Genomic DNA, 56,775 nt, shown 5'->3' with positions numbered 1-56,775 from the left:
GCTTTAAGATATTGATAAACATCGAAATAGCCGCCTTCCAGTTGCAGCCGGATACCGTGTTTATAGAGATTGACCTGCTGCTCTCCCGCCATCAGCGGGGTCGGTTCCAGCGAACTGAGGGCCAGCATATGAAGATTGGCGGAGCGGGAGAGCAACGCCTCCAGCACCAGCGGCATCTCGTGGGCCGGGATCAGATCCACAGTCTGGGCCTTGAGCTCACCATCGACCCGGGCCAGATCGACCGCCACCTGCGCCAACTGGTCGTGAACCCCCTGGTTGGGATCCCGCTTGAGCCGGGCCTGCTTGCCGAGGTTTTCCAACGTCATGATTTCGAGGTCGCGCTCGGCCGCGCTCAGGGCGATGCGATCCTGTTGCAAACGGATATCGGCGCCATCGAGCCAACCATAAAAACCGGCAGCCCCCAGCAACACCAGACCGGTCAGCAGCATTAACACCCGCTCCCGCTGGCTCAACACCGCGATGCGCTGGCCCCATGCTTGCCATTGTGCTTTCAGGTTCATCAGGGTTTCTCCCGCGCGATGCCGCTCAACTGGAAGGTCAGGCGACCCTCCTTGTCACGGCTCAGGGTCAGTTCACCAAACTCCTTGCCTACCAGACTCGGGGTCTGCTTGAAGCGGTTGACCCAGGCCGGCACATCCTGACTGCGGCCAGCAAAGCCGGAGAGGTTGATCCGCCCTTCGTTGATTTCAATACGCTGCAACGACAGGTTGCTGTTGCGAATGCGGGACAAGTCCGCCATCAGGCTGGCGTAGCCCTGGGATTTTTGCAGGCTCAGACTGCCCAGCTGACGCATCAGCCCCTGCTTGGCGGTCAGCTCATCCTGCTGGTTGGTGAGTTGCTGCTGCAGGCGGGGATCCGCCTGATGACGAGCCAACTCGGCGTCCAGTCGCTGGGCCTCGCCGCGTTTGAGATCCAGTTCGACATTGCGCTGCGCCAGCGCCCGGCTGACCTGTTGCTGCTGCCAGCTGTAACCGACACCGACCAGCAAGATCAGCAGCAGCGCGCAGCCCCATACCAGCGCCATCTGATTGAGGCTGGCCCACTGCCGTTTGGGGCGAAACTCGGCGCCATAGAGGTTTATCTGACGTTTCATCACGCATCCTCCCCGATGGCGGCGGCATAGGCCGAGAGGTATTCGACACCAGCCAGCAACATTGTTTTGTTGGCCATGGCAGCAAGGGGGATTAACACGCTCATTGATCATCTCCCAATGCGGCAGCGTAGGCAGAAAGATACTCAACGCCAGCCAGCACCGCTTTGTTGGCCATGGCGGAGACGGCAAAGCCGAAGGTCTGCTGCATGTGGTGGGAAAGGATGCCAATAAAGGACGAGGCAATGGCCAGCTGCATCTGACCGAGCTCCGGCAACTTGAGCTGGCCCGCCAGATAGTCAAGAGAGCGCTGGATCTCCAGCGCCAGCGAGTCGAGCAGCATGCTGTCCGGCTCATGCTCGCCAGTCAGGCTGGTAAAACCGCGCAACTGGCGAGAGAAGCAGAGACCCCCCTGATGGAAGACCAGCAGTTGCAGATCCTGCCCTTTCGGCTGCCACAGCAGCATGCGCACGGTCTCGTCCACGTCATAAAGAGAGGTCAGTGCCAGCTCGTCGCTGATGATGGATTGCAAGGTGGCAATACCATTGATGGCATCGGCCAGCTGTTGCACCCGGCTCTTGGGCAGGCAGATCACATTGATGCGCGGCCGACCGGCTGGCGGGGTGGGCAAATCGACATAATCCATTGCCAGTTGCAGCACCGGCTCGCTGACATAATCTTTGACCGCCCAGGGGAGCGCTCCCGCCATCTCAGCGTCGGGCACCGCCGGCTTGTCGATCTGGATCTGTTGATAAAGGCTGGCGGCGAGGGCTACCCGCACCTTAGACTTGGCCAGCCCATGACGACTGAACAGCTCATTGATGGCAACCGCCCACTCCTGTGGGCCGTTAATAGAACGAGTCGCAAAAACGGGGGAATTGCCCACCGCAGCCAGCATGATCCTGTCATTGGCCAGCAACAGCCCCACCTGGCGGCTTGGCGTCGATCCCCTGAACAGTTGTTTCATGTGAGCTCGCCCATCAATAGTGGTTAAATGTGTGAAATATTAACATAAACAGCAAATTAGCTTCCATATAAAAGACGGACTCACCATTGCAAGCCAAGTTTCCAGCTGAGTCAGATGACGCCGCTATCCTGCCCTCGCCCCTGCAACGCCTCCATCACCCCTTGCTGCACCGCTATGGTGTCGAGCTCTGGTGCAAGCGGGATGACCTGATCCATCCAACCATATCAGGCAACAAGTGGCGCAAGCTCAAGTACCACCTGCTGCACGCCAAAGCGCAGGGCAAGCAGCATCTGCTGTCGTTTGGCGGCGCCTACTCCAATCATATCCACGCCTTGGCGGCGGCAGGGTGCCAAGCTGGTCTTCGTACCACAGGTATCATACGGGGCGAATCCCATGCCGTCAGTAACTCTACCCTGCAGGATGCCAGACGCTGGGGTATGGATCTCGTTTTCGTCGACCGTCAGAGCTATCGGCAGCGGCAAGACCCCGAGTGGCTAGCCCAATTTGCGGCCAGCGACACCCTGATCGTGCCGGAAGGGGGCAGCAGCCCGCTGGCCATCCCCGGCGTCGCCGAGCTGGTCGGTGAAGTGCCCTTTTCGCCAGATCTCTGGGTACTGCCTTGCGCCAGCGGCGGCACCCTGGCAGGGCTGATTGCAGGCAAGCGGCAACCAGAACAGATCCTCGCCATTGCGGTGCTCAAGGGAGGTGGCTTTATCGCCGACGAGGTGTGCCGCCTTCATCCTGCGGCCACCAGCATCCCCGGCTGGCGGATCGCGCTGGATCACCACGATGGCGGCTACGCCAAATTCAGCCCCGACCTCTGGCTGTGGGTGCAGGATTTCAGCGCCCAAACCGGTCTGCCCCTTGAGCCCATCTACAGCGGCAAGGCGATGTGGGGACTGTTTCGCGAATTGGCGGCGGGACGCATCGCCCCCGGCAGCAAGATCGTCTTTATCCACACCGGCGGCATGCAGGGATTGGCGGGCTTGAAAGAGCAAGGCCGCCTTTAAGCCGCAACCCTCTTTTCAGGATCAGGCTGGCTCAATAAACAATCGCTGAGGCGGAGCAAACCAGGGGCCCTGACCGGCATGCACCCCGAGGTGGCGCAGCATCTTCCACTCGTCGCCACTCTCCACTCCCACCGCCAGTACCCGGGTGCCGGTATTGGCACAGCCCCCCACCAGACTACGCACCGCCATCTGGTTGACCTGACGAAGATGGATCTCCCGCACCAGACTGGGATGCAGCTTGAGGAAGTTAATTTCAAACTCTTTGATGTACTGGGTGCTCACCACATCCTGACCGGCGTGATCGATGGCCAGCCGACAACCGAGCATCCGCAGGGAGCGCAGCGGCCGCTTGAGGGCCTCAAAATGGCGAGTGACCTGGGATTCTGACAACTGCAGAACCAACCGCTCGTTGGTGCTGCGGGGCAGTTGGAACAGGGCGAAGAACAGCCAGCGCTGAAACTCGCGGTTAAGCAGGCTCTGGGCACTCAGGGTCAGGCTGATGGGGCAGCTCTGCTCGGGGCGCTGGCGCAGCAGGACCAGGGTCTGCTCTGCCACCCAGCGATCCAGTGGCAACAACAGCCCCACCTTCTCCGCCATCGGCATGAAAATCCCCGCCTGCAGGGCTCGTCCCTGCTCGTCATGGAGATAGGTCAGCAACTCCTGCTGCAGCACCACCTGGTCCCGATCCTGCTGGATCGGCTGGCTATAGAACTCGATGCCCTGCTCTTCCAGGCGACGGCTGATCAGGGTGCGCCAGCGCACCGAGCCCTTGCTGCTCTGCTCCTCATTCAACTGCTTCTCATAGAGGAACCAGCCATTATGGCCCTGCAGGCGGGCACTCTTGAGGGCCAGCTCAGCCTCCTCCTGTACCTTGAGCAGGCTATCTTCGGCCTGATAACAGACGGCACCGAGATAGACTGCTGTTTCGGGATTGACTGTCTGTGGCCAGTGCAGCCGTTGCAGGCTCTTGAGCAGCTGGTTCGCCCCCTCCACCATTTCGCTTTCGGACATATTGGGCAGCAACACGGCAAACACTTGTCCGGCATAACGGGCCTGCAGAGCACCATTATGTTTACGCACGAAAGCACCAATGGTGGCACTCGCTTCCAACAGCAGGTCACGGCTCTGCAGCTCGAGCGGCTCTGACTCCAGCTCTTCAAGGCAAGCGAGATCGATCAGCAGCACGCCACCACTCATCACGCTCGCCTCCATGATGGCGCTCTCCAGCCGGTTGTCAAAAAACAACCGGTTGCCGATACCGGTCATCTTGTCGACATAGGCGTTGCTGCGGATAAAGTTGTCGAAGCGGCTGCGCTCCTTGCGAGCATCCGCCAGCTCGGCGAGCAGGTGGTCGAGGGCCTGACTGGCGGCCACCGGCCACTCTTCGGCGGGGTCATGATTCAGCTTGGAGAGTTTGTCATCGAGGATCAGCTGGGCGCGGATACCCAGCAGCTCGGCACCGCGCAACTGCTGGCGCAGCCAGCGAATGGAGTACCAGAGACCGAACACCACGATAAAGACGCCCAGCGAGATGCCGGACATCGCCCTGATGGAGTACTCCGCCTCCTTGAAGGGGCGCTCCAGCTTGAAATTGGCCTGCATGTCGGCCTGGTGGGGCAACGGCAGGCTGTATGGCTGCAGCAGCTGTTCATCGACTGAATCCTGCACGTTGCGGAACCAGTAGACCCGCTGATCGTTCTGACGAACCTCCAGCTCCACCACATGAGCGGCTCGCAACAGGGTGGGCAGCCAACGGCTCATATCTTTCATGTCATGAGCCACATCCAGCTGCTTGTCGATCACCTCGACCAGCGCATCGACCTTCTTTTGCTGCAACTCCATGCCCAGCTGGCGAAAGCTGAACACCCCGCCAATCAGCACGGTCGCCATGGCGGCGATCACGCACAGGGTGATAAAGGAGACAAGCTGTGTTGTGAGTTTCATGCACCTTTCCGTATGCCCGGTACCATCCATGTGACCTCATGCTAGCAGCGGCGTCAGCACCGCAGCTATGGATGAAGCGCCCGCTTCTGCAATTTAGGCGGGCAGCATAACCAAAGCACGGAGAGAATACCAAGAATGGGGGGAGGTGATGCGGTGCTGATGCGGTACTAGGGGAGATAGCTGGCAGAAAAATGGTCCCTCAACGGGGACCAAAAGGAACACTCATATCAAAACTAACACTCTGTGCTACTGATAAAAAAACAGATACAGGAGTATTGAACACACGGTGAGTCAAACCGCACAGTCACTGTAATCCAGTTCGGATAAGCCGAGCAATTGTCATTTATGACAGGTCAGCGATTGAATCTTGCGTTAAAATTATAAAATTCATTATAAATCAAATAATTAACCAGCACCCCAATCAGTTTGATAACTCTGATTCAAATTGATTGTACTAATCCATTATGATGACAATATCCAACTGTGTCTTATGAAACTGGCAGGTACTCCCTTTGCGTATATCTCCCGTCTGGATCTCTCTGTTGCTGTTCGCCCTGCCTATCGTGGGTAGCCAGTCTCTCGGCCTGTGGTTTGCCAAGCCGATGGCCTTCCATCTGCTGGAAAATAAGGTCACCGAGCTCAAAGAGGCAATGGCAGAACGCCACAGGGAGCTGGATGCCGCCATCAACAAGCAACTGGCACAGTTTAAGTTCGACTGTGGTGCCAAGGACATGATGCTGCTGCGCGATCCCCGCTTCTACAGCAACCACATCCGCCTGCAGGGGCTGGAGCTCGCCTCCGGTAACAGCTGCTCCAGTCTGGGGGTGGGGATTACGATGCTCAAAGATGCCCAAAACAACGGGCAGAAGTACGGTAAATTGGGGATTACTGCTACCGTGGCCAAATTCAATACCGAGCAGGAGATGGTGGCCTACTACCGCGCTGGCAACAACATTGCCTATTGGGTACTTGATAACAGCTGGAGCCACGAGCAGTTGCAACACCCCTGTACCAACTGCTTCTATCTGGAGTTCAGCCGGCAGGCTCCCGATGCGGCCACCGTTCACTTTCCACGCGGCGACAAGACCATCAAGCAGGAAGAGGGCAGCCGCAGCCTGAGTTTCTACGATCCGAATGAACTCACCAGAAAGACGATCTGGGCGGGAAAAGCGCTGGAGCAATATGCCCATGACCAGCTCAATCACTACGGCCTCTGGTCCGGCATAGTGCTAGGCGCCCTGCTCAGTGCCGCGTACTGGCTACTACGCAACTACCGGCGCTCCCTCAAGGGGCTGCTACAAACGGGGCTAGCCAAGCGGGAATTTGTGCCTTTTTACCAACCAGTGGTGAATAGCCAAACTCGCCAGGTTGTTGGCTTTGAGGCCCTGCTGCGCTGGCAACGTGGAAACGAGTTAATTCCTCCGGGTTCTTTTATCGACTATGCGGAGGAACAGGGGCTGATCCTGCCGATGACCGAGCAGTTGCTGGAGCAGGTGATCAGCGACCTGCCGCTGCTGGCGCCGGAGCAGTGGGTCAGCGTCAATCTGGTCGCAACCCATATCGAACAACCACTACTGCGCCAGCTGCTGGCAACACACCATAATCCCTCCCCTGACCGGCTCACCTTTGAGCTGACCGAGCGCAAACCGATCCACGACATCAAGGCGGCTACCGAGGAGATCACCCTGCTGCAGCAGATGGGCTATCACTTCAAGCTGGATGATTTCGGCACCGGCTACGGCGGCTTTGCCTACCTGCAGAGCCTGGGGATCCGCCAAATCAAGATCGACAAGATGTTCGTCGATACCATAGGCACCAACGACCTCAAGCGCAGCGTGCTGGATGCCATCATCGCCTTTGGTCGGGAGTCAGGGATGGAGATGATCGCCGAAGGGGTCGAGACCCAGTTGCAAGTCGACTATCTGAGCCAGCAAGGCGTCTATCTGATCCAGGGTTACGTCTTCGGCAAGCCCATGCCGCTAAAGATGTTGCCGCGCTGGCAACGGGAGTGGCAACTGCAACACCGCGAGGCCAGCTAGCGCAGATATTGCAGGATCTGACCGCGAAACGGCTGGGCCAGCTGCTCGACATCGTGAGGCTGATGCTGGCTGTGCCGGTAGCCTAGCCCGGCCATCAGCCGGGTAAAGCGCCCCTGCTGACCGCGACCCGGATCCACCAGGATCACCTTGCAGCTTGCCTTGGCATGTTGCTCGATAAAGGCGGCCAGCGTCTCCACATGACCGCGCTCATAGAGCAAGTCGCTGCCGATGATCAGATCGAAGCAGCCCAGATCGGTGGCGGCATCGGCCCAACCGGTACGGGTGAAGGGGATCTCGGCCCCCTGATTAAGCAATACATTCTGCGCCAGAAAGGCACCTGCCTCGGGGTGATAGTCGGTGGCCGTGATGTCGGCATGACGATGGTTGAGCACCAGACTGGCCAAGCCGATGCCGCAGCCCACCTCCAGAATGCGCAGCCCTGTCACCTCCTGACACACCATCTGGCTGGCCAGCACCCGGCCAGAGTCCCAGACAATCCCGAACAGCGGCCAGAAGGCCGAGGAGATGCCAAGAGCCTCTGCCTCGCCCCCATCGTCGGAGAACTGCTGATTGTCGCGCAATGTGCGCAGATGGATATCCAGCTCACCAAATTCGATGGTGTGGTAACGCAGACGAACCGCTGACATAAGCACCCTTATCGCGGGGATAGCGGCCACAGCGGCAGGATTGCCGCAACGACCGCTACCTCACCATGCTACCCCTGCCCGCGCCCGATACCTATCCCTATCGGGGAGAACGACCCAGCCCCTTCAACCGCTCATTTACATTCCGCAACAAAATGATCTGCCCTGACGGGGGTCACTGCCTTTATCATAAGGGGCTGGTTATCGCGCAAGCGATAACTACGCAGCCTGTTTATGTCATCCGGTCGCTCAGACCCCCAGAAGAGAACCATTGCCTATGAAGACATTTATCCGGCAAGAGATTGCCCTGCCCGTTGGCCTGCTGACCCTGCTCTTTTTCAAGACCCTGGGCAGCGACCTGCTGACAGAGACAACTCCGCTCGCGATCTATCTTCCGGTCTCGCTGGCTCTGCTGGCCGTCGTTACCTGGGCCATCTTCTCGGTGGTGCGCCACTCCGATGCCCTCGCCATCAAGCTGGGCGAGCCCTTCGGTACCCTGATCCTCACCCTGTCGGTCATCTCGCTGGAGGTAGTGATGATCTCCTCGGTGATGCTGACCGGCGAGCCCAACCCCACCATGGCCCGCGACACCATGTTTGCGGTGGTGATGCTGGTGAGCACCGGTCTGGTCGGCTTCACCCTGCTGTTTGGCGGCTGGCGCTACCACACCCAGAGCTTCAATCTGGACGGGGTCAAATCCTATCTGGTGGCCATCATCCCGCTGGCGCTGCTCTGTCTGGTGCTGCCCAACTTCACCCGGGGCGGCACAGTCGGCAGCATGTCGAGCCCCATGTCATGGATGCTGATCATCATTTCAGTCCTGCTCTACGGCGTCTTTTTGCTGATCCAGACCCGCAGCCACAGCCACTTCTTCGTCGACAGCGATCACGAGGATTACGAAGAGCACCACGGCCCGCTGCAGAGCAACGTCTATCACACCCTGCTGCTACTGGTTTATCTGGTGGTGGTGATCCTGCTGGCCAAGACGCTGGCCATCCCCATCAACTACGGGGTACATGTGATGCAGGCCCCTGCGGCACTGGGTGGTTTTATCGTGGCCTGTATCGTGCTGGCGCCCGAAGCGGTCGGCGCCATCAAGGCTGCCTTCAACAACCAGTTGCAGCGGGCGATGAACCTCTACTTCGGCTCTGTGCTGGCCACTATTGCCCTCACAGTGCCCGCAGTACTTCTGATCGGCGCCATCATGGGGCAAGAGGTACGCCTCGGGCTCTCCGCCGCCGACATGGTGCTGCTGGTCACCACCCTGATGGTCTGCAAGGTGACCTTCAGCAGTGGCCGCACCAATGTGCTCCATGGCGCCACCCATCTGGTGTTGTTTGTCGTTTACCTGTTCCTGATGTTCGAGCACGAATAACCGCGTTTAGCCAACGCCAGAAACGACAAGACCGCCCGATTGGGCGGTCTTTTGTTATGTGCGGGTAACCCCTTACAGGCTGGGCAACACCCCGGCCGGGATCAGATCGTTGTAGCTGGCACGGCCCAGCAGGACGGCGGCCGCTTCGATATCCGGCGAAAAATACCTGTCCTTGTCGTAGAAGCTCACCTCTGCCCGCAGTCGTCCCTTGGCTAGCTCGATAAGCTCGGTACTGCGCAGCGGCGCGCGAAAATCGAGCCCCTGAGCCGCCGCCAGCAGTTCGACTGCCAGAATGCCGCGGGTGTTCTCCGCCATGTCCGCCAAGCGGCGAGCGGCGAAGGTGGCCATGGAGACGTGATCCTCCTGATTGGCGGAGGTGGGCAAGCTGTCTACCGAGGCGGGATGGGCCAGGCTCTTGTTCTCGGAGGCGAGGGCCGCCGAGGTGACCTGGGCGATCATAAAGCCCGAGTTGACGCCGCCGTTGTTGACCAGAAACGCCGGCAGACCGGACATCCGCGAGTCGATCAGCAGCGCCATCCGCCGCTCTGACAGCGACCCGATTTCGGCGATGGCCAACGCCAGATTGTCGGCGGCAAAGGCCACCGGCTCGGCGTGGAAGTTGCCGCCAGAGAGGATCTCCTCGTCATCGGCAAACACCAGCGGGTTGTCGGAGACCGCGTTGGCCTCGCACACCAGCACCTCGGCGGCGTGGCGGATCTGGGCCAGACAGGCCCCCATCACCTGCGGCTGGCAGCGCAATGAGTAGGGATCTTGCACCTTCTCGCAGTTATGGTGAGACATGCCGATCTCGCTGCCATCCACCAGCAGGTGGCGATAGCAGGCGGCCGCATCGATCTGGCCGCGCTGACCACGCACCGCGTGGATGCGGGCATCGAACGGACGGCGGCTGCCCAGGGCGGCCTCCACGCTCATGGCGCCGATGGTGATGGCACCGGCGAACAGATCCTCGGCGTGGAACAGCCCTTCCAGCGCAAAGGCGGTGCTGGCCTGGGTGCCGTTGAGCAGCGCCAGCCCCTCTTTTGGCGCCAGCGCGATGGGTTCGAGCCCGGCAATTTTCAGCGCAGTGGCGGCGTCGATCAGCTCGCCATTGTGGCGCGCCTTGCCTTCACCGATCAGCAAGCAGCTCATATGGGCCAGCGGCGCCAGATCGCCAGAGGCGCCGACGGAGCCCTTCTTCGGCACCACCGGGTAGACCTCGGCGTTGACCAGCGTCATCAGCGCCTCCAGCACCGCCAGCCGGATGCCGGAGAAGCCACGCGCCAGCGAGTTGAGCTTGAGCACCATCATCAGCCGCACGGTGGCGTCATCCATATAGGTGCCGATGCCAGCGGCATGGGAGAGCACGATGGAGCGCTGCAATTCGTCCAACTGCTCCACCGGAATACGGGTGTTGGCCAGCAGACCAAAGCCGGTGTTGATGCCATACACCACCCGATTCTGCTCGATCACCTTGGTGACCACCGCAGCGGAGGCGTGGATCCCCGGCAATGCGGCCGGATCCAGAGTGAGATGAACCGGCTCGCGGCTGACGCGGCGCAGGGTGGCAAGATCCAGCTCGCCCGGGGTAATAGTCAATTCAAACATGGTGTTACACCTTTCCTTTGACACCGTTGGCGCCGCCTAACATCGGCAGATCCAGTTTTGTCTCGTGGGCACAGTTGATGGCAATCTCGTAGCCCGCATCCGCATGGCGCATCACGCCGGTGGCCGGATCGTTGCGCAGCACCCGACCCACGCGGCGGGCCGCGTCATCGGAGCCGTCGCAGACGATCACCACGCCGGAGTGCTGGGAGAAGCCCATGCCTACCCCGCCGCCGTGGTGCAGCGACACCCAAGTCGCACCACCGGCGGTATTGAGCAGGGCGTTGAGCAGCGGCCAATCGGAGACGGCATCGGAGCCATCCATCATGGCTTCGGTTTCGCGGTTCGGGCTCGCCACCGAACCGGAATCCAGATGGTCGCGGCCGATGACGATGGGCGCCTTCAGCTCGCCGTTTTTCACCATCTCGTTGAAGGCCAGCCCGAGGCGTACCCGATCCTTGACCCCGACCCAGCAGATCCGCGCCGGCAACCCCTGAAACGCAATGCGCTCGCGGGCCATGTCGAGCCAGTTGTGCAGGTGAGGATCGTCCGGGATCAGCTCTTTCACCTTCTGATCGGTCTTGTAGATATCTTCCGGATCGCCGGAGAGGGCCACCCAGCGGAACGGGCCTATCCCCTCGCAGAACAGCGGGCGAATGTAGGCAGGCACGAAGCCGGGGAAGTCGAAAGCGTTCGCCACCCCCTCCTCCAGCGCCATCTGGCGTATGTTGTTGCCGTAATCCAGGGTGGCGGCGCCACGGGCTTGCAGGGCCAGCATGGACGCCACCTGACGGGCCATGGAGCGACGGGCGGCCAGATTCACCTCCTGCGGGGCGCTCTGTTGCAGCTCGCGCCACTTAGCCACGCTCCAGCCCTGCGGCAGGTAGCCGTGGATCGGGTCGTGGGCGGAGGTCTGGTCTGTCACCACATCCGGGGTGATGCCACGGGTCACCAGCTCGGCGAACACATCTGCGGCGTTGCCGAGCAGACCGACGGAGACGGCGGTGCCACTGCGTTTGGCCTCCTCGACCATGGCCAGCGCCTCATCCAGGCTGTGAGCCTTCTTGTCCACATAGCGGGTCTTGAGGCGAAAATCGATGCGGGTCTCATCGCACTCCACGGCGATCATCGAGAAACCGGCCATGGTGGCCGCCAGCGGCTGGGCGCCGCCCATGCCACCGAGACCGCCGGTGAGGATCCAGCGGCCCGCAGGCGACCCGTTGAAGTGCTGGTTGGCCACCGCGAAGAAGGTTTCGTAGGTGCCCTGTACGATCCCCTGGGTACCGATGTAGATCCAGGATCCCGCGGTCATCTGGCCGTACATCATCAAGCCCTTCTTATCGAGCTCGTTGAAGTGCTCCCAGTTGGCCCAGTGGGGCACCAGATTGGAGTTGGCGATCAGCACCCGCGGCGCATCCTTGTGGGTCTGAAATACCCCGACCGGCTTGCCGGATTGCACCAGCAGGGTCTCGTCTTCCTCCAGCCGGGTCAGCACCTCGACGATCTTGTCGTAGCAGGCCCAGTTACGGGCGGCGCGGCCAATGCCGCCATAGACCACCAGCGACTGGGGATGCTCGGCCACCTCGGGATCCAGATTGTTCATCAGCATCCGCAGCGGCGCCTCGGTGAGCCAGCTCTTGGCGGTCAGTTCAGTGCCGCGCGGGGCACGGATCACGCGGTTAGGGTCAGTTCTGGAATCAGTACGGGGATCCTGCTGTTGCACAGACATACACACTCCTTGTTGTATCAATAGGGTGCCTTCGGCGACCTGCGGCCAAAGGGTTAACGGGTCAACAGATGAACCAGTCGCGCAGCCACGCGGGCACTGCGGTTATCCTGATCCAGCATCGGGTTAAGCTCGGCCAGATCGGCAAGCCGCAGCTTGCCGCTGGCGCGGATATGGGCGATGAGCGGTTCGATCACCGCCAACTCCACACCACGGGCGGCGGGGGCGCTCACCCCCGGCATCACGGCGGCGGGCAGCACATCGAGATCGATGGTGAGGTAGAGGTGATCACACTCGGCGATAAAGGCGTCCAGCCCGCTTAGCAAGGCTGGCAGCTCGGCCTGAGTCATCGCCTCATCCAGCACATGCCACACTCCCAGCGCCTCGGCGCGGGCAAACAAGGCTTGGGTATTGGCAGTCTCGGCCACCCCGAGGCAGGCGTAATGAAACGGCGTGCCCTGAGCGGCGCACTGCTCGGCAATCTGGAAGAATGGGGTGCCGGAGCTTGCCAGTTCCAGCTTCATCCGCAGATCGAAATGGGCGTCGAAATTGATGATGCCGACCTTGCCACTCCCGCCCAGATGACGGTTGAGGCCGCTCCAGCTGCCGAAGGCCACCTCGTGGCCGCCCCCCAGCACCAGCGGGACGTGGCCCAGATCGAGTGCAGTGGCGACCCGCTGGGCCAGACGGCCGTGGGCAGCGTCGAGATCGCCATCGGGGCAACTCACATCCCCGCCATCGTAGACGGGGTGATTCAGGTGCCAGGCGGTGTTGGCGAGCAGCTTGCGCACCACCAACGGCGCACCAGCAGCGCCAATGCGCCCCTTGTTGCGGCGCACCCCTTCGTCACAGGCAAAGCCGAGCAGCACTACACCAGCTGCCTCTTGTGCCCCGGCAGCCTCTTGTGCCCCGGCGGCCCAGGGCTGCACCTTGTCGTGCCAGCGCAGGGCTAACTCGCCATCTTCCGGATCCTGCCGTCCCTGCCAGAGACTCATATCCACAGGGTTCAACTCACGCATGCAGGCTCTCCTCGCCGTTGAAGATGCGGCCTGCCAGCTGATCGACGCCGACCAGATAGCTGATTTCAGCGGGATGGGCGCAGTGCCAGATCAGGACATCGGCCGCCATCCCCACCTTGAGCTGACCAAGGCGTGCCTGCTCGCCGAGCGCTTTTGCAGCGTGGCGGGTCACCCCGACCATCGCCTCCACCGGGGTCAGGCCAAACAGGGTGCAAGCCATGTTCATCGCCATCCGCAGCGAGACGATGGGGGCGGTGCCCGGGTTGATGTCGGAGGAGACCGCCATCGCCACACCCGCCTTGCGCAGGGCGGCGACCGGCGGCAGCTTGGTCTCTTTGAGGAAGTAGAAGGCGGTGGGCAGCAAGGTGGCGACCACGCCGCGATGGGCCAGCGCCAGGATCCCTTCCGGATCCAGATACTCCAGATGATCCACCGAGAGGGCGCCAAAGTTGGCTGCCAGCGTGCTGCCTCCCAGATTGGAGAGCTGATCCATGTGCCCCTTCACCGGCAGGCCGTACTGATCCGCCGCCAGATAGACCTGCTCGGTCTGGGCCAGCGAGAAGCCGATGTGCTCGCAGAAAACGTCCACCGCATCGGCCAGCCCCGCCTCGGCGGCGGCCGGGATGATCTCCTGACAGATGGTCTCGACCCAGCTGTCGGGATCGTCGCGATACTCCGGCGGCACCGCATGGGCAGCCAGCAAAGTGGTCTTGACCCGGATCGGCAACGCCTCCCCCAGTCGGCGGGCCACCCGCAGCATCTTGAGTTCATCATCCAGAGTGAGGCCATAGCCGGACTTGATCTCCACCGTGGTGACCCCTTCGCGGATCAGGGATTTCACCCTCGGCAACGCCAGCTCGAACAGCTGATCCTCGCAGGCCTCACGGGTCGCACGCACCGTGCTGATGATGCCACCGCCCCGACGGGCGATCTCGGCATAGGGCACTCCCTGCTGGCGCAGCTCGAACTCTTCGGCACGGCTGCCGGCGAAGACCAGATGGGTGTGACAATCGATAAGGCCGGGGGTGACCAGCTTGCCCTGCATATCCTGCCAATGAGCGGGATGGGAGCCCTTGAGATCCTGCATCGGTACCAGCGCGTGGATCTTGCCATTCTTCACGCCGATGGCGTGAGGCGGCAACAGGCCGTAGTCGACCAGCTCGTCATTCAGAGTGGCGGGCGTCACGTTGAGCCAGACCCGCTCGCAGTTCAACAGTTCCTTATTCATAGCGACCTCAAATGTATATACATATACTTATAGTCGATCTCTATGATGAAAGAAAGAGCAGAATTCACATCCTGATAACAGCATCAAACTTAGAGCTTAAGCACAAAAAAGCCCACCGGAGGTGGGCTTGGAAAAATCGATATGTATAGACAATCACTCTAATTGAGTCTTGGAGCTGAGCTTGTAGCGGGAACCGGGGGAGAGCAAACGGGCGTAGGAGACCAGATGCCCCTCCGACCAGGTGCGCCGGTGCAACAACAGGCAAGGGGAATCTACGCGAATTTGCAACAATCCCGCCTCACCGGCGCTCGGCAGCACGGCTTCTACCACGTGCTCCATCTCCGACAGGGGGCAAACCTCCATCAGATAGCGGTTGGGGGTCTGTTGGGTGAAATCCTGTTCGCCATAGCCCGGCAAGCGCCCGGCATCGACGAAGCGCTCCTCCAACTGCAGCGGCTCGCCATCGGCCTGATGGACGATCAGGCTGTGAAAGATCGGGGCACCAACCCGCAGCCCCAGTTGTACCGCCACCTTCTCGTCAGCGGCCAGTCGCTGCAAGCGGATCACCCGGGCGCTGTACTCACCGCCGCGCTCGGCGATCTCGTCGGCAATATTGCGAATGGCCAGCAGCGGCGATTCGGTACGCCTGTCCGCCACGAAGCTGCCGGAACCGGCGGTACGCACCAGCCACCCTTCCGCCATCAGTTCGCGCAGCGCCCGGTTGACCGTCATCCGGCTCACGGTGAACTGCTCGCACAGGGCTGCTTCGGTCGGGATCCGGTCCCCCGCCTGATAGTGGCGTTCGCGGATCCGGTCCAGAATGTGCTGCTTTATCTGCAGATAGAGGGCTGGCGCCACCATGAAGCTCCCTAGCGGCGGCGGTGGGGCGGACGCATGTCCGGCCAGGCGCGGTAGACATCGGGGATCTGATCCGGCCCACTGATGCAGAGATCGAGATCGTGCAGCAAGCCATCCTTGATCCCGTAGATCCAGCCATGGATGGCCAGCTCCTGCCCTTTGCGCCAAGCATTCTGGATGATGGTGGTGTGGCAGACGTTGGCTACCTGCTCGGCTACGTTCAGTTCGCACAGGTAGTCGAAGCGTTCGTGCTCATCCTCGATGGCTTCAAGCTGCTCGCCATACTTGAAGTAGACATCCTTGATGTTGCGCAGCCAGTTATCGATGAGACCCAGCTCCTGGTTCTGCATCGCGGCCTTGACGCCGCCGCAACCGTAGTGACCGCAGACGATGATGTGCTTCACCTTGAGCACTTCCACCGCGTATTGCAGCACAGAGAGGCAGTTGAAATCGGTATGCACCACCAGATTAGCGACGTTGCGGTGGACGAAGACATCCCCCGGCAACAAGCCCATCAGCTGGTTGGCGGGAACCCGGCTGTCGGAGCAGCCGATCCAGAGGTATTCGGGGGCCTGCTGGGCAGAGAGGGTGGCAAAGAAGGCGGGATCTTCGGCCTTGATCCGTTCGGCCCACTCACGGTTGTTGGTAAACAGGTCGTTCAACAGTTTCACTTCTGCTCTCCATCATGTGGCTGTGGCGGCAACATAACACACCCCAGGGTTATCAGGGCAAGCCTCGATTACCGGCGACAGAAACAAAAACAGGGCCATCAGGCCCTGTTTTCAGTGCGGAGACATCAAGCCTCCATGGCATCTTTCAGCTTCTTGAGCGCGTTTTTCTCAAGCTGACGCACTCGCTCGGCAGAGACGCCGTAGGTATCGGCCAGCTCCTGCAGGGTGGTCTTGCTGTCATCATCGAGCCAGCGGGCGCGGATGATGTGCTGGCTGCGCTCATCCAGCGTGGCGAGGGCCGAGCTCAGACGACGGGTCGCATGATTGTCCCAGTTGTCGTTCTCGATGGTCGCGGCCAGATCGGAGGATTTGTCCTCCAGATAGTGGACCGGTGCGAAACCGCCTTCCTCTTCATCATCACCAACCAGATCGAACGCCTGATCGTAGTTGGCCATCCGCCCTTCCATCTCGGTCACGTCAGCGGCAGAGACGCCAAGATCGGCAGCCACGGCCTGAACCTCTTCGTGGTTCAGCCAGCCCAGACGCTTTTTGGATTTGCGCAGGTTGAAGAAGAGCTTGCGCTGGGCCTTGGTAGTGGCCACCTTGACCATGCGCCAGTTACGCAGCACATATTCGTGGATTTCGGCCTTGATCCAGTGCACAGCAAAGGAGACCAGACGCACGCCGACCGTCGGGTCGAAGCGCTTGACCGCCTTCATCAGGCCGATGTTGCCTTCCTGTACCAGATCGGCCTGGGGCAGGCCGTAACCGGCATAACTCTTGGCAACATGAACGACAAAGCGCAGGTGCGACATAATCAGCTGACGAGCAGCCTCGAGATCGCCATCCTGCTGCAAACGCTCAGCCAGTTCACGCTCTTCCTCTGCGCTTAGCACCGGAATAGAATTTACTGCCTGGGTATAGCCTTCCAGACTACCTTGCGGAATCAGGGCCATGGTGCGCTGCAATGAAGTTCCCATCTGTTACCTCTTACTTTTCAATCGAATCAGTCTAACACCCTGAGAGGGTCTGTCTACCGACCGGATGCCATTCTGCGGCCTGCATCAAAGATACCGACCCAGTTTAAGACCGGGTTATCTTAGGCCTGCAGGATGAATCATGAATGAACAGTCAAAAAAAGGGGGTCACAATGAAGGACCCCCGAAAAGTAGCATGCTAAGTCCATTGTTGCGGAGCTCGCAACCTTCACATGCTTGCCAAGTCTGACGAGCAAGGCAGAGGGGCCACACTCGTATAAATGCTTCAGCTTTAATAGACTGCTTATAAATCAGAAGGTTCAACGGATCTAGCAAAGATCCGGAAGATCATTGTTATTCAGAATACTCTGACTATGGGGGCCAAGCCAGAAACGGCCCCTCTTTTACTTGATCCGCTTCTCAAAATCCAGTGATTTACTTTGATGATAAATCAATCAAGATGGTTCGATATCGCGAATGTGGCGATGGACCGAAAACCAGGAGGCAATCAACCCCAGCAGGGCACCCAGCAGGATCAGGTTGATCCCGTCTACCGCCCCCATGCCCACCAGCCGGAAATTACTGTTATACAAACCGGCCAGCTCCTTCACTACCCCTTCGCTCCAGATCACCATCACTTCGGTGAGCCACCAGGCCAGCATGCCGCCAATGATGCCAAACCAGATACCGGTATAAAGGAAAGGGCGGTGAATGAAGGAATCGGTCGCCCCAATCAGTTTAAGCACCTCGATCTCGGAGCGCTGGTTAAGGATATTAAGGCGCAGGGTGTTGCCGACGATCAGCAGCACGGCGGAGAGCAGCAGCACCGCGATACCGGTAATGGTATGGCGTAGCAAGTTCATGATCCCCTGCAGACGGGTCAACCACTGCAGATCCAGCTTGCCTTGCTCGACCCCCACCTCGTTGTTGAGCTTGCCGAGCAACTCGGCCGCCCCTTCCGGGTTCTGCCAGCGCGGATCCGGTATGACGCTCAGCACAGGTGGCAGCGGGTTGCTGTCGAGGTAGTCGAGGGCATCACCAAAGCCGGAAATCTCGCGAAATTCCCGCAACGCATCGTCCCGGCTCAGATAGGTGACGGAGTCCACCTCGGGGTAGAGCAAAATCCGCTGCTGCAGATCGAGAATGCTCTGTTCCGGTAGATCCTTGCGCAGATAGAGCGAGATCTGGGAGCTGGTCTGCCAGCTTCCCTCCACCACCTCGGCATTTTTCAGCAGCACATGGAAGCAGGAGGGGAGCGCCAGACTGACGCCCAGTACCGCCAGGGTCATCAGGGAAGCAAGCGGATTGCGCCACAACTCCCCCAGACTGGCAAATGCTTGGCGCACGTGGTCAACCCCGTACATCATCAGACGGCGCAGTGGCGGTTGTTTATGTCGAACGATAGCCATCAGAGCTGCTCCCCGGCTGAATACATACGACCCGCCTTGAGGGTCAGGGTGCGATAACGCATACGGGCAATCAATCCCAGATCGTGGGTGGCGATCAACACCGATACCCCAAAATTGTTGAACTCCTGAAATAGCCGCATGATGTCCATGGAGAGCTGGGGATCCAGATTACCGGTCGGTTCATCCGCCAACAGCAGGGGTGGCTTGTTGACGATGGCACGGGCGATACCGACCCGCTGCTGCTCACCACCAGAGAGCTGGCGTGGCTGGTAACGCTCCTTGCCCAGCAACCCCACCTTGTCCAGCGCCGCCGCGACCCGCTTGTTGATGTCGGCATGGCTATAGCCATCGATCACCAGCGGCAGTGCCACGTTGTCAAACACTGTGCGATCCATCAGCAGCCGGTGATCCTGAAAGATCATCCCGATCTGGCGACGCACATAGGGGATCTGGCTGCGCTGGATATGGCTGACATCGTCGCCATGAAAGAACACCCGGCCATCGGTCGGACGCTCCATCACGCTGATCAGCTTGAGCAGGGTACTCTTGCCCGCCCCCGAGTGTCCGGTCAGAAATGCCATCTCTCCCTTCTGCAGGTGAAAGCTGACCTTCTGCAGCGCCTGATGGCCACCGCTGTATACCTTGCTGACCTTATCAAAACGAATCATGACGGTTCCCTGACATTGACAAACCCCGACCAAAGTCGGGGCATGGGACACTTACTCATCGCGACCGGACTTATTCATCACGACTGAACAGCGCTTCGATAAAGTCGTTCGCCACAAAGGGACGCAGATCGTCGATCCCCTCGCCCACCCCGATATAACGGATCGGGATCTGGAACTTGTCGGCCACCGCGAAGATAACCCCGCCCTTGGCAGTACCATCCAGCTTGGTCAGCGTGATCCCGTCCAGACCCACCGCCTCGCTGAACAGCTTGGCCTGGCTCAGGGCGTTCTGACCGGTGCCCGCATCCAGGGTCAGCATGATCTCGTGGGGCGCCTCTTCATCCAGCTTCTTCATCACCCGCACCACTTTCTTGAGCTCTTCCATCAGGTTGCTCTTGTTCTGCAGGCGACCGGCGGTGTCGGCAATCAGCACATCGGCACCACGGGAGCGGGCAGCCTCGATGGCGTCATAAATGACGGAAGCGGAATCAGCACCGGTATGCTGGGCAATCACCGGAATGTTGTTGCGCTGACCCCATACCTGCAGCTGCTCGACCGCAGCGGCACGGAAGGTGTCACCCGCCGCCAGCATCACGCTCTTGCCTTCGGCCTGGAACTGCTTGGCCAGCTTGCCGATGGTGGTGGTCTTGCCGACACCGTTCACACCGACCATCAGGATCACGTAAGGCTTCTTGCTGGTATCGATCACCAGTGGCTGCTCGACCTTGGCCAGCATGGCGCCCATGTCCTGCTTGAGCAGGCCGTAGAGCGCCTCGGCATCCTTGAGCTGCTTGCGATCCGCATGTTGAATCAGCCCATCGATGATATGGCGGGTGGTATCCACGCCAAGATCGGCCGTCAGCAGCTGGGTCTCCAGCTCTTCAAACAGCTCATCATCGATCTTCTTGCCACGGAACAGACCGATAAAACCGGAACCTATGTTCTCCTTGGTACGAACCAGACTGCGCTTGAGGCGGGCAAAAAAGCCCTCCCGCTGCGGCTTGTCCTGAGTGTCGTCATCCACGGCAGCGGCCAGCGGCAGAGCAGCCAGCGCGGCGGCCTCAGCCTCCATCTCGGCTACCAGCCGCAGATCTTCCGCTCGCTGGGCCTCTTTGGCGATACGGGCCTCTTCAGCAGCCTGAGCTTCTGCGGCGATACGAGCAACTTCAGCGGCTTGCGCTTGCGCAGCAATACGAGCGGCTTCAGCAGCCTGTGCTTCAGCAGCAATACGAGCAGCTTCGGCAGCCTGTGCTTCAGCAGCGATACGAGCAGCTTCGGCAGCCTGTGCTTGCGCAGCAATACGAGCTACTTCAGCGGCTTGCGCTTGCGCTGCGATACGGGCTTCTTCCGCAGCCTGAGCTTCGGCGGCCTGTGCTTCCGCTGCAATGCGAGCAGCTTCGGCAGCCTGTGCTTCAGCAGCGATACGGGCGGCTTCGGCGGCCTGTGCTTCAGCAGCAATACGAGCGGCTTCGGCAGCTTGCGCTTCAGCAGCGATACGAGCGGCTTCGGCAGCTTGCGCTTCAGCAGCGATACGAGCGGCTTCGGCAGCTTGCGCTTCAGCAGCGATACGAGCGGCTTCGGCGGCCTGTGCTTCAGCCGCGATACGGGCAGCTTGCGCTTCAGCAGCAATACGAGCGGCTTCGGCAGCACGCTCCTCTTCGGCGATCAGCGCTTCGTTGACGATCACCGGCTCCAGGTCGGAGGCACACTCCTCCACCACCAGCGGGCCATGGTCATCCAGCTCGGTCGGCAGACAGCAATCATCATGCAGAACGCTATGTTGCGCGCTGGCAGGCACTTCGGGTGCAACAGCCGGCGTGGTATCGGGAGCAGGGGTAGTAGCGACCTCGGGCTCAACGGTAACGGGGGTGGCTTGGGGTGTCTGTGGTTGGACAACCTCAGCCTCTTCTTTCTTGCGGCCGAAACCGAGCCAGGAAAACAAACCTTTTGCCATCTAAAAAATACTCACTTCGTTGGCTGACTGCTAAGATAGCCGTCCCTTGGCGGGTCGGAATAAAAATGAACCGCCTTATACTACCACTTTATTTTCTGACGATGAAACGCGATGCCCAGAGTGAAATCCAGCCGTAGCAACCCGAGCCAAAGTCCCGCCCCGCAAGGAAAATCGGGCTTTGTAAGAATCATCAGCGGCCAGTGGCGCGGTCGTAAATTGCCGGTCAAGGATGTGGAAGGGCTCAGACCCACCACGGATCGCGTCAAGGAGACCATCTTTAACTGGCTGGCCCCCCATATCCGCGGCACCCGTTGCCTCGACCTGTTTGCCGGCAGCGGTGGACTGGGGCTGGAGGCACTGTCACGCTATGCCGAGCAAGTGACCCTGATCGAGATGGACAAGGGTGCCGCCGACCAGATCAAGAAGAATCTGGCCGCACTTGGTAGCAGCCAGGGCCAGGTTATCCAGTCTGATGCGGTGAGCTGGCTGCAAGGCCCAGCCACTCCGTTTGATCTGGTGTTTCTCGATCCGCCGTTTCGCCGCGAGCTGCTGCCGCAAGTGTGCGCACTGCTGGAACAGCGCGGCTGGCTGGCAGCGGATGCCCTGATCTATCTGGAGCGGGAAAAAGAGATGGCCGATCTGGCACTGCCTGCCAGCTGGCAGTTGCTCAAGGACAAACAAGCAGGTCAGGTCTGCTATCAACTCTATCTGCGGGAGGTAAACAATGAAGCGAGTCTTTAATCTGCTGGCGATGGGGCTGGTACTGTTTTTCTGGTTTGGCGTACTGGTGAGCCTGATTGCCCCGCTGCCGGGCAAACTCAACGGCTTTCTGCCAGTCTGCGGCGTGATCGTCGCGCTGCTGCACTGGCTGCAGGCCAGCATGATCAAGGCAGCGTGCAAACGCTACTTCACGATCACCAAAACCGAGTTTGTCACTGTGCTGATATTTGGCGTGTTTGGCATGGTCGACATTCGTCAGCGCCTGCAAGAGATCGTCAACGCCGCCCAGCGTGGTAATCTCTCCGGCAAACCATAAAAGAAAAGGGGACGGCGGTAGCCGTCCCCTAGAGTCGTGTCGTCCTGTCCTTAGAACTGCAATGCTCCCTGCAATCCCTGACGTTATCCTAATCCTTTGGAATATCCCCTTTCCAATCCGTTGGCGTGTCCTGCGGCGCTCCTGGCCTGGCAATTCATCCTGAACTGCTTCACTGTCTCCATCCTGGAGGTGTCCGTTACCACATCCTGTGGGGGTTCCTTGCGTCATCCTGACCGATAACCATCCGGGTTATCTCACTTCATCCTGAAGTATTCCTCTCGCATCCGGCGAGGTCCTGTTCATCCTGAAGAACGAGGTTCCGTTCGTTCTGCTCTCATCCTGAGAGTGTCCTGCCGCATCCCGCGGGGTTCCTTTATTCATCCGTGACGATAATCATCCTGATTATCGAGCTCATCCTGAGGTGTCCTTGCCTGCATCCTGCAGACTATTCCATCTTTATGCGCTGCCCTGCATCCTGCCGGTCCAGCTCCGTCCTTGTGAGACCCATAGTAAGGAAATGTGCGGCTCGAACAAGGGCCACTCTCCGAGAAAGATCCGATGGCGATCCCATTCCCAAAAATGAACTTAAAAACTAAATCTTTAAAATCAGCATCTTATTTAGTTTCACTGGAAAGCTCGATCATTCTGGCATGGCTTCACGTACGGCTTGACGCGCCAGCCTCTTACAGTGGCTATGGCAGATCTCTTACACGGCTTTCGCCCCCAAAAACCGGGCAGGAAAACGGTTCAATCCTGTCGTTAAGACTTAAAAATTAGTTGAATAAATATGCTTAAAAAAACAGCAAAAAAAAGAGCCGAGACCAAGCTCGACTCTTCAACATTGCCATTTTTTAATCAGCTCAAGCGGTTGGCCGGATTGAGATAGGCCTTACGCAGCGATTCCGGCGCCAGCACCTCCAGTTCACCGCTGATGTTGTTCAACCAGCTGCGAAACTCCGGGGTGTCTTGCACCTCTGTCTCGACCACCACGCTGCGCTTGTCATAGCGGGTCATGCGCGGATTGTTGCCGGGGATCTGGTTATCCACCAGCGACTGGCTGTTGGCATCAATCCGGCCGACGAAGCGGATCGGGCCGCTCACGTCCTGATAGCCCTGATCGCGGATCAGCCTTTGGATATTGAAATCCTTCGGCTGGGTGGCGCTGAAGTTGGTCAGCTCCACGTTCTTGATATGGTCGAACGGGATGCCGTAAACCTTGGGATCCAGCTCGGACAAGGTGCAGAGCAGGATCGGGCCGTCCGGCTGATTGAGAATACCGAGCGGGTTGATCCGGTCATAGCAGAGCCACACGGTGCGCTCTTTGATCACCCGCTGGATCTCGGCACTGAACTTGCGACCACGCCAGAGCGCATCGCGGATCAGGGTGCTACGGCGGATCTCCGGGTTGCCAGCAAATGGGCGCGGCGACTGGTGGACACTCTCCAGCCAGCGCTCGGCCAGTTCACTCTGGCTGTCGCGGATCACCTGGCTCGCCTTGTCGACCAGCGGGTTCAATTCGGTCAGTACACTCGCTGGCAACAGTTGGCTCGCCTGATCACTCCAGGTTTTCAGGGCCACCGCCAGCGAGAGCGGCATGATATTGGCAAAGTCGTTGAGGCCGTGGCGCTCGAAGCACCAGCCATGGGGTTTGCTGCGCTCGTCCGAGGTGAGGTCGAACAGTCCCATGCCGGACATCTCCTCCAGGTCCCGCTGCACGGTACGCAGACTGACGTGGATACCTTCCTCTTCCAGTTTTACCTGGAGTTGGCTGGCGGTCAGCTTGTAAGGGCGGTGCGGGATGCAACGCGCCAAGGTCAGTTGTCGTAACAGCTTCTTACTCATGGTGCATGCCTTCACTGGTTTAGCGTTGACTGTATGCTAGTCGTGACTTGCGACAGTCTATGTCGTAAGTTTTGCTGCGACAACTGTCGCCATTTTCATACAAACGTCGATATGTAATTGATTTTAAATCACAAAAAAGAACAAATCGGGGTCAACACAGGCTTAAATTAGCAAGAAAAGCATCAAATTAAAGTTCTATATGCCGCTCCAATGGCAGTTAAACATTCCATGAATAAATAATTAATCAGAATATTATCTCGAAATGGGGAGGCAGGCCTCCCCCTCTCCTGTTTACATCAGCCACGACCAGGCCGACTTGGTGATGGCCGCACCGATCATGTATCCGAACACCGCCAGCGCCGCCACACCGGCCACCAGCTTCTGACCGCGGGCCGGGCGCTTGAGTGCCATCACACCCAGACCGATATAGAGCACCAGTGCAATCAGCTTGGCCATCAGCCAGGGTTGCTGACCCGGGCTCAGCTGCAAGGTCACCGCCAGCAGCACGCCAAACAGCAGCAGGAAGGTGTCGTTGATATGGGGCAGGATCTTCAGCCACTTCTGCTGCAACCGATCGCTGCCGGCCAGCGCCAGACGCCAGCGATAGATAAAGAGCAGCAAACTGACCAGTGCCAGCGTCATATGCAGGTGTTTGAACATGGGGTAATAGGCAATCATTTTGCTTCCTTGTCGTCGTCGGGTAGCCCGCTATTCCAGTTGTGGGCATGGATACGCTCCTGCCCCTCCTCGTCGTCTTGCAACAGATCGGAGAGGATTTCCCGGTATTGCAGGCTCTTGTTGATATACGTGTGTTCGTCGTCCAGATAGTTGACCTGCTCGCGCAACAGCCAGTTATCGTGCTGCTTGAAGGTCTGCCCCGCCCGCCAGGCCTGGTTGGCCCGAAAACCGAGCTGGGTCAGGGCTTCCACCCCCAGATCGACCGCCGAGCCCAGGGTCTCCCGGTGCACGCTCTCGACCCCGTGCCGCAGGATCTCGTGGGCATGGGGTCGATCCAGCGCTCGCGCCAGGATCTTCAGATGCGGAAAGTGCTTCTGCACCATCTCGATCACTGCCAGCGAGGTAGCCGGATCGTTGATAGAGAGCACCAGCAGCTTCGCCTTGTGCGCCCCTGCGGCATGGAGCAGATCGATCCGGCTGGCATCGCCATAGAACACCTGATAGCCATACTTGCGCAGGGTCTCTATCTGGCTGGCATCCTGCTCGAGGATGGTGGTGCCGATGCCGTGACCGTGCAGCAGACGCCCCACGATCTGACCAAAACGGCCGAAGCCCGCGATGATCACCGGATGCTCCACCAGTTCAGGTTGCTCATGCTGCGGCGCGTCGCTCTGGTTACGGTAATCGAACCAGGGCTGGATCACCCGATCGTTGAGGATCAGCAGCAGCGGGGTCAACGCCATGGAGAGCGCCACCACCAGCGTCAGCAGGGAGATGGTTTCACCGGGCAGCACCCGATTCTGGGCGGCAAACGAGAAGAGCACGAAGGCAAACTCGCCCCCTTGCGCCAATGCCAGCGCAAAGGTCCAGCGCTGACTCGGTGAAATGCGAAGAACGAAGCCAAGCGCCATCAACACCAGCCATTTCAGCGCCATCAGGCCAACGACCAGAGTTGGTATCAGGAAGGGATGCTCGGCAAACAGCCCGAAATCGATCCCCGCCCCCACCGACATGAAGAAGAGGCCGAGCAGCAAGCCCTTGAACGGCTCTATGTCCGCTTCCAGCTCGTGGCGATATTCGCTGTCGGCCAACACCACGCCAGCGAGGAAAGAGCCGAGAGCGGGGGAGAGCCCCACCGACTCCATCAGCACCGCAATGGCGATGACCAGCAGCAGGGCGGCGGCGACGAAGATCTCCCGCATGTGGGACTGGGCGATGGCGCGAAACACCGGTCGCATCAGGTAGTGGCCACCCAGCACGATGCCGGAGATGGCGGCCACCACCAGCAGACCATGCTGCCAGCCTGCCAGCTCGGATCCGCCATTGCTGGCCACCGGCGCCATGGCCAGCAGCGGCAACAGCGCCAGGATCGGAATGACCGCAATATCCTGAAACAGCAGCACCGCAAAGGCGGAGCGACCGCTCTCGCTCTGCATCAGCTTGCGCTCCTGCATGCTCTGCAGAACGATGGCGGTGGAAGAGAGCGCCAGGATCAGGCCGATGGCCAGCCCCTGTTGCAGTGGCAGACCGATCAGATGCGCCACGCCGGTCAGCGCGGCGGTGGTGAGCAGCACCTGCAGGCCGCCGGTGCCGAGGATCGGCCCCTTCAGTTGCCACAAGAGGGCCGGACGCAATTCAAGACCGACCAGAAACAGCATCAGCACCACGCCAAACTCGGCGAAGTGCATCACATCCTTCTGCTCGCCCACCAGCCCCAGCAGGAAGGGGCCTATGATGATCCCCGCCAGCAGATAACCGAGCACCGAGCCCAGCCCCCAGCGTTTGGCCAGCGGCACCGCGATAACGGCGGCAGAGAGGTAGATAAAGGCATCAAACAGGATCCCGTGGCCCATCAGTCAGCCCTCCTTTTGAACATCTGGTCCGGCTCATGAGCTCGGCCAACAAACTGCCCGTGTTTCATGAGAGCACCTCCAGCAAGTCCCGTAGATAAGGACGCCCGGCCAACTGCTCCGGAGTCAGCTGATCGTCACGCAGGGCGCAGAGCAGCTGGCGGTAATCCTGACCACAGCGGCGCAGGGCGGCAGGATCCTTGATCTTGTGAAAGGAGTGCAACACGAAAGGAGGTAGCCAGTTCATGCCACACAAGGTGGCAGCCTGTTGAAATGGCAGCAGAAAATCGAGCAGCGGTCGGCTGTTGTACCCCTCGCTGCAGTAGGACTCCGGCGCCCCGCCGGTGGTGATGGCGCTCAGCCACTGCTTGCCCTTCAGGGCGTGGGCCTCGGGGCCGTAGGCGTAGCCATACTCCAGCACCAGATCCATCCACTCTTTCATGATGGCCGGGCAGGAGTACCAGTAAAACGGGTGCTGAAAGACGATGATATCGTGCTCGGAGAGCAACGCCTGCTCTCGCTTCACATCGATGAACATGTCGGGATAGTGCTGGTAGAGGTCGTGAACCGTGACCCCCTCCAGCCCCTCAATCGCCTGCAACAGCTGCTTGTTGGCCCGCGAGCTCTGCAGAGCGGGATGGGAAAAAATAACCAGAATGCGTTTCATGACCACATCACCCGAACAAAGCCTTGCTGCGCAAGGCGCGGTAAACAGAAAAAGGGGTGTCTAAGGAGCTGCATCGTAAAGGTGCACAGGAAAGCGACCTTATCAGGAAGCGCCATAGCCTGCCAACTCGGGGATCAACTCCCGCAGCGCCGGATTGAGGGTCTGGTGGGCGGGATAGCAGAGGCCGATCCGGCGAAACATCCGCGGCCCGCTCACCGGCAGGGTACAGAGGCCCGCCTCATCCTCCACCAGCCCGTCCGGCAGAAAACTGATGCCAACCCCCGCCAGCACCAGCGCCATCACCAGTCCCTTGCTCTGTGCCTTGGCCACCAGATTGAGGGTAAGCCGGTCACAGGCCAGCAGACCGATAGTCTGCTGGTGCGCCTCGCAGGGCGGGCACTCAATAAAATCATAATGTTGTAGCTCGGTCAGTTCGATCCTCTCGCGACTGGCCAGAGGATGGTCGACCGGCACGCAGAGCACGTAATCCTCCTCCCACAGCGGCAGGAAGATCTCGTCCTCCCGACGCAGGGCATCCAGCGTCAAGCGGCAGTCGGCGGGCGTGGTGTAGTCGGAGAGGGTGAGATCCAGCTGCGGCAGCACGCGCTGTACTTGCTGCAGCAGCCCGGCCACCCGGCGGCGACTCAAGTCCGGCATGATGGCGATATTGAGCCGCGCACGCGTCGCTTTCTGGCGAAACAGCTCCGGCAGACGGCGCGCCTCCTCCACCAGCTTGACCGCGTGGGGATAGAGATAGTGGGCCGGATCTTTCGCCACCACCCCCTTCTTGCCCCGGATAAACAGGCTGTCACCGAGCGCCTCTTCCAGCTGGCGCAGCCCCGCCGAGAGGGAGGGCTGACTGACGTGGCAGCGCTCGGCCGCCGCCGTGATGTTCTTCTCTTCATAGATAGCGATGAAGAAACGCAGCAATCTCAGATCCAGCATAAGCCCAACCATAGTTTTTTCAGATGATAACCAGCGGAAAACAATATTTATCACTTATAGATGCAGTGACTATAGTGATTGGGTTCCGTGCTGGCCAGCCACCCGTTTGCTCAAACCGACTCTTGAATCAGAAGGAAAGACCCATGTCCAAATCTCTCGTCGTGATCACCGGCGCCTCCGCCGGGATCGGTGCCGCCATCGCCCGAGCCTTCTCTGCTGCCGGTCATCCGCTGTTGCTGCTGGCACGTCGGGTCGAGCCGATGCAGGCCCTGAACCTGCCCGATACCCTCTGCATCGGGGTCGATGTGACCGACACCGCCGCCATGAAGGCCGCCGTTCAGCAGGCAGAAGCCAAATTTGGCCCGGTGGGCTGCATGGTCAACAACGCCGGCGTCATGCTGCTGGGTCAGGCCGATGTGCAGGATCCCGCCGAATGGCAGCAGATGCTCAACATCAACGTGATGGGGGTGCTGAACGGCGTCCACGCAGTACTGGCCGGCATGAAGGAGCGCCGCAGCGGCACCATCATCAACATCAGCTCCATCGCCGGCCGCAAGACCTTCCCGAACCATGCCGCCTACTGCGCCACCAAGTTCGCCGTGCACGCCCTGACCGAGAACATCCGGGAAGAGGTGGCCGATGTCGGCGTGCGGATGGTGACCATAGCCCCGGGTGCGGTCGAGACCGAACTGCTCAGCCATACCACCGACGAGAGCATCAAGGCCGGTTATCACGACTGGAAAGATCAGATGGGCGGCGTCATCGCGCCAGAAGTGATCGCCGATGCCGTGCTCTACGCCTGGAACCAGCCTGCCAACGTCTGCGTGCGCGAGATCGTGCTGGCGGCAACCCGTCAGCAACCTTAATCTGCGCTGACCGGCACCATAGGGAGGGCTTGACCCTCCCCCGGGGCACAGGGTTACCATGTGCCCCTTGTTATTTTCGAGTCACACCATGGTTCTCACCCGTCGCCAACTCGCTCACGCCCGTCGCTGGCTCCCCTTGTGGAGTCTGGTGCTGGTGTTGATGTCGTTTGGCAGCCGGGCCGCAACCGACCTCTGCACCCTGACCCCTCACTGCAGCCAGAGCGAGCGTACCCTGGAAAAAGCGATGCCCTGCGGCAGCTTTACCACCGCCCTCTCAATGACGCTGGTGAACAGCGACAGCCTGACGGTCGCCGTGCTGGAACCTGATACCCCCGATTTCTCCTCTCCCTCTCTCTATATGCCGGACGCCCCGTGCGAGCGGCTCGAACGCCCCCCTCGCACTCAGATCTGAAACTCATCCCGTATCGGGCATCTTTTCTTTCATCTGAGGTGAGTGATGTACAAACCCCTGTTACTGGCCATGCTGGCCGGTACCGTCAGCTTTTCGGCCCTCGCGGCCGAGAAGATGACCGTCTACAAATCCAAATATTGTGGCTGCTGCCAGAGCTGGAATGAGCACATGGAGCAGAATGGCTTCGAACTCGAAGTCATCGAAACCGAGCAGCTCGGCGCAGTGAAGCAGCAATACGGTATCGCACCCGAACTGGCCTCCTGCCACACCGGCGTGGTGAACGGCTATGTGATCGAGGGGCATGTACCGGCCGCCGATGTGCAGAAGCTGCTCAGGGAAAAACCGGCGATCCGCGGCCTGACCATTCCGGGTATGCCCCAGAGTGCGCCGGGTATGGATATTCCGGGCCATCCCTATGAGGTACTGAGTATCAGCAACGAGGGCGCGACCAACCGCTGGTCGAGCTACTCCGGCTGACGAAAACTGGTCATGAGAGGGCACTCCCATATCATGTGAGGCACACCTGAACGGACTCTTGCCGCTCATGGCCAGAAAGAGGGCCGCTATCGCGAGATAGCGGCTTTTTTTGATTACATTTCCTGCAATAACAAGGGATTGCTTGCAACCACCGGCAACAAGGGGCAGATTTAACGCCAATTCATGGAGCCGATGCTCAGGTCTACCAACCCTTTCCAGCGCCAAGGATGCGACATGTTTACCTTTTCCCGAGGAGTTCTGCTGCTAGCCTTTCTGACAGTTCTCCCCCCCACTTATGCCAATGAAGAGCCCGCCATGCTGACAAGCGAACATCCAATCCAGCCGCCCGTGGCCGCCAAACATCCCCACACCCTGAAAAAGCACGGGGATACCCGCATCGACAACTACTACTGGCTGCGCGACGACCAGCGTCAGGCGCCGGAAGTACTGCAATACCTTGAGGCCGAGAACGCCTACACCGAGGCCATGCTCAAACCGACCCAACCGCTACGCGAACAGCTCTACAAAGAGATGGTCGCCCGCATCCCCCAGCAGGATGAGTCGGTGCCCTATGTGAAGAACGGCTACCGCTACCAGACCCGCTATGAGCCGGGCAAGGAGTACGGGATCTATTCGCGCACCAAGCTCGGCGACGAGCAGGCGAGCCTGCTGCTCGACAGCAACCAGCGGGCTGAAGGGCACGAGTTCTACGCCCTCGGCGCACTTGAGGTGAGCCGCAACAACCGCTGGCTGGCAGTGGCGGAAGATCTCCTCTCCCGCCGTCAGTACCAGATCCAGTTCCTCGATCTGGAGAGCGGCCAGTGGGCCACCGACAAACTGGAAAACACCTCCGGCAATCTGGTGTGGGCCAACGACAACAAGACCGTCTTCTACGTGCGCAAGCACCCGCAGACCCTGCTGCCCTATCAGGTCTATCGCCACGAGCTTGGCAGCGATCCGGCCAAGGATCAGCTGGTCTACGAGGAGAAGGATGACTCCTTCTACGTCAGCCTCTACGCCACCACCTCGGAAGATTTCATCGTCATTGCCCTCTCCAGCACCACCACCGGCGAAGTGCGGCTGATCGATGCCAACGTGCCGAGTCAGCGGCCACGGCTGTTTCTGCCCCGTCAGGTGGATCACGAATACAGCCTGGATCACTACCGTGGCCGCTTCTATGTCCGCTCCAACAAGGACGGCAAGAACTTCGGCCTCTATGAGACCAAGGAGAGCCCGGTCGATCGCTGGAAGGCGGTCATTGCCCCCAATCCGGACGTGCTGCTCGAAAGCTACGCCCTGTTCAAGGATTGGCTGGTACTGGAAGAGCGCAGCAAGGGGCTGACCCGACTGCGCCAGATCAACTGGCAGAGCGGTGACGAGAAGGAGATCGCCTTCGACGATCCCGCCTATGTCACCTGGCTCGCCTACAATCCTGAGCCCGATACCAGCACCCTGCGCTACGGCTACTCCTCCATGACCACCCCCTCATCCACCTATGAGCTGGATATGGCGAGCGGCAAGCGCACCCTGCTCAAGCAGCAGCCGGTGGCAGGCTTCAAGGCCGACCAGTACGCCAGCGAGCGACTCTGGGTCACCGCCCGCGATGGCGTATCGATGCCGGTGTCGCTGGTCTATCGCAAGGACAAGTTCAAGAAAGATCACGCCGATGCGCCCAAGAATCCGCTGCTGGTCTATGGCTACGGCTCCTACGGCGCCAGCATGGATCCCGACTTCAGCAGCTCGCGCCTGAGCCTGCTGGACCGCGGCTTCGTCTACGCCATCGCTCATATCCGTGGTGGCGAAGAGCTGGGCCGTCACTGGTACGAAGATGGCAAGCTGCTGAACAAGCAGAACACCTTCAATGACTTCATCGATGTCACCGAAGCGCTGGTCGCCCAGGGTTATGGCGCCAAGGATCAGGTCTACGCCATGGGGGGCAGTGCCGGTGGCCTGCTGATGGGGGCCGTTATCAATCAGGCGCCCCAGCTCTATCGCGGCGTGGTAGCACAGGTGCCGTTCGTCGATGTGGTCACCACCATGCTGGACGAGTCGATTCCCCTCACCACCGGGGAGTATGACGAGTGGGGCAACCCGAACCAGAAGCGCTACTACGACTACATGAAAGCTTATAGCCCCTACGATCAGGTGAAGGCGCAAGCCTACCCCAACCTGCTGGTCACCACCGGGCTGCACGACTCGCAAGTGCAGTATTGGGAGCCCGCCAAGTGGGTCGCCAAGCTGCGCGAACTGAAGACGGATGATAACAAGTTGTTACTCAATACCGACATGGACGCCGGCCACGGCGGCAAGTCGGGCCGCTTCAAAGCCTACGAAGATATCGCGCTGGAATACGCCTTTATCCTGGATCTGGCCACCCCGGCCAACTGATCCATCATGACTCCGGCCCTTGCCACGCAAGGGCCGCATAAGAATCCTCCCGTAGTTTTTCCCTCTTCCATTTCCCTCTATATCAAATTAATCTTCGGCTAGAAAATGAATGATCGAGGTCATGTTTCTCAAGATTTAACTCCGTGATTTTGCCATTTCGTTTGATTTATGTTGGGTGAATGTGCTTAATCGGAGTGCTTGCAACTTTTTATTTGGCCCCTCAGGGGCCAATTTATCTTCGCCCGACAGGAGGTTAGTAGCCTCACCACAGGATGAAGGGTGACTGCCGGAAAGGGGTGATCAACGCCCCCGCTTTCGCGCAACGAGAAGAGCGGGCAAGCCCGGCGCAGAACGGGGTTGCCATCAATTTATCCGGGGAACGGATAAACAAAATCAAAGAAAAGGGAGAAAAAATGAAAGGATTAACTTTGGCGTGCGCCCTGTCGGCGGCTCTGGTCGGTGTCTCATTCGGTGGTCCGGTACAAGCGCAGGAGCGCTTCGTGACCATAGGCACCGGCGGTCAGACCGGCGTCTACTACGTGGCGGGCCAGTCCATCTGCCGCTTCCTCAATCGCGGCGCCGCCGATCACCAAATCAAGTGCAATGCCCCGGCCAGTGGCGGCGGTGTTGCCAACGTCAACGGCATCCGCAGCGGTGAGTTCAACTTCGGCATCATGCAGTCCGACCACCAGTTCAAGGCGATGAAAGGGCTGCCGCCGTTCCAGGCCGAAGGGGCCATGGATGACATTCGCGCCGTCTTCTCCCTGCAGAGTGAGGTGTTCACCATTCTGGCGCGCCGCGATGCCAAGATCGCCAGCTTCGACGATATGAAAGGCAAGCGGGTCAACATCGGCAATCCGGGCTCCGGCCAGCGTGACACCATGGAAGAGATCATGGCGGTCAAGGGCTGGAAGAAGGGTGACTTCGGTCTGGTCTCCGAGCTGAAACCGGCCGAACAGGCCTCCGCCCTCGGGGACAACAACATCGACGCCATGAGCTACTTCGTCGGCCATCCGAACGGCGCCATTCAGGAAGCCTCCACCACCACAGACGCAGTACTGGTACCGGTGACCGGCGCGGATATCGACAAGCTGCTGGCCGAGAAGAGCTACTACAGCAAGGCCGAGATCCCGGGCGGCATCTACAAGGGCAGCGATAAGCCCACCCCGTCCATTGGTGGCAAAGCGGTGCTCTCCACCAGTGCCAAGGCCGATCCCGAAGTGGTCTATCAACTGGTCAAATCGGTATTCGACAACCTGGAACGCTTCAAGCGCCTGCACCCTGCCTTTGCCGACCTGAAAGAGGCCGACATGATCAAGGTGGGTCTCTCTGCTCCGCTGCATGAAGGGGCTGCCCGCTACTACAAAGAGCGCGGCTGGCTCTGATTTCGGGCCCCGGGGCCTTTGTCACTCTCCTCGACACCCGTCTGCCGCCTGATTGCGGAGGCGGGTGTCGCTCTTGTTGTACTCGTTGGCACAAGTTAACCCTATGCAAGATAAACAACTCTCTACCGAGGAACTGATCGCCCAGGATGTGGGCGCTCGTCTGCCGTTAGGCCCGCTGGGCTGGATCATCACCACCCTGGCGCTGGCCTGGTCGCTGTTCCAACTCTGGATCGCCTCACCGCTCCCCTTCATGGTGGGCTTTGGCGTCCTCAATGACACCGAAACCCGCTCCATTCACCTCACCTTTGCCCTGTTGCTGGCCTTTCTGGTGTTCCCGGCATTTCGCTCTTCGCCGCGAGATCGGGTACCCCTCGGCGATATCGCCCTCGGCCTGATCGCCGCGGGTGCCGCCGCCTATCTGTTTGTGATGTATGAAGCGCTGGCGCTGCGTCCCGGCACCCTCACCACCGCCGACCTGGTGACCGCCTGTATCGGTCTGCCACTACTGCTGGAAGCGGCACGCCGCGCGCTGGGGCCAGCACTGGCGGTCATCGCCATCGCCTTTCTGGTCTACAGTCTGGCGGGCCCCTGGATGCCGGGGCTGCTGGCACACCGTGGGGTGAGCTTCACCGCGCTGGCCAACCACCAGTGGATCACCACCGAAGGGGTGTTCGGCATCGCCCTCGGGGTATCCACCAGCTTCGTGTTCCTGTTTGTGCTGTTCGGCGCCCTGCTGGAGCGGGCCGGTGCCGGTCACTACTTCATCCAGCTCGCCTTCAGCCTGCTCGGCCACCTGCGCGGCGGCCCGGCCAAGGCGGCAGTGGTCGCCTCCGGCCTGACCGGTCTCATCTCCGGCTCGTCGATTGCCAACGTGGTGACCACCGGCACCTTCACCATCCCGATGATGAAGAAGGTGGGCTTCAGCGCCGAGAAAGCGGGGGCGGTCGAAGTGGCCTCCTCGGTCAACGGCCAGATCATGCCACCGGTGATGGGGGCAGCCGCCTTCCTGATGGTGGAGTACGTGGGCATCCCCTATGTGGAGATCATCAAGCACGCCTTCCTGCCTGCCACCATCTCCTATATCGCGCTGCTCTATATCGTCCATCTGGAAGCGCTGAAACTGGGCATGCAGCCCATCGGTGGCCATCAGCCCAAGCCCTGGCTGCGCCGTCTGACCGGTTTTGCCTTCGGCGCCACCCTCATCAGCGGCCTGTCGCTGGCGGTCTACTATGGCCTCGGCTGGCTCAAGCCTGTGCTGGGTGACTACGCCCTGCCGGGGATCAGCCTGCTGCTGGCGCTGGCCTATCTGGGGCTGCTGAAGATCGCCGCCAGCAACGAACCGCTGGCGGCGGAAGATCCCGACAAGCCACTCACCGAACTGCCCGATACCCGCGCCGTGCTGCTCTCCGGCCTGCACTTCATGCTGCCGGTGGTGGTACTGGTGTGGTGCCTGATGGTGGAGCGTCTATCTCCGGGGTTGTCGGCCTTCTGGGGCACCGTGATGCTGGTGCTCATCCTGCTGACCCAGCGCCCGCTGCTCAACTGGCTGCGCAGCGATGGCAAGCACGACTACGGCTCCGTCTCAGACGGCGTGGCGGATCTGCGGGAAGGGCTGGTTGCCGGTGCCCGCAACATGATCGGTATCGGCATTGCCACCGCCACTGCAGGAATCATAGTCGGTGCTGTTTCCCAGACCGGGGTCGGTCTGGTGCTGGCGGATCTGGTGGAGTTTCTCTCCATGGGCAACCTGCTGCTGATGTTGCTGCTGACCGCTCTGCTAAGCCTGATCCTCGGCATGGGGCTGCCCACCACCGCCAACTACATCGTCGTCTCCAGCCTGCTGGCGCCGGTGGTGGTGACGCTGGGGCAACAGAACGGGCTGATCGTGCCGCTCATCGCGGTGCACCTGTTCGTCTTCTATTTCGGCATCATGGCGGACGTAACACCACCGGTGGGACTGGCCTCCTTCGCGGCAGCCGCCGTCTCCAAGGGGGATCCCATCAAGACCGGGATCACCGCCTTCTACTACAGCCTGCGTACCGCGGCGCTGCCGTTCCTGTTTATCTTCAACACCGACCTGCTGCTGATCGACGTGGACTTTGCCCACGGGGTGCTGATCTTCATTGTGGCAACCATCGCCATGCTGATCTTCGCCGCCGCCACCCAGGGCTGGTTCCTGGTGAAGAGCCGCTGGTACGAGAGCGTATTGCTGCTGCTGGTCGCCTTTACCCTGTTCCGTCCCGGTTTCTGGATGGACATGGTGCACGATCCCTATCGGGTTACCCCGCCCGCCGAGTTGGCAAAAACCATGGGTGAAGTGGAGGCGGAGAGCACCCTGCGGCTGCGGATCCTCGGTGAAGATGCGGTGGGCAAACCGCGCAAGTTCACCCTGCTGGTCGCCGTACCGGATGGGGCGGATGGCGAGGAGCGGCTGGCAAACCTGGGGTTGAGCCTCTATGAGCAGGATGGCAAGACGCTGATCGACAACGTCGCCTTTGGCAGCCCGGCCGCCACTATGGGGCTGGAGTTCGATCAGGAGCTCCTCACCGTCAAGGCGCCGACCGAACGCTGGACTAAGGAGTGGATGTGGATCCCGGGCTTCCTGCTGTTTGGAGCGATCGTCTGGCTGCAGCGTCGCCGCAGCATCAAGGCCGGTTAAGCAGCGAGTCGATAAGACCGTGGGCCGCCAGTGCGGCCCTCTTTTTATTGCCTTGCCCTCTGTGGCGCTTGCGATAGGCGACAGTCATGGCGAAAGCGCAACGGTGGCGCGCGGCCAAAAAAAGTGGGGTGACATTTCCATGTCACCCCCTCGCAAATAGCATGTTCCATATTGGAGTCCGGCCGCGCTGGGTCTCTGTTTCACTTTCCGATAGTTCGCGACCCATCTAAAGTGCGCGCCAATTGCAGCGAGGCAAGTGGCCAGCAACCCGTAACAACCTTCGTCCACACAGCAGACAAGCCGCCGTGTTTGTCCTTGCAACTGAAATATTACGCAGAAAAACAAAATAAAAAACGTTTTTATGCCTATTCCATTCACATTCGAGTACAAAAAACAGCCTTATCATCACTACTAACTTGTTATAAAACAGCTAGATAGCCTTAATGATGGTTATTCACCCGCAAGGGTCGTCTGCAATGGCTTACAAGGCTTTGCGAGATCTCGCACAAAAAATAGCTGCCTCACAACCAGCGCCGTAGCGGCAACCAGTCGCTCAGGCGAGCGATCAGCCGCCTTGACCACCCCTCGGGTTTGCGCGGCGATCCGCCGGCCTGCTCCTGCCAGCGAGCCAACCACGTTCGCAGCGCCTCGCAGATCGGCGGACAGTGCAGATGCAGCATCAGCTCGGTATTGAGAAACAGCGAGCGGGGATCGAGGTTGAGGCTGCCAAACAGCGCCCGCTCCTCCCCCAGCAGGATCAGCTTGGCGTGCAGGCTGCCGTGGCCATGGTCAAACTCGGCGACCCGGATCCCTTGGCGCAGCAACCAGCCGAGATAGCGCTGATAGGCACCATAGACCAGCGGCACATCGGTGCTGGCCAGCGAGTTGGTGAGAATGTCGATGGCGACCCCCTGCTGGCGCAGCCGCGCCAGACGGTGGCGAAATCCACGGGTGAGAATGAGGTAAGGGGTCACCAACCCCAGCGAGCCGGGATTGTCAGCCAACTGGCGCCACAGCTGGCGAGCGGTGACGGGGCGAGAGATGAGCCCCTTGCCGGGCCGATCGAACCACACCTCGGCCCGCCCCTCGTGCCACTGCAGCGGCAAATAGCTCTCGTCGAACAGCGCCGCGGGCAGATCGTAGACCCTTGCCACCGCCGGATCCGTCATGGTGAACAGGAAGTCGTTGACCACCTGAATTTCGGCGGGCAGCAGCTCGCGGCGCAGCAGATGGCGGATGGGGTGGCTCCAGCGGCTGTGCCAGAACTGCTCGAAGCCATGCGCCATTTGCTGGCACAGGGCACCCTGACAGGCGAGATCGAGATCCACGAAGGGGGCTTGCAGATCCAGCCCGAAGTAGCGATCGCCGATGTTGCGGCCGCCAATCAGCGCCAGCTTGCCATCCACCAACAGCAGCTTGTTGTGCATCCGGTGGTTGATGCGGCGAAAGCTGAGCAGCCCCTCCAGCAGCAGCGCCAGCGGGCGCCAGCCCCGTAGCCAGAAGGGGTTAAACAGCCGCACCTCGATCCCCGGGTAGTGGGCCACCATCTCCAGAAAGCGGTTGTCACCGGCATAGAGATCATCCACCAGCAGTTGCACCTTGACGCCACGGCGGGCGGCGTGGAGCAGCTCGCTCAGCAGCAGCTTGCCGCTGCTGTCCTCCTCCCAGCTGTAGTACTGCGCCTGGATCCGCTCGCGGGCATGGCGGATCCAGTGGCAGCGCACCTTTAGCGCCAACTGGGGATCATCGATCAGGGCAAAGGATCCGGGGATCATGGTGTCATCCTGCTGTCATGGCCGGGTGTCATAACGCTGGCGAGCCTCTTCACATATTCAAAAGGAGTTGCTGATGGAACTGCATGATACCCCGATGTTGCGCTATCTGGGCCAGCTCAGCCAGCCAGATCTCATCCCGGCCACCAGCCCCGCTCACTGGTTTTTGCAACACAGGGACGGCGGCTGGCAGTTGCCGACCGTGCAGGCGACCCTGCCGGTCAACCGGCTCAGGGCTGCGCCGCTTCGATAGCGGCAGCCTTGCCCTCGATCTGTGGCAGGCTGAAACGATAGGCCACGTAGTACTTGTAGATGGTGCCGACATAGTTGATCGGCCCCTGCCCCACTTCGTTGGCCACCAGTTGATCCACGTTGCCAAACCAGACGTTGGGATCGAGCCCCAGCTTCTCCGCCTTGCCCCGCAGCGCCTGCACCCGGTTCGGCCCCGCGTTGTAGGCGGCGAGGGCAAACAGGTGGCGGTTGAGCCGATCCAGCTTGGGATCATTGAAGTAAGTATCGAGGATCAACCGCATGTAGCGGCAAGCAGCCTCCACATTACCCTCCAGCGTGGTCAGCTTGGCGCCGTTGATGCCGACCTCCCGCCCCGTGCTGGGCAGCAGCTGCATGAGGCCCACGGCCCCCTTGTGCGAGCGCACCTTGGGATTGAGGCCGGACTCCTTGTAGCCGAGCGCCGCCAGCATCAGCCAATCGAGATCGTATTGATTGGCGTACTTCTCCAGTACTTTGCGAATGGTCGCCAGTCGCCCCATGGGATCCGGCGCCAGTATATTGCTCATCTGATCGCTGTGAACCAGCAACCGTCGTAAGGTGATGTCACTGTAAAGACTGTGACTGCTGACGCTAGCCAGATAGCCGTTGACCGCCTTGAGCAGCTCGGGACTGTTCTTGCGCAGCGCCCAGGCGCTCGCGCCATTGCTGCGCAGCGGTACCAGCTTGTGGGCCTTGAGGCCGGAGATCATCCCCCCCAGCCAGATCCGCCCCTTGTAACTGTCGGTCACCGTCAGGGGAATAATGCCAGCGGCTACCATCTCCAGCAGATCGCCATCCTGCAGATATTCCGGCACCGTCTCGATATAGACGGGGGGCAGCCCCAGCTCGCGAAACAGCCAGTTGAGCTGACGCAGACTCTCGTAGTAGCTGGAGCTGGCCCGCACCCAGACCCGACGGCCGGAGAGCTGGGTAATGCGGCTGAAGGCGGGCAGGCCCTTCTGGCTCACCACCCACTCCTCGATGGAGGAGATGAGCGGCCGGGAGAAGGCCACCTGTTCACGCCGGGTCGGGGTCACCGTCATGGTCGCCGCCACCAGATCGCCACGCCCCTCGGCCAGATAGTCCAGCAGCTTGTCCTGACGCACCGGGATGTAGACCACCTTGAGCTTGACCTTCTCCTTGGCGAGATAGGTCTTGTTCAACCAGCGCTCGAACCCTTGCAGCTGATTGACCAGGATGCCGTACTGGGAGCCACGATCGAGAAAATAGAAGCCGCGCTCATAGACCACCAGAGCCCTGAGTTCGCGCTTTTGCAGAATACTTTCGAGATCCCCGGGTTGGGGCAGACGCTGTGGCTTGAGATCGGCCGCCAGCAGGGGAAAACAGCAGAGAGCCAGCAGAGCCCAGATCCAGCGCCCCATCACGATGGCCGCCTCAGCGCTGACGTCACTCCTGCTGCTTGTTGGCAGCAAGGATCACTATAGAAGGTGGGATTGGGGGCAGAGATCCATCGCTGCGTCATGATGTTTACGCCTTCTGTTGGCCGACTCGCGCCGGGCAAAAACGTCTGTGGGATAGAGTAACTATAGAACGGCGACCCACAGCAGAAGGGTCAACACGGCAGGCTGTGCTGCCGTGTTATCACATTAATCAGATAGAGCGGGCACGCAGCTCAAAAATGAGCTTTTCAGCGGTGCAGGTAAACTGCAGGCGGGCTTTGAGGATCACCCCGTTGGCACCCTGACCCAGCTCGCTGCTCACTTGAGCTTCGGCAGTGACCTGCTTGGCCAGTGCTTCATAGGCTGCCAGCTTGGCGCGGGCATCAGCTTCGGTCGCAGCTTCAATCGCCAGCTCCATCACCTCATCACCTTCACCTATGATGGTGCCGATCTCGGCAAAACAGCCGCAGCTGTCACAGGTTTCGTTCAGTTCTACTTTTTCGTCTACAGACATTTTCTACTCCTACTGCTTATTTCGGATTATTTGCGTCGTCACGCATCGCCTTGCGAAAATCTTTGATAGCGGTACCCAGATCCTCACCCGCACTGGCAAGACGTTTGCTGCCGAAGACCAGCACGACTACCAGCAAGAGGATCAACATATGCCAGATATGAATTCCACCGAGTCCCATAGGGATACTCCCTCACAAAGAGATATCTATCAGTTGTATCAAAATAGAGCGCAGGGATTGTTGGGCAAAATCAAGGCGGGCGCAAGTGAGCAAATAAATCAGAGCCAAAAAATAGGGCGACCCAAAGGTCGCCATATTGATTGTGCTACGTGTCCCCTCAACCGCTACATCCTGTACCAGTGGTTCATGCGAACCTGAGACCATTCGAGGATAAGATCGCCAAGATATGAAAACAAATGGTATAAATTCATCTTAGAATTGAATGGGATTCATATCATGCTACTGGAACAACTGGGTCGCATCGACCTCAATCTGCTGATTATCCTGCAAGTGCTGCTGGAAGAGCGCAACGGCAGCAAGGCAGCGCGCCGCCTTCATCTAAGCCAGTCCGCCGTCAGCAAAGCCCTCGGCCGCCTGCGCGATACCTTCAATGATCCCCTCTTCATCCGCTCCGCCTACGGGCTGGAACCCACCGGCCGCGCCCTTGCGCTGCAACAACAGCTGCAACCCATCTTGCTGTCGCTGGACAACCTGATCCAGCCGCCCGAGTTCGATCCCGCCAGCTCGGAGCGGGAGTTCGTCATCGCCAGCATGGACAGCGCCTTCACCCTGTTTGCACCACTGTACTTGAGTGAGCTGAAACGGCAGGCACCACGGATCCGCTTGCGCTATGAGGAGTGGACCGAAACCAGCCTGACCGAGATGAGTCAGGGGCAGGTGGATATCGCCTTCGCGGTGCGGGAAAACTGCATCAGCTCCGATTACCGGCTAGACACCCTGCCCGGCAACATCTGCCAGCGACTGCTGGCCGTCGATGATCTCACCTGTCTGGTACAGCAGCACCATCCCGCTTTGCGAGAGCCCAACTGGAATCTGGATCACTACCTCAGCTATCCCCATGTGCAGACCTACTGCGAGGGGCGGGATCGCTGGATGCTGGACCACAAGCTGGCAGAACAAGATCTCTACCGCCGCATCGAGGCCACTGTCCCCTCCTTCGAGGCCGCACTACGGATGGGGATGCACTCCGACATGATAGTGACGCTCTCCAAGCTGTACGCCCGCAACGCCACCCAGGTCTATCCGCTGTTGCAGCTACCGCTGCCCATCGGGCTGGACAGCATCTCCCACCTGCTGATCTGGCATCAGCGCCACAGCGAGGATCCGGGCCATCGCTGGCTGCGGGAGCTGCTGCTGACCCAAATCATGAGTCAGCTCCAGCCAGCGTCGGGCCACGAGGATCAGGGGATGGCGGTCACCGAAAGATAGTGATGTACCCCATCCAGCAACATCTGGACCGCGATCATCACCAGCAGCATGCCCATCAGCCGCTCTACCGCCGTGAGCCCTCGCTCACCCAGCAGCTTGTTGAATACCTCGTAGAACATCAGGATCACCGCGCTGGCCGCCCAGGCAATAAAGAGTGCCAGCGACCAGTCCACCATCCGGGCGGGTTCCTGATTGGCCAGTAGCATCAGGGAGGCCAGGATCGAGGGACCGGCGATCATCGGGATCGCCATCGGCACCAGGAAGGGCTCTTCACCTGCCGCCAGCCCGGTGACGCCCCCTTCACTGGGGAAGATCATCTTGATGGCGATCAGGAACAGGATGATACCGCCGGCAATGCTGACCGCTTCCTGTCGCAGGTTGAGGAAACCGAGGATCTGCTGACCGACAAACAGGAACAGCATCATGATGGCCAGCGAGAAGAGCAGTTCGCGGATCATCACCTTGCGCCGCCGCTTGGGATCGATATGACGCAAGATAGAGAGGAACACCGGCAGGTTGCCCAGCGGATCCATGATCAGAAACAGCATGACTGCGGCAGAGAAAGTATCCATACAACGCCCTGGCTACGCCTTGAATAGGGAAAAGAGAGGGGGCGAAATATAGCAAAAGGCGAAGAATTCAGCGAGCGCCATGATGCGCCCGCAGGAGAGTCAACCGTGGTTGCAGATCTTGTCGGCGCGGGTCTGGAAGCCGTCGGCCGAGTCGATAAATTTGCCGCGGGCGGCCAGAAAGTCGATCAATGCCTCCCCATCCATCTCGCTGGCGCTGCAGGTATGAAACCGCGCATCAGCCCCGAACCGTTCTGCCATCGCCTGCTTGAGGCTGGCACGGCTAAATTGCCCCCCTTGCTCCAGCATCATCTCCATCACTTCATGACCATGTACCGATTGCGACATTTTCTACCCCAATAATAAATATGCAGAATGTACATTAAAGCCTGCCTCACACCGAGAGACCTTGATATAAACCAACAAACCGCGCATTAGCTGACCAGAGGGGTGGTCAGCGCCCACGCTTTGTCGATAATGTGGCAACCCGGTGCAGGGATCGCTACACTGGCGCCCCATTTTAGCCATCGCAGACAATGTATAAGGATATTGGCGTCATGCAGTTCCATGGAGAGGCTATCAAGCCCTGGCAGATCTGGACTCGTCGTCCGCTCTGGCTCAAGACCCTGATCGGCATGCTGCTGGGGGTCGGCCTCGGGGTCGGCATTGAGGAGCAAGCCTTGCTGCTCAAGCCCATTGGCGTGTTGTTCGTCAACACCATCCAGATGCTGATGGTGCCCCTCATCTTCTGCTCGGTCATCGCTGGCCTCACCTCGCTGCTCAAGGGCAAGGCCCTGGATCGCATCGGTATCAAGGCCATCTGCCTCTACTTCTGCTCCACCGCCATCGCCATTTGCATCGGCCTGATGATGGGCTGGCTGCTGGAACCGGGCGTGGGCGCCGACATGGGCCCCTATCTGCGGCCCGGGACAATGCTGGAGTCACCCTCGCTAGCCAATGTGCTCGGCTACCTGGTGCCAAGCAATCCGGTGCAAGCGATGGTGGATGGAAAAATTCTGCAGGTGATCGTCTTTGCGGTGGCGCTGGCGCTGGCCCTCAATGCCTGTGGTCGTCGTGGCCGTCCTGCCATTCTCTTCTTTACCTCGCTGGCCGAGGGGATGTTCAAGCTGACCCAGATGGTGATGGCGCTCGCCCCCTACGGTGTCTGCGCCCTGATGGCCTGGATGACCAGCAAGTACGGCCTCGAGCTGCTGCTGCCGCTGCTCAAGGTGATCGGCGCTGTCTACCTCGGTTGCCTGCTGCACGTGCTCGGCGTTTACAGCACCCTGCTGCTCCTGCTGGCACGGCTCAATCCGCTGCACTACTTCAAGAGCATCGTCGATGCCCAGGCAGTGGCCTTCACCAGCAGCTCCAGCAACAACACCCTGCCTATCAGTCTGGCCTGCGCCGAGCAGCGGCTGGGAGTCTCACCCACTATTACCGCCAAGGTGCTGCCCATCGGTGCCACCATCAACATGGATGGCACCGCCCTCTATCAGGGGGTGACCGCACTGTTCGTGGCACAGGCGTTCGGGGTAGATCTGCACATGGTGGATTACCTGACCATCATCAGCATCGCCACCCTGGCCAGTATCGGCACCGCAGGCACCCCGGGCACTGGGCTAATGCTGCTGACCCTGACCCTGACGGCGGTCGGTTTGCCGCTGGAAGGAGTGGCGCTGATTGCAGGTATTGACCGGATCCTCGACATGGCGCGCACCACGGTCAATGTATCGGGGGATATTCTGGTATCTGTGCTGATCGCCCGCAGCGAGAACGAGCTGGATTTGGCGACCTACCATGATGCCAGCGCAGGGGAAGATATCGACTTCCCGCTGCGCTAGCGGCAGAGAGATCAGCTGTCGTGGGGATCGTGATGACAGCGCCAGCAGACCTCAAAGTTGGCGCCGTTCTCCTCCCCGCACTGGCCACAGAGCCAGCCATTACCCTGGCGCTGCTGGTAACGCTCGATGACCCGCCCCGCCTTGCTGCGGTCTTCGCCACGCACCAGCAGGGTCACCTGCAGCATGTCTACCGGCAGGTCTCCCAGGGCGCCAAACAGTCCATCGCCATTGAGCCGCACCACCACCCCTTCCGCCTCCAGTGCCCCTTTCAGGGCGTGGGCCTCCAGGGTATGAGAAGCGCGATAAAGATTGATCCAGTTATCCATAGCTCCCCCTTACAACAACTTGTCGATGCCAAACTCGGCGCTATTTTCCACCATGAAATCGATAAATACCCGCAGCTTGCGCGGCATCAGCCGCCGTTCCGGAAACAGCAGGTAAATCGGCACTCTGGGCTGCTGCCACTCCGGCAACAGGGTCACCAGTTCGCCACTGGCCAGCTCTTCCTGACAAAGCATAGCGGGTAGCGAAGCCAACCCGATCCCCGCCTTCGCCGCCTCCCGGGCACAGGTAATATTATTGACCCGAAAACGGGATGGGGGGTCAACCAGCACCTCTTTACCATCCCGGTCGAAACACCAGTGAGAAGCGAGAAAGCCACTGCTCACCGTCACTCGCTCATGGTCGGTTAAATCCTCTGGCCGGGTAATGGCCGGACTGCGCGCCAGATAGTCAGGACTGGCACAGAGCAGCCGACCGGTGCTCCAGAGCCGCCGCGCCGCCAGATTGGAGTCGCTCATGTCACCGAACCGGATCACCGCATCCAACCCTTCGCTGATGGGATCGATCACCCGGTTGGTCAACTCCAGCTCTACCTGCAAGCCGGGATAGACCTGCAAAAATTTGGCGACCATCCGCCCGATCACCAACTGCCCCGTCTCGATAGGCACTGCCAGCTTGAGGGTGCCGGTCACCTCCTGCTGGCTGGCGCTCAACATCAGCTCCGCCTCGGTCAGGGCATCGACCGCCTTGCTGCAGTGCAGATAGTACTTCTCCCCCTCCTCGGTCAGGGTGAGCTGACGGGTAGAACGATAGAGCAGACGTACCCCGAGCCGCTGCTCCAGTTCGGCGATACGGCGACTCACCATCGCCTTGGTCATCCCCAACTCCTGAGCGGCGGCGGTAAACGAACCTTTGTCGACAATACGCACCAGAATTAACGCTGCATTGAGATCCATTGTTGCACCAGTGAAACTGTATATCTCGTGAACCAATACTAATCGAAACAGTCGACCAGTGTTAGCCTGCTCGCCTTACGTTCAGGAATCCCGCCAAATGCGTCAACACCAAAAAATTCCCCTGCTAGCCGCCATGATATTGGTGCTGATCGGTCTGCTGTTCGCCGGTTACTGGTATCTGCACGGCCGCTATTTCGAAAGTACTGACAACGCCTATCTGCAGAGCGAAGTGACCGGGATCCGATCCAAACTGCCTGGCTATATCAGCGAAGTACTGGTCACCGATAACCAACCGGTCAAAGCAGACCAGCTGATCGCCCGTCTTGATGATCGCGAATACAAGAACAAGCTGGCAGAGGCCGAAGCCAATCTGCAACTCAATCAGGCCACCGCCGAAAATCTGGCCGCCACCCGCACCCAGCAGTTGAGCCTGATCCAGCAAGCGGAGGCCAGAGTCGCCTCCGCCAGTGCCGAGCAACTGCGTGCCCACCAACAAGTGAACCGGATCAGCCAGCTCAACCAGCGTAACTACAGCTCGCAAGACAGTCTGGACGAGGTGCGGGCCGGTCTGCAGGTCAATCTGGCACAGGAGCAAGAGGCCAAAGCCGCCCTGCAGGCCGCCCGCGAGCGACTGCTGGTACTGGATGCCGAACGCAAACAGAATCTGGCCAGGCTGGCCCTGAGCGAAGCACAACTGGAAGAGGCGAGGCTGGAGCTGACTTACACCGAACTGCGGGCACCAGCCGATGGCATCATCGGCAAGCGCAGCTTGCGGGAGGGGCTCTATGTCCAGTCCGGCATGCAGGTCGCCAGCCTGGTGCCGCTACAACAGGTATGGGTCGAGGCCAACTTCAAGGAGACCCAGCTCGCCCACATGCAGCCGGGCCAGAAAGTAGAAGTGGTATTGGATGCCTACCCTGATCAGCCGGTCGAGGGGATTATCGACAGTCTCTCCCCCGCCACTGGCGCCAAGTTCGCCCTGCTGCCACCGGAGAACGCCACCGGCAACTTCACCAAAATCGTCCAGCGGGTGCCGGTCAAGATCCGCATCCCCGAGCCGGGTTCACTGGCAGGCAAACTGCTACCGGGTCTCTCCAGCGAAGTGATCGTGGATACCCGTACTCCTGAAGCCGTGGTTGCCGCCAACTGATGGAACCCATTCCACGTCGCCACTGGATCGCGGTCATAGGGGGCCTTATCGGCGCCTTTATGGCCATCCTCGATATCCAGATCACCAACGCCTCCCTGAAAGATATTCAGGGAGCGCTATCCGCCACCCTCAGCGAAAGCTCCTGGATCTCCACCTCCTATCTGGTGGCAGAGATGATCGCCATCCCCCTCAGTGGCTGGCTGAGCCGGGGGTTGAGCGTGCGCCGTTACCTGCTCTGGACCACCGGCGCCTTTATTATCGCTTCCGTGCTCTGCTCGTTCAGCTGGAACCTCACCAGCATGATCATCTTCAGGGCGCTGCAGGGCTTCACCGGTGGTGCGCTGATCCCGATGGCCTTCTCCCTCATCGTTACCCTGCTGCCACTGCATAAACGAGCTACCGGCATGGCGCTGTTCGGCCTCTGTGCTACCTTCGCCCCGGCCATCGGCCCGACCCTCGGTGGCTGGCTCACCGAACAGATATCGTGGCACTACATCTTTTATATGAATGTGCCGCCGGGACTGCTGGTGATGGCGATGCTGGCCTACGGGCTGGACAAGAAACCGGTGGACTGGGCAGTGATCAAGCAGGTCGATCTGATCGGCATCGTCACCATGGCGCTCGGCCTCGGCCTGCTGGAAGTGGTGCTAGAGGAGGGCAACCGGGAGGACTGGTTCGGCTCGAGTTTCATTATCCGACTCTCGGTCATCTCGGCAGTCGCGCTGGTGTTCTTTGTCATCAGCCAGCTGATGCGGCGGCACCCGCTAGTCAATTTGCGGCTGCTGCACAACCCGCGCTTCGCGCTGGCCTGCTTCGCCTATCTGATCCTCGGGATGGCGCTGATGGGCTCCATCTACGTGCTACCGCTCTACATGACCCAGATCCACAACTACAACGCGCTGGAGATTGGCGAGGTACTGATGTGGATGGGATTACCGCAACTGTTGGTGCTACCGCTGGTGCCCAGGTTGACCCACAAGATAGACCCGCGCTATCTGGTGAGCTTCGGCTTTCTGATCTTCGCCGTCAGCTGCTTTATGAACGTCAATATGAGTGCCGACTATGCCGGGCCACAGTTAATACAAGCGTTGATCGTACGGGCACTGGGGCAACCCTTCATCATGGTGCCGCTCTCCCTGGTCGCCACCGCCAGCCTGAGCCACGACGAGATCCCCTCCTCCTCGACCCTGCTCAACGTGCTGCGCAACCTCGGCGGCGCATTCGGTATCGCCATCATCGCCACCCTGCTCGACAACGATACTCGCACTCATGTGGTGCAGATCAGCAGCACCCTGGCCGCCAGCAGTATCGAGGGGCAGAGCTATCTGCTGCAGTTGGCCCAAACCATGATGGAGCAGGGATCAAGTCCGGAGATCGCTCAGCAGCAGGCACAAGCCATGCTGACCAATACCATCAACCGGGAAGCGGCCATCATGGCCTACAATCAGGTGTTCTACATCATGGGGATCTTCCTGCTGATCGCCAGCGCCCTGATGCTGTTGCTCAAATCCCCCGCGCCACGGGCGGCGGATGCCGAACCGCTAGAGGCGTAAAAAACAGCCGAGGCATAAAACGAAAAACGGGCAAGCGCCCGTTTTTCTTTATCTGTTACCTGCACTCAACCACCGGACGTTATCCCGCCAGCGACCCCGCAATCAGGAATTGCGCGGCGAAGTAGCTGCTCATGATCCAGGCGCGGGCGTGGGGAAAGGGACGGCGGAAACGATCAAGTGCCAGCATGCAGTCGGAGAAGAGGAACATCAGCGCCCCCACCAGCGCTGCCGCAGAACCTGCGGTGAGCGAGGCGTGCCAGGCACCGGCGGCAACCCAAGCCATGCCGATGATCACCAGCATGTAGCAGAAGACCGGGATCCGCATCTCCCCCAGCTTGCCCCACAAGATGCCAAACACCATGCCTGCGACCAGTAACAGCAGCAAGCCATCGACCAACTTGAGCACCAGCGGCCCTTGGGCAAAGCCGACGATATAGCAGAGGTGCGCGACAAAAAATGCGGCCAGTCCCTGAATAAAGCGATCAGTTGGCAGCATCAGCAATACATCACCCGCCAGCGAGAGGCAAAGACCGAGCAAGATCCAGGCGTGAGAACCATCGTGGTCATAACTCTGATAACCGAACGCCAGCGCAATGATCAGCAGCATGGTCAGCGGCTTACTTATATAGAACTGGCGACTATCTGAACCGTAGGCAGCGCGGATATGCCACCAACCGGAAGCGATGATCAAGAAACTCAATAACATGCCCTGCTCCTCACCTGTTGCTCGCTGTCATACGGCAACCGTTTTTATCATGGTGCAGGGTAACAAATTCCTTGCTGCAGTGGCAGAGCTGCTTATCAAATGGGCAGCCTAAGCCTAAAGTCTAATTGCCCCCCCGTGTGGTTCAGGGCATAAGTGACGGGTCTGGAGGATCACCATGGAAGAAGCTATGAAAAACTATCTGCCCGCCATCGATATCATGATGTGCCATCTGGGGATCAGCTTTGAGCAGGCCTGCGAACAGCTGGGTCTCAGCCAGCAGGAGCAACAGGCACTGGATCAGTTGCAGCAACAGCAGAGCCAAGCCAACTAGCCCTCCCGTTATTGGACATCATGATGTGCCATCTGGGGATCAGCTTTGAACAGGCCTGCGAACAGTTGGGTCTCAGCCAGCAGGAGCAACAGGCACTGGATCAGTTGCAACAGCAGAGCCAAGCCAACTAGCCCGTTCAAACATGCATACCAAAGAGAAGACCGCCAACTGGCGGTCTTCTCTTTTAGTCTGTGTGATACCCGGACGGCATCATGCAATGCCTGCCAGCAGGCGACTCCAGTTGCGCTTACCTGCGATAAAGCCGTCCCGCAGGGCCCGGTACTCCAGTTGCAGCTTGAAGCGGTCATAACGCGCCAGCGCCTTGCGCTTGCGCAACTCCAGCAGCCGTTTGCGACTGGCATAGTAGTGCTGCAATTGCTCGCTCAGTTTGTCGTACTCCTCCTGCAGCAACGCCTGCCATAGCTCGCGATCTTCCTGCTTGCGCAACCTGGCTTGTGCCCGCTTCAGTTGCATCTGCAGTCTGGCTTGCTCGATACGCTCCTCCGGCGAGGATCTGAGGTCCCCCGCCAGACCGCACCAGGAGGCGAGCCGGATCAGCCACTTGGTCGGATCGAACTGCCACCAGTGAATGCCGTTGCGGTAGTCATTTTCGAACAGGTGGTGAAAGTTGTGGTACCCCTCGCCAAAGGTGAAAAAGGCCAGGATGCCGTTGTCGCGAGCGGTATTGCGGTCGGTATAGGGCTGACTGCCCCAGATATGGGCCAGCGAATTGATAAAGAAGGTGGTGTGGTGAGTCATCACCATCCGCAGCACGCCCGCCAACAGCAGCATGCCGAGCAGATCCCCGTGCCACAGGCCTAGCAGCAGCGGCAACCCCAGATTGGCCGCCAGCGCCAGCGTCAGATAGTGACGGTGCTGAAACGCGACGACCGGATTGTTCTGCAGATCCCGCACATTGCTGTAATCGCCATAACGCTCTCCCTGATGCTCCCGCAACATCCAGCCGATGTGGGAGTACCAGAAACCGCGCCCCGCGCTGTAGGGGTCTTTTTCGTTGTCATCCACATGACGATGGTGACGGCGGTGATCAGCCGACCAGTGCAGGGCCGAATTCTGCAACGCCAACGCGCCGCCGATGGCAAACAACCACTGCAAAGCGGGGTGCGCCTTATAGGCCTTGTGCGACCAGAGCCGGTGATAGCCTGCGGTGATGGAGAGACCACTCAGGCAGAACAACAACAGGAAACTGGCCCACTGCCAGAGATCATAACCGTGGATCACGCCGTACCAGGGCACGACAATCAACGCCACTATCCCGGAGAGGGAGAACAGCAGGGTATTGGTCAAAATTATTGGGGGTCTGGCCATCTCATTGCATCCTTTCAGCGAACAGCTGTTAGCCATTTTCTATGGCGATTTCCTCACGGTCAATGGTAAAAAAGTAGGATACAAACCTGACCCTGAGGCGCCTTCGGGTTATCATTTGGCCTCAATAAGCTGAAGGTGACTGATTTCGTGGGTATTCGCGCTCAACAAAAAGAAAAAACCCGGCGTACATTGATCGACGCTGCATTCAGCCAACTGTGCGCCAATCGGAGTTTCTCCAATCTCAGCCTGCGGGAAGTCGCTCGTGAAGCGGGTATCGCCCCCACCTCTTTCTATCGCCACTTTCGCGACATGGAGGAGCTGGGCCTGACCCTGGTTGACGAAGGGGGTCTCACCCTGCGCCAACTGATGCGCCAGGCACGCCAGCGCATTGCCGGTGGCGGCAGTGTCATCAGCACCTCGGTGCAGACTTTTATGGAGTTCGTCGAGAACAACCCCAACATCTTCCGGCTGCTGCTGCGGGAACGCTCCGGCACCTCGGCCGCCTTTCGTCAGGCGGTGGCTCGCGAAATCCAGCACTTCATCGCCGAGCTGACCGATTATCTGGAAGCCACCACCGAAGCGCCACGGGAAGATGCCTACATCCAGGCAGAAGCCATGGTCACCATCGTATTCAGTGCCGGTGCCGATGCGCTCGACATGACTAACGAAGAGTGCCGGGCACTCTCCGACCGTACAATTCGCCAACTGCGGATGATCGCCATGGGCGCCGAGGTACAAAACCAGAAGCGCCGTGAACCTCACCCATGACCACAGGATGGAGAACGACATGCCTGAACAGCTTATGATCCCGAAAAAACCGCTCGCCATGGCCATGCTGATTGGTATCTGTGGCGATGCCTCTCTGGCCGTGCTGACCAATTCGGTCGTGCCCTTCTCCTTCTTCCCGCTGATTGCCCTCTGGCTGGCGGCCTATCAGCTGTTCCAGCACTATCGCCACGAACCCATGGTGGGCAATACCCCCATCTGCACCCTGCTCTGCCTCTTTATCGGTGCCTTCGGTCACTCCGCGCTGCTCAAGGTGCAATACCCGGAGCTCGGCAGCAACTTCTTCTCCCTGATCATGATGCTACTGCTACTGGCAGCCCTCTCCATCAAGCTGGGCCTGAGCATTGGCAAGAAAGAGAAGCCCTGATAAAGCGACCAAGTGATAGCAATCCCCTGATAGATAAAGAAAAGAGGCCTTCCCAACGGGAAGGCCTCTTTGTTTGGCGCTGTCCCAATTATCTGTTGAAAGGCCAAGCTTGAAGTAGGCCATCACTTTGAGGTCTACCATCATGGATACCCCAGCCTTTCAACACCTGTTGTCTCTCTTTCCACAACTTACCCTGCGCCAACGCCGTGTTGCCCAACAGGAGCTCACTGCGCCCCACGCCATTACCTCCCTGAACTCCCAGTTACCTGCATGCCGTGGTTGCCCACATTGTCAGGCCGATGCCAATCAGTTGGCTCCCTGGGGATGGAGTCGGGGACTACGTCGCTACCGTTGCAAACTGTGTCTGCGCACCAGCACCGTGCTGACCAGGACCCCCTTGGCCAGATTACGTAAAGCGCAGTGCTGGGAAGACTACGCGCAAGCCCTCACGGAAGGACTGACTGTCCGCCACGTCCGGCAATCGCGGCATGATCAACCTCGCCAAGCGGCTTGGCTTCAAGATCGATGTCCAGATGGAGGATGGGGTGGTCAATATGGAACTGCCCTGTAGCCAACATGTCACCGCCGATGTAAAAATGACCCACTAACGCCGGAGTAAAGTTGACCCACCTGGGCCAAGATCGTGGCTTTTGAGCCACGCCCATGTTGACCCAGGAGTTATCAGTGGAAATCAGAGTGTTGGCCCGTCAGGGCATGAGCATCCGGGCTATCGCCCAGCAATTGCGGGTGTCCCGTAACACGGTTCGCAAGTATCTGCGCAACCCGGGCCTGCCAATCTATCCCAGCCGAGCAGCCCGACCAACCAAGCTCGATCCTTTTAAACCCTATCTGCAAGCGCGTATCCAGGCAGCGAAGCCACACTGGATCCCGGCGACGGTTCTGCTCAGGGAACTGCGAGAGCATGGTTACACTGGCGGGCTCTCCCAGCTCAAGACCTGGTTATCGCCTCTGCGCCATGACGCCTCTGGCACCATCGTCCGTTTTGAAACGGCCCCCGGTAAACAGATGCAGGTCGATTTCACCATTATCCGCCGCGGCAATCGGCCTCTAAAGGCCTTTGTTGCTACCCTGGGATTTAGCCGCGCCAGCTATGTCCGTTTCTTCGATCACGAACGTAATGATGCCTGGTTGACCGGACTGCGTGAGGCTTGTCATTTCTTCGGTGGGGTCCCGCAGGAGGTGCTATTTGATAATGCCAGCACCATCATCCGCGAACGGGATGCTTACGGTGAAGGTGACCATCGTTGGCACCCGGCCCTGCTCGCCTTGGCCGAAGAGTTCGGTTTTCGCCCCCGCGTCTGCCGTCCCTACCGGGCCCAGACCAAAGGCAAGGTCGAGCGCTTCAACGGCTACCTCAAACGCAGTTTTGTCACACCACTGGCAGCCACCCTCAAGCAGGCAGGACTGGCGCTAGATGTGTCAACCGCCAATGCCCATATCGGCCCCTGGTTGGAAGACATCGCCAACCAGCGTAGCCATGGTACTACCGGTGAAGTCCCGGCTATCCGATTGCAACAAGAGCTGCCTCATTTTCTACCCCTGCCACAGACGCTACCCGTTAGTCCCGGCACCACGGCCACTGCGCGCCCCATGCCGCTGGAGAGCTTGCAGCATCCGCTATCGGTATACCAAGACCTGCTGGAGGTGAACGTATGAACTTGCAGCATGAACGCCTGATGGCCCTGAGTCAGGCGCTGCGCTTGGAAGGGATTGCTGCCCAGTGGTCAGCACTAGCTCAGAAGGCGGCCAACGAGGAGGCGAGCTTCGCCGATTATCTGGAGTGGTTGCTGCACGCAGAGCAGACCTTGAGGACCGAGCGCACCCGCCAGACCTTGCTCAAACTGGCCACTTTACCCGTGGTCAAAACGCTGGAGCAGTACGACTTCGGCTTTGCCAGTGGCGCACCTCGCAGCCAGTTGCAGGAGTTGGCCAGTCTGGCCTTTATCGAGCGGAGCGAAAACATAGTGCTGCTGGGCCCAAGCGGAGTGGGCAAGACGCATCTTGCCATCGCACTGGCCTATCGGGCTCTGATGGCTGGCATCAAGACCAGATTTATCAGCGCAGCAGACCTGATGTTGCAGCTTCAAGCAGCTCAACGACAGGAGCGGCTTAATGCCTACTTCAGCCGTGTCGTGATGGGGCCGCGTTTACTGGTGATCGATGAGATAGGCTACTTGCCGTTTGGGCGTGAGGAAGCAAACCTGTTTTTCAATGTGATCGCCAAACGTTATGAGAAAGGGAGCCTGATCTTGACGAGCAATCTGCCCTTTAGCCAGTGGGCCAGCACCTTTGCCGATGATCAGACACTGACGGCAGCTATGCTCGATAGACTGTTACATCATGCACACATCGTTCAGATCAGCGGTGAAAGCTATCGTTTGAAAGAGAAACGCAAAGCGGGGGCCACACCCAAAACCAATTAACCCCATGTCCGGGTGGATCACTTTTCAATCGGCGAAATTAGCCAGAGTGGATCAGTTTTCGGTCGGCGTTGACACCAACAGGCGGCAGAAGCCTGATTTAGTCGACCATAGCCCTGTTAAGATGGTTATTAATTGAGCAAAAAAGTCGTGATATAGATACAAAAAGGAGGGAGTAGCAGGTTTTTTAGCCCTCTTTCGGCAGGAAAAAGCCAGATGTGGGCTGTTTTACATACTAAAAATGACAAAGCCAGGTCGAGAGGCCGGGCTTTGCTGTTCGCTCTGGTGTGCAAGCATGGGGGGCAATGGGCAAAATCCGCCCATAGCAAAAAGGCCTTCCCAATCGGGAAGGCCTTTAAAATTACTGGCGGAGCGGACGGGACTCGAACCCGCGACCCCCGGCGTGACAGGCCGGTATTCTAACCAACTGAACTACCGCTCCGCTATTTGGTTAGCTTTTCGCTAAATCTTTTGCCGCTTATCAGAGGTGCCATCCTCTCGGCCAATGACATGAATTTGCACATCATTGTTTAATTGGGTGCCTGGCAGTGTCCTACTCTCGCATGGCGAATGCCACACTACCATCGGCGCTACCGCGTTTCACTTCTGAGTTCGGCATGGGATCAGGTGGTTCCACGGCGCTATGGCCGCCAGGCAAATAACTTCAATCTGAAAAAGCTGACGTAAATAACGATGTTGCTCGTGGCTTGTCGTTATCACTGAATTAGTTAGTAGTTCACTTGGTATCTGTTACAAGCCTCAGAACACTTCTTGGGTGTTGTATGGTTAAGCCTCACGGGTAATTAGTATGGGTTAGCTCAACACGTCGCCGCGCTTACACACCCCACCTATCAACGTTGTGGTCTCCAACGGCCCTTTAGGACCCTCAAGGGGTCAGGGATGACTCATCTCAGGGCTCGCTTCCCGCTTAGATGCTTTCAGCGGTTATCGATTCCGAACTTAGCTACCGGGCAGTGCCACTGGCGTGACAACCCGAACACCAGAGGTTCGTTCACTCCGGTCCTCTCGTACTAGGAGCAACTCCCTTCAATCATCCAACGCCCACGGCAGATAGGGACCGAACTGTCTCACGACGTTCTGAACCCAGCTCGCGTACCACTTTAAATGGCGAACAGCCATACCCTTGGGACCGACTTCAGCCCCAGGATGTGATGAGCCGACATCGAGGTGCCAAACACCGCCGTCGATATGAACTCTTGGGCGGTATCAGCCTGTTATCCCCGGAGTACCTTTTATCCGTTGAGCGATGGCCCTTCCATTCAGAACCACCGGATCACTATGACCTACTTTCGTACCTGCTCGACCTGTCCGTCTCGCAGTTAAGCTGGCTTATGCCATTGCACTAACCTCCTGATGTCCGACCAGGATTAGCCAACCTTCGTGCTCCTCCGTTACTCTTTGGGAGGAGACCGCCCCAGTCAAACTACCCACCAGGCACTGTCCGCGAGCCCGATTCAGGGCCCTGCGTTAGAACATCAAACATACAAGGGTGGTATTTCAAGGACGGCTCCAGCGCAACTGGCGTCACGCCTTCAAAGCCTCCCACCTATCCTACACATGTAGGTTCAATGTTCAGTGCCAAGCTGTAGTAAAGGTTCACGGGGTCTTTCCGTCTAGCCGCGGGTACACCGCATCTTCACGGCGAATTCGATTTCACTGAGTCTCGGGTGGAGACAGCATGGCCATGGTTACACCATTCGTGCAGGTCGGAACTTACCCGACAAGGAATTTCGCTACCTTAGGACCGTTATAGTTACGGCCGCCGTTTACCGGGGCTTCGATCAAGAGCTTCGCTTGCGCTAACCCCATCAATTAACCTTCCGGCACCGGGCAGGTGTCACACCCTATACGTCCACTTTCGTGTTTGCAGAGTGCTGTGTTTTTGATAAACAGTCCCAGCCATCTGGTCACTGCGACTCCCAACTGCTCCATCCGCAAGGGACTTCACTGTCAAGAGCGAACCTTCTCCCGAAGTTACGGTTCTATTTTGCCTAGTTCCTTCACCCGAGTTCTCTCAAGCGCCTTGGTATTCTCTACCCGACCACCTGTGTCGGTTTGGGGTACGATGACTTGTAATCTGAAGCTTAGAGGCTTTTCCTGGAAGCATGGCATCAATGGCTTCCGCACCGTAGTGCGTTCGTCTCGTGTCTCAGCGTTGTATCTCCGGATTTGCCTAGAAATACCGCCTACGCACTTTCACCAGGACAACCGTCGCCTGGCCCACCTAGCCTTCTCCGTCCCCCCATCGCAATTACAAGTCGTGCAGGAATATTAACCTGCTTCCCATCGATTACGCCTTTCGGCCTCACCTTAGGGGTCGACTCACCCTGCCCCGATTAACGTTGGACAGGAACCCTTGGTCTTCCGGCGAGGAGGTTTTTCACCCCCTTTATCGTTACTTACGTCAGCATTCGCACTTCTGATATCTCCAGCATACCTCTCGATACACCTTCGCAGACTTACAGAACGCTCCCCTACCACTCACACATAAGTGTGAATCCGCAGCTTCGGTGCCTGGTTTGAGCCCCGTTACATCTTCCGCGCAGGCCGACTCGACTAGTGAGCTATTACGCTTTCTTTAAATGATGGCTGCTTCTAAGCCAACATCCTAGCTGTCTGAGCCTTCCCAC

Annotated in this window: 51 protein-coding genes, 1 tRNA gene, 2 rRNA genes and 1 pseudogene (2 of these 55 cut by a window edge); 22 read left to right on the top strand and 33 right to left on the bottom strand. The window is 59.3% G+C overall.

Features of this window, described 5'->3' with window-relative positions; translation table 11 throughout:
* From ACY8FN_RS05295 to ACY8FN_RS05285, 3 genes are all read right to left on the bottom strand, one after another.
* Positions 1–521, bottom strand: the 5' portion of a protein-coding gene (locus ACY8FN_RS05295; protein WP_463099410.1) for an MSHA biogenesis protein MshJ. It extends 127 nt beyond the left edge of the window; only the first 521 of its 648 coding nucleotides appear in the window; it begins with the start codon at positions 519–521; its stop codon lies off the left edge, out of view.
* Positions 521–1,114, bottom strand: coding sequence for a PilN domain-containing protein (locus ACY8FN_RS05290; RefSeq protein WP_463099409.1), 594 nt, complete (start codon positions 1,112–1,114; stop codon positions 521–523). The genes ACY8FN_RS05295 and ACY8FN_RS05290 overlap by 1 nt, the downstream gene beginning before the upstream one ends.
* Before the next feature lie 100 nt (positions 1,115–1,214).
* Entirely contained in the window at positions 1,215–2,078 is an 864-nt protein-coding gene (locus ACY8FN_RS05285) for an MSHA biogenesis protein MshI (protein ID WP_463099408.1), read from the bottom strand.
* Positions 2,079–2,164: 86 nt separating this feature from the next.
* On the opposite strand from ACY8FN_RS05285, the gene ACY8FN_RS05280 reads away from it, so the two are divergent.
* Positions 2,165–3,088: a 1-aminocyclopropane-1-carboxylate deaminase/D-cysteine desulfhydrase gene (locus ACY8FN_RS05280; protein ID WP_463099407.1), complete on the top strand. Its 924-nt coding sequence runs from the start codon at positions 2,165–2,167 to the stop codon at positions 3,086–3,088.
* 21 nt (positions 3,089–3,109) lie between these two features.
* On the opposite strand, the gene ACY8FN_RS05275 is transcribed toward ACY8FN_RS05280, so the two are convergent.
* Positions 3,110–5,032: an EAL domain-containing protein gene (locus tag ACY8FN_RS05275; protein ID WP_463099406.1), complete on the bottom strand. Its 1,923-nt coding sequence runs from the start codon at positions 5,030–5,032 to the stop codon at positions 3,110–3,112.
* 512 nt (positions 5,033–5,544) lie between these two features.
* Here ACY8FN_RS05275 and ACY8FN_RS05270 point away from each other — a divergent pair.
* The gene (locus ACY8FN_RS05270; protein ID WP_463099405.1) at positions 5,545–7,071 is read left to right on the top strand and encodes an EAL domain-containing protein; all 1,527 of its coding nucleotides are present in this window, start codon (positions 5,545–5,547) and stop codon (positions 7,069–7,071) included.
* Here ACY8FN_RS05270 and ACY8FN_RS05265 read toward each other — a convergent pair.
* On the bottom strand, positions 7,068–7,718 hold the full coding sequence (locus ACY8FN_RS05265; protein ID WP_463099404.1) for a class I SAM-dependent methyltransferase: 651 nt from the start codon (positions 7,716–7,718) through the stop codon (positions 7,068–7,070). The genes ACY8FN_RS05270 and ACY8FN_RS05265 overlap by 4 nt on opposite strands.
* 274 nt (positions 7,719–7,992) lie before the next feature.
* Here ACY8FN_RS05265 and ACY8FN_RS05260 point away from each other — a divergent pair, with 274 nt between their 5' ends.
* A complete protein-coding gene (locus tag ACY8FN_RS05260) occupies positions 7,993–9,090 on the top strand; it encodes a calcium:cation antiporter (RefSeq protein ID WP_042019692.1) in 1,098 nt (365 codons plus the stop codon).
* Between the two features lie 72 nt (positions 9,091–9,162).
* Here ACY8FN_RS05260 and hutH read toward each other — a convergent pair whose 3' ends face one another.
* The 10 genes from hutH to ftsY all read right to left on the bottom strand — a co-directional run bounded on the left by hutH (position 9,163) and on the right by ftsY (position 21,202).
* Positions 9,163–10,695 carry a histidine ammonia-lyase gene (gene hutH / locus ACY8FN_RS05255; protein WP_463099403.1) on the bottom strand — a complete coding sequence of 511 codons (1,533 nt, stop codon included), beginning with the start codon at positions 10,693–10,695 and terminating at the stop codon, positions 9,163–9,165.
* A 4-nt stretch (positions 10,696–10,699) separates the two neighbouring features.
* Positions 10,700–12,421, bottom strand: coding sequence for a urocanate hydratase (gene hutU, locus ACY8FN_RS05250; protein WP_463099402.1), 1,722 nt, complete (start codon positions 12,419–12,421; stop codon positions 10,700–10,702).
* A 53-nt stretch (positions 12,422–12,474) separates the two neighbouring features.
* Positions 12,475–13,437 (bottom strand): formimidoylglutamase, encoded by a 963-nt coding sequence (gene hutG, locus ACY8FN_RS05245; RefSeq protein WP_463099401.1) that lies wholly within the window; start codon positions 13,435–13,437, stop codon positions 12,475–12,477.
* On the bottom strand, positions 13,430–14,665 hold the full coding sequence (gene hutI / locus ACY8FN_RS05240) for an imidazolonepropionase (RefSeq protein ID WP_463099400.1): 1,236 nt from the start codon (positions 14,663–14,665) through the stop codon (positions 13,430–13,432). Before hutI ends, hutG begins: the two co-directional genes overlap by 8 nt.
* A 153-nt stretch (positions 14,666–14,818) precedes the next feature.
* On the bottom strand, positions 14,819–15,523 hold the full coding sequence (hutC, locus tag ACY8FN_RS05235) for a histidine utilization repressor (RefSeq protein ID WP_101346031.1): 705 nt from the start codon (positions 15,521–15,523) through the stop codon (positions 14,819–14,821).
* Positions 15,524–15,534: 11 nt separating this feature from the next.
* Entirely contained in the window at positions 15,535–16,194 is a 660-nt protein-coding gene (gene can, locus ACY8FN_RS05230) for a carbonate dehydratase (RefSeq protein ID WP_101316724.1), read from the bottom strand.
* Positions 16,195–16,319: 125 nt separating this feature from the next.
* Complete coding sequence (rpoH, locus tag ACY8FN_RS05225; protein ID WP_101316722.1) at positions 16,320–17,174, bottom strand: RNA polymerase sigma factor RpoH; 855 nt, start codon at positions 17,172–17,174, stop codon at positions 16,320–16,322.
* A 452-nt stretch (positions 17,175–17,626) separates the two neighbouring features.
* Positions 17,627–18,580 (bottom strand): permease-like cell division protein FtsX, encoded by a 954-nt coding sequence (ftsX, locus tag ACY8FN_RS05220; RefSeq protein ID WP_042019701.1) that lies wholly within the window; start codon positions 18,578–18,580, stop codon positions 17,627–17,629.
* On the bottom strand, positions 18,580–19,248 hold the full coding sequence (gene ftsE / locus ACY8FN_RS05215; RefSeq protein ID WP_042019703.1) for a cell division ATP-binding protein FtsE: 669 nt from the start codon (positions 19,246–19,248) through the stop codon (positions 18,580–18,582). The genes ftsX and ftsE overlap by 1 nt, the downstream gene beginning before the upstream one ends.
* A 70-nt stretch (positions 19,249–19,318) precedes the next feature.
* A complete protein-coding gene (ftsY, locus tag ACY8FN_RS05210) occupies positions 19,319–21,202 on the bottom strand; it encodes a signal recognition particle-docking protein FtsY (RefSeq protein WP_463099399.1) in 1,884 nt (627 codons plus the stop codon).
* A gap of 111 nt (positions 21,203–21,313) precedes the next feature.
* Here ftsY and rsmD point away from each other — a divergent pair, with 111 nt between their 5' ends.
* Both rsmD and ACY8FN_RS05200 read left to right on the top strand, forming a co-directional pair.
* Positions 21,314–21,943, top strand: coding sequence for a 16S rRNA (guanine(966)-N(2))-methyltransferase RsmD (rsmD, locus tag ACY8FN_RS05205; RefSeq protein WP_101316718.1), 630 nt, complete (start codon positions 21,314–21,316; stop codon positions 21,941–21,943).
* Positions 21,927–22,238 (top strand): DUF1145 domain-containing protein, encoded by a 312-nt coding sequence (locus tag ACY8FN_RS05200; RefSeq protein ID WP_101316716.1) that lies wholly within the window; start codon positions 21,927–21,929, stop codon positions 22,236–22,238. The genes rsmD and ACY8FN_RS05200 overlap by 17 nt, the downstream gene beginning before the upstream one ends.
* 855 nt (positions 22,239–23,093) lie before the next feature.
* Here ACY8FN_RS05200 and ACY8FN_RS05195 read toward each other — a convergent pair.
* From ACY8FN_RS05195 to ACY8FN_RS05175, 5 genes are all read right to left on the bottom strand, one after another.
* A complete protein-coding gene (locus ACY8FN_RS05195) occupies positions 23,094–24,080 on the bottom strand; it encodes a helix-turn-helix transcriptional regulator (RefSeq protein WP_042019711.1) in 987 nt (328 codons plus the stop codon).
* A gap of 291 nt (positions 24,081–24,371) precedes the next feature.
* Complete coding sequence (locus ACY8FN_RS05190) at positions 24,372–24,758, bottom strand: SirB2 family protein (protein WP_033137694.1); 387 nt, start codon at positions 24,756–24,758, stop codon at positions 24,372–24,374.
* Positions 24,755–26,611, bottom strand: a complete 1,857-nt coding sequence (locus ACY8FN_RS05185; protein ID WP_463099398.1) for a monovalent cation:proton antiporter-2 (CPA2) family protein — start codon at positions 26,609–26,611, stop codon at positions 24,755–24,757. Before ACY8FN_RS05185 ends, ACY8FN_RS05190 begins: the two co-directional genes overlap by 4 nt.
* Positions 26,612–26,675: 64 nt before the next feature.
* The gene (gene kefF, locus ACY8FN_RS05180; RefSeq protein WP_101345994.1) at positions 26,676–27,275 is read right to left on the bottom strand and encodes a glutathione-regulated potassium-efflux system oxidoreductase KefF; all 600 of its coding nucleotides are present in this window, start codon (positions 27,273–27,275) and stop codon (positions 26,676–26,678) included.
* A 102-nt stretch (positions 27,276–27,377) separates the two neighbouring features.
* Complete coding sequence (locus ACY8FN_RS05175; protein WP_463099397.1) at positions 27,378–28,220, bottom strand: LysR family transcriptional regulator; 843 nt, start codon at positions 28,218–28,220, stop codon at positions 27,378–27,380.
* Positions 28,221–28,363: 143 nt separating this feature from the next.
* Between ACY8FN_RS05175 and ACY8FN_RS05170 the strand changes: the two genes are divergently transcribed.
* The 6 genes from ACY8FN_RS05170 (at position 28,364) to ACY8FN_RS05145 (ending at position 36,407) form a co-directional block, all read left to right on the top strand.
* On the top strand, positions 28,364–29,086 hold the full coding sequence (locus tag ACY8FN_RS05170; protein WP_005348556.1) for an SDR family oxidoreductase: 723 nt from the start codon (positions 28,364–28,366) through the stop codon (positions 29,084–29,086).
* Between the two features lie 88 nt (positions 29,087–29,174).
* Positions 29,175–29,498: a hypothetical protein gene (locus tag ACY8FN_RS05165; protein ID WP_101316702.1), complete on the top strand. Its 324-nt coding sequence runs from the start codon at positions 29,175–29,177 to the stop codon at positions 29,496–29,498.
* 45 nt (positions 29,499–29,543) lie between these two features.
* Entirely contained in the window at positions 29,544–29,975 is a 432-nt protein-coding gene (locus ACY8FN_RS05160) for a DUF411 domain-containing protein (protein ID WP_463099396.1), read from the top strand.
* A 234-nt stretch (positions 29,976–30,209) separates the two neighbouring features.
* Entirely contained in the window at positions 30,210–32,363 is a 2,154-nt protein-coding gene (locus ACY8FN_RS05155; protein ID WP_463099395.1) for a S9 family peptidase, read from the top strand.
* 413 nt (positions 32,364–32,776) lie between these two features.
* A complete protein-coding gene (locus ACY8FN_RS05150; protein ID WP_303845927.1) occupies positions 32,777–33,748 on the top strand; it encodes a TAXI family TRAP transporter solute-binding subunit in 972 nt (323 codons plus the stop codon).
* Positions 33,749–33,851: 103 nt separating this feature from the next.
* Positions 33,852–36,407, top strand: a complete 2,556-nt coding sequence (locus tag ACY8FN_RS05145) for a TRAP transporter permease (protein WP_463099394.1) — start codon at positions 33,852–33,854, stop codon at positions 36,405–36,407.
* A gap of 521 nt (positions 36,408–36,928) precedes the next feature.
* Here ACY8FN_RS05145 and ACY8FN_RS05140 read toward each other — a convergent pair.
* The gene (locus ACY8FN_RS05140; protein WP_463099393.1) at positions 36,929–38,182 is read right to left on the bottom strand and encodes a phospholipase D-like domain-containing protein; all 1,254 of its coding nucleotides are present in this window, start codon (positions 38,180–38,182) and stop codon (positions 36,929–36,931) included.
* Between the two features lie 73 nt (positions 38,183–38,255).
* Here ACY8FN_RS05140 and ACY8FN_RS05135 point away from each other — a divergent pair, with 73 nt between their 5' ends.
* On the top strand, positions 38,256–38,432 hold the full coding sequence (locus ACY8FN_RS05135) for a hypothetical protein (protein WP_463099392.1): 177 nt from the start codon (positions 38,256–38,258) through the stop codon (positions 38,430–38,432).
* Here the strand turns inward: ACY8FN_RS05135 and ACY8FN_RS05130 are convergent.
* The 3 genes from ACY8FN_RS05130 to tatA all read right to left on the bottom strand — a co-directional run bounded on the left by ACY8FN_RS05130 (position 38,410) and on the right by tatA (position 40,541).
* Entirely contained in the window at positions 38,410–39,831 is a 1,422-nt protein-coding gene (locus ACY8FN_RS05130) for an MltF family protein (protein ID WP_101316695.1), read from the bottom strand. The genes ACY8FN_RS05135 and ACY8FN_RS05130 overlap by 23 nt on opposite strands.
* A gap of 229 nt (positions 39,832–40,060) precedes the next feature.
* Positions 40,061–40,363, bottom strand: a complete 303-nt coding sequence (locus ACY8FN_RS05125) for a YfcZ/YiiS family protein (protein WP_101316693.1) — start codon at positions 40,361–40,363, stop codon at positions 40,061–40,063.
* Positions 40,364–40,379: 16 nt separating this feature from the next.
* Entirely contained in the window at positions 40,380–40,541 is a 162-nt protein-coding gene (tatA, locus tag ACY8FN_RS05120; RefSeq protein ID WP_101316691.1) for a twin-arginine translocase TatA/TatE family subunit, read from the bottom strand.
* 276 nt (positions 40,542–40,817) lie between these two features.
* Between tatA and ACY8FN_RS05115 the strand changes: the two genes are divergently transcribed.
* Positions 40,818–41,810 (top strand): LysR family transcriptional regulator, encoded by a 993-nt coding sequence (locus ACY8FN_RS05115; RefSeq protein WP_463099391.1) that lies wholly within the window; start codon positions 40,818–40,820, stop codon positions 41,808–41,810.
* Here ACY8FN_RS05115 and ACY8FN_RS05110 read toward each other — a convergent pair.
* Both ACY8FN_RS05110 and ACY8FN_RS05105 read right to left on the bottom strand, forming a co-directional pair.
* A complete protein-coding gene (locus tag ACY8FN_RS05110; RefSeq protein ID WP_042019740.1) occupies positions 41,783–42,382 on the bottom strand; it encodes a YhgN family NAAT transporter in 600 nt (199 codons plus the stop codon). The two genes, ACY8FN_RS05115 and ACY8FN_RS05110, sit on opposite strands and share 28 nt — an antisense overlap.
* 99 nt (positions 42,383–42,481) lie before the next feature.
* Positions 42,482–42,727: a YecH family metal-binding protein gene (locus ACY8FN_RS05105; protein ID WP_068978315.1), complete on the bottom strand. Its 246-nt coding sequence runs from the start codon at positions 42,725–42,727 to the stop codon at positions 42,482–42,484.
* Between the two features lie 209 nt (positions 42,728–42,936).
* Between ACY8FN_RS05105 and ACY8FN_RS05100 the strand changes: the two genes are divergently transcribed.
* Complete coding sequence (locus ACY8FN_RS05100; protein WP_463099390.1) at positions 42,937–44,223, top strand: dicarboxylate/amino acid:cation symporter; 1,287 nt, start codon at positions 42,937–42,939, stop codon at positions 44,221–44,223.
* An 11-nt stretch (positions 44,224–44,234) separates the two neighbouring features.
* On the opposite strand, the gene ACY8FN_RS05095 is transcribed toward ACY8FN_RS05100, so the two are convergent.
* Positions 44,235–44,549, bottom strand: a complete 315-nt coding sequence (locus ACY8FN_RS05095) for a putative signal transducing protein (protein WP_042019746.1) — start codon at positions 44,547–44,549, stop codon at positions 44,235–44,237.
* Between the two features lie 9 nt (positions 44,550–44,558).
* Positions 44,559–45,461 (bottom strand): LysR family transcriptional regulator, encoded by a 903-nt coding sequence (locus tag ACY8FN_RS05090; RefSeq protein ID WP_438579784.1) that lies wholly within the window; start codon positions 45,459–45,461, stop codon positions 44,559–44,561.
* Positions 45,462–45,558: 97 nt separating this feature from the next.
* On the opposite strand from ACY8FN_RS05090, the gene ACY8FN_RS05085 reads away from it, so the two are divergent.
* Complete coding sequence (locus ACY8FN_RS05085) at positions 45,559–46,611, top strand: HlyD family secretion protein (protein ID WP_101316679.1); 1,053 nt, start codon at positions 45,559–45,561, stop codon at positions 46,609–46,611.
* Complete coding sequence (locus ACY8FN_RS05080; protein ID WP_139690753.1) at positions 46,611–48,164, top strand: DHA2 family efflux MFS transporter permease subunit; 1,554 nt, start codon at positions 46,611–46,613, stop codon at positions 48,162–48,164. Before ACY8FN_RS05085 ends, ACY8FN_RS05080 begins: the two co-directional genes overlap by 1 nt.
* Positions 48,165–48,243: 79 nt before the next feature.
* Here the strand turns inward: ACY8FN_RS05080 and ACY8FN_RS05075 are convergent, their stop codons facing one another.
* Positions 48,244–48,870 carry a lysoplasmalogenase gene (locus ACY8FN_RS05075; RefSeq protein ID WP_101326240.1) on the bottom strand — a complete coding sequence of 209 codons (627 nt, stop codon included), beginning with the start codon at positions 48,868–48,870 and terminating at the stop codon, positions 48,244–48,246.
* 175 nt (positions 48,871–49,045) lie between these two features.
* On the opposite strand from ACY8FN_RS05075, the gene ACY8FN_RS05070 reads away from it, so the two are divergent.
* On the top strand, positions 49,046–49,201 hold the full coding sequence (locus ACY8FN_RS05070) for a hypothetical protein (RefSeq protein WP_005348505.1): 156 nt from the start codon (positions 49,046–49,048) through the stop codon (positions 49,199–49,201).
* 210 nt (positions 49,202–49,411) lie between these two features.
* Here the strand turns inward: ACY8FN_RS05070 and ACY8FN_RS05065 are convergent, their stop codons facing one another.
* Complete coding sequence (locus ACY8FN_RS05065) at positions 49,412–50,530, bottom strand: acyl-CoA desaturase (protein ID WP_463099389.1); 1,119 nt, start codon at positions 50,528–50,530, stop codon at positions 49,412–49,414.
* Between the two features lie 147 nt (positions 50,531–50,677).
* Between ACY8FN_RS05065 and fabR the strand changes: the two genes are divergently transcribed.
* The 5 genes and pseudogenes from fabR to istB all read left to right on the top strand — a co-directional run bounded on the left by fabR (position 50,678) and on the right by istB (position 54,127).
* Positions 50,678–51,298 carry an HTH-type transcriptional repressor FabR gene (gene fabR, locus ACY8FN_RS05060; RefSeq protein ID WP_139729466.1) on the top strand — a complete coding sequence of 207 codons (621 nt, stop codon included), beginning with the start codon at positions 50,678–50,680 and terminating at the stop codon, positions 51,296–51,298.
* 19 nt (positions 51,299–51,317) lie between these two features.
* Positions 51,318–51,683 carry a YijD family membrane protein gene (locus tag ACY8FN_RS05055; RefSeq protein WP_157830522.1) on the top strand — a complete coding sequence of 122 codons (366 nt, stop codon included), beginning with the start codon at positions 51,318–51,320 and terminating at the stop codon, positions 51,681–51,683.
* Between the two features lie 142 nt (positions 51,684–51,825).
* Positions 51,826–52,152, top strand: a pseudogene (locus ACY8FN_RS05050) (transposase); the annotation flags it as partial.
* 194 nt (positions 52,153–52,346) lie between these two features.
* Positions 52,347–53,360, top strand: a complete 1,014-nt coding sequence (istA, locus tag ACY8FN_RS05045; protein WP_463099388.1) for an IS21-like element ISAeme17 family transposase — start codon at positions 52,347–52,349, stop codon at positions 53,358–53,360.
* A complete protein-coding gene (istB, locus tag ACY8FN_RS05040) occupies positions 53,357–54,127 on the top strand; it encodes an IS21-like element ISAeme17 family helper ATPase IstB (protein WP_099994263.1) in 771 nt (256 codons plus the stop codon). The genes istA and istB overlap by 4 nt, the downstream gene beginning before the upstream one ends.
* Before the next feature lie 362 nt (positions 54,128–54,489).
* Here istB and ACY8FN_RS05035 read toward each other — a convergent pair.
* The 3 genes from ACY8FN_RS05035 to ACY8FN_RS05025 form a co-directional block, all read right to left on the bottom strand.
* Positions 54,490–54,566, bottom strand: a tRNA-Asp gene (locus ACY8FN_RS05035).
* A gap of 98 nt (positions 54,567–54,664) precedes the next feature.
* Positions 54,665–54,779, bottom strand: a 5S ribosomal RNA gene (gene rrf / locus ACY8FN_RS05030).
* A 127-nt stretch (positions 54,780–54,906) separates the two neighbouring features.
* Positions 54,907–56,775 (bottom strand): 23S ribosomal RNA (locus tag ACY8FN_RS05025); it runs 1,021 nt beyond the window's last position.

The sequence above is a fragment of the Aeromonas sp. 160P genome (assembly GCF_055193095.1).
The sequence above is the reverse complement of the archived record's forward strand: the minus strand, read 5'-3'. Positions and strand labels throughout refer to the sequence as shown.

What these genes read in the sequence shown, in the direction of transcription:
- ACY8FN_RS05290 (WP_463099409.1), bottom strand. Translation starts at nt 1,114, where the DNA reads ATGAAACGTCAGATAAACCTCTATGGCGCCGAGTTTCGCCCCAAACGG.
- ACY8FN_RS05285 (WP_463099408.1), bottom strand. Translation starts at nt 2,078, where the DNA reads ATGAAACAACTGTTCAGGGGATCGACGCCAAGCCGCCAGGTGGGGCTG.
- ACY8FN_RS05275 (WP_463099406.1), bottom strand. Translation starts at nt 5,032, where the DNA reads ATGAAACTCACAACACAGCTTGTCTCCTTTATCACCCTGTGCGTGATC.
- ACY8FN_RS05265 (WP_463099404.1), bottom strand. Translation starts at nt 7,718, where the DNA reads ATGTCAGCGGTTCGTCTGCGTTACCACACCATCGAATTTGGTGAGCTG.
- ACY8FN_RS05260 (WP_042019692.1), top strand. Translation starts at nt 7,993, where the DNA reads ATGAAGACATTTATCCGGCAAGAGATTGCCCTGCCCGTTGGCCTGCTG.
- hutH (WP_463099403.1), bottom strand. Translation starts at nt 10,695, where the DNA reads ATGTTTGAATTGACTATTACCCCGGGCGAGCTGGATCTTGCCACCCTG.
- hutU (WP_463099402.1), bottom strand. Translation starts at nt 12,421, where the DNA reads ATGTCTGTGCAACAGCAGGATCCCCGTACTGATTCCAGAACTGACCCT.
- hutG (WP_463099401.1), bottom strand. Translation starts at nt 13,437, where the DNA reads ATGCGTGAGTTGAACCCTGTGGATATGAGTCTCTGGCAGGGACGGCAG.
- hutI (WP_463099400.1), bottom strand. Translation starts at nt 14,665, where the DNA reads ATGAATAAGGAACTGTTGAACTGCGAGCGGGTCTGGCTCAACGTGACG.
- rpoH (WP_101316722.1), bottom strand. Translation starts at nt 17,174, where the DNA reads ATGGGAACTTCATTGCAGCGCACCATGGCCCTGATTCCGCAAGGTAGT.
- ftsX (WP_042019701.1), bottom strand. Translation starts at nt 18,580, where the DNA reads ATGGCTATCGTTCGACATAAACAACCGCCACTGCGCCGTCTGATGATG.
- ftsE (WP_042019703.1), bottom strand. Translation starts at nt 19,248, where the DNA reads ATGATTCGTTTTGATAAGGTCAGCAAGGTATACAGCGGTGGCCATCAG.
- ftsY (WP_463099399.1), bottom strand. Translation starts at nt 21,202, where the DNA reads ATGGCAAAAGGTTTGTTTTCCTGGCTCGGTTTCGGCCGCAAGAAAGAA.
- rsmD (WP_101316718.1), top strand. Translation starts at nt 21,314, where the DNA reads ATGCCCAGAGTGAAATCCAGCCGTAGCAACCCGAGCCAAAGTCCCGCC.
- ACY8FN_RS05200 (WP_101316716.1), top strand. Translation starts at nt 21,927, where the DNA reads ATGAAGCGAGTCTTTAATCTGCTGGCGATGGGGCTGGTACTGTTTTTC.
- ACY8FN_RS05195 (WP_042019711.1), bottom strand. Translation starts at nt 24,080, where the DNA reads ATGAGTAAGAAGCTGTTACGACAACTGACCTTGGCGCGTTGCATCCCG.
- ACY8FN_RS05190 (WP_033137694.1), bottom strand. Translation starts at nt 24,758, where the DNA reads ATGATTGCCTATTACCCCATGTTCAAACACCTGCATATGACGCTGGCA.
- ACY8FN_RS05185 (WP_463099398.1), bottom strand. Translation starts at nt 26,611, where the DNA reads ATGGGCCACGGGATCCTGTTTGATGCCTTTATCTACCTCTCTGCCGCC.
- kefF (WP_101345994.1), bottom strand. Translation starts at nt 27,275, where the DNA reads ATGAAACGCATTCTGGTTATTTTTTCCCATCCCGCTCTGCAGAGCTCG.
- ACY8FN_RS05175 (WP_463099397.1), bottom strand. Translation starts at nt 28,220, where the DNA reads ATGCTGGATCTGAGATTGCTGCGTTTCTTCATCGCTATCTATGAAGAG.
- ACY8FN_RS05170 (WP_005348556.1), top strand. Translation starts at nt 28,364, where the DNA reads ATGTCCAAATCTCTCGTCGTGATCACCGGCGCCTCCGCCGGGATCGGT.
- ACY8FN_RS05165 (WP_101316702.1), top strand. Translation starts at nt 29,175, where the DNA reads ATGGTTCTCACCCGTCGCCAACTCGCTCACGCCCGTCGCTGGCTCCCC.
- ACY8FN_RS05160 (WP_463099396.1), top strand. Translation starts at nt 29,544, where the DNA reads ATGTACAAACCCCTGTTACTGGCCATGCTGGCCGGTACCGTCAGCTTT.
- ACY8FN_RS05155 (WP_463099395.1), top strand. Translation starts at nt 30,210, where the DNA reads ATGTTTACCTTTTCCCGAGGAGTTCTGCTGCTAGCCTTTCTGACAGTT.
- ACY8FN_RS05150 (WP_303845927.1), top strand. Translation starts at nt 32,777, where the DNA reads ATGAAAGGATTAACTTTGGCGTGCGCCCTGTCGGCGGCTCTGGTCGGT.
- ACY8FN_RS05145 (WP_463099394.1), top strand. Translation starts at nt 33,852, where the DNA reads ATGCAAGATAAACAACTCTCTACCGAGGAACTGATCGCCCAGGATGTG.
- ACY8FN_RS05140 (WP_463099393.1), bottom strand. Translation starts at nt 38,182, where the DNA reads ATGATCCCCGGATCCTTTGCCCTGATCGATGATCCCCAGTTGGCGCTA.
- ACY8FN_RS05135 (WP_463099392.1), top strand. Translation starts at nt 38,256, where the DNA reads ATGGAACTGCATGATACCCCGATGTTGCGCTATCTGGGCCAGCTCAGC.
- ACY8FN_RS05130 (WP_101316695.1), bottom strand. Translation starts at nt 39,831, where the DNA reads ATGGGGCGCTGGATCTGGGCTCTGCTGGCTCTCTGCTGTTTTCCCCTG.
- ACY8FN_RS05125 (WP_101316693.1), bottom strand. Translation starts at nt 40,363, where the DNA reads ATGTCTGTAGACGAAAAAGTAGAACTGAACGAAACCTGTGACAGCTGC.
- tatA (WP_101316691.1), bottom strand. Translation starts at nt 40,541, where the DNA reads ATGGGACTCGGTGGAATTCATATCTGGCATATGTTGATCCTCTTGCTG.
- ACY8FN_RS05115 (WP_463099391.1), top strand. Translation starts at nt 40,818, where the DNA reads ATGCTACTGGAACAACTGGGTCGCATCGACCTCAATCTGCTGATTATC.
- ACY8FN_RS05110 (WP_042019740.1), bottom strand. Translation starts at nt 42,382, where the DNA reads ATGGATACTTTCTCTGCCGCAGTCATGCTGTTTCTGATCATGGATCCG.
- ACY8FN_RS05105 (WP_068978315.1), bottom strand. Translation starts at nt 42,727, where the DNA reads ATGTCGCAATCGGTACATGGTCATGAAGTGATGGAGATGATGCTGGAG.
- ACY8FN_RS05100 (WP_463099390.1), top strand. Translation starts at nt 42,937, where the DNA reads ATGCAGTTCCATGGAGAGGCTATCAAGCCCTGGCAGATCTGGACTCGT.
- ACY8FN_RS05095 (WP_042019746.1), bottom strand. Translation starts at nt 44,549, where the DNA reads ATGGATAACTGGATCAATCTTTATCGCGCTTCTCATACCCTGGAGGCC.
- ACY8FN_RS05090 (WP_438579784.1), bottom strand. Translation starts at nt 45,461, where the DNA reads ATGGATCTCAATGCAGCGTTAATTCTGGTGCGTATTGTCGACAAAGGT.
- ACY8FN_RS05085 (WP_101316679.1), top strand. Translation starts at nt 45,559, where the DNA reads ATGCGTCAACACCAAAAAATTCCCCTGCTAGCCGCCATGATATTGGTG.
- ACY8FN_RS05080 (WP_139690753.1), top strand. Translation starts at nt 46,611, where the DNA reads ATGGAACCCATTCCACGTCGCCACTGGATCGCGGTCATAGGGGGCCTT.
- ACY8FN_RS05075 (WP_101326240.1), bottom strand. Translation starts at nt 48,870, where the DNA reads ATGTTATTGAGTTTCTTGATCATCGCTTCCGGTTGGTGGCATATCCGC.
- ACY8FN_RS05070 (WP_005348505.1), top strand. Translation starts at nt 49,046, where the DNA reads ATGGAAGAAGCTATGAAAAACTATCTGCCCGCCATCGATATCATGATG.
- ACY8FN_RS05065 (WP_463099389.1), bottom strand. Translation starts at nt 50,530, where the DNA reads ATGGCCAGACCCCCAATAATTTTGACCAATACCCTGCTGTTCTCCCTC.
- ACY8FN_RS05055 (WP_157830522.1), top strand. Translation starts at nt 51,318, where the DNA reads ATGCCTGAACAGCTTATGATCCCGAAAAAACCGCTCGCCATGGCCATG.
- istA (WP_463099388.1), top strand. Translation starts at nt 52,347, where the DNA reads ATGTTGACCCAGGAGTTATCAGTGGAAATCAGAGTGTTGGCCCGTCAG.
- istB (WP_099994263.1), top strand. Translation starts at nt 53,357, where the DNA reads ATGAACTTGCAGCATGAACGCCTGATGGCCCTGAGTCAGGCGCTGCGC.